We start from the raw sequence: 57,671 nt of genomic DNA, 5'->3' as shown, positions 1-57,671 counted from the left end.
GCGGCGGGCTCCTCAGCAGGTGCCTCTTCCACAGGAGCCGTGGGCTCCTCGGCGGGGACTTCGTTCTCCACAGGGGCGGCGGGCTCCTCAGCAGGTGCCTCTTCCACAGGAGCCGTGGGCTCCTCGGCGGGGACTTCGTTCTCCACAGGGGCAGCGGGCTCCTCCACCGGGGCCTCGTCCGCCACGGTGACGGTGGGCTCCGCTTCGGGGGCGGGCGCGAGAATGGCCCCGCTGTAGATACCGGCCACCAGGGGGAAGTCAAAGAGGGTGCCGTACTGCTCCATCAGGGCGCCGATGCGGCCGTAATCCCGGGCGGTGAGCTGCTCCAGCAGCGCGCCGCAGCCGTTGGACCACAGCTCCAGGTCGGAACCGCTGTCCATGGCCTGGCGGAGGGCTTCCTGGCGCTGGGCCAGCAGGGGCTTCAGCGCTCCATCCTCGGTGCTCAGAGCCAGAAAATCCAGGCAGGGCCGCAGCTGCGCCTCCTGCTGCACCAGAGTGCGCTCCTGCTGGTCCAGCAGGTCCTTGAGCTCACCCATGGTATCGGTGCCGTGGCCCAGGGTCTGCTGGGCCCAGGTCAGGAAGGTCTGCTGGGAGAGGGTGAAGCGCCGCAGCTGGTCCGCCAGGTCGTTCACATCCCCCTGGTCCAGCCAGTGCTGCTCCTTCAGGGCCTGTTCCAGGGCGGGGAGTCGCTGGGCGAGAGCGGCGCTGTGGGCGCGCAGGTCCTCCAGATTGGAGAGCATCCCGCGGATGTTGTCCAGTTCTCGTGTCAAGTGATTCACTCCTATCTATATGGAATCCGGTCGAGACGGAACGGGGGAGGAATCTCCCCCTTTTTGAGACATTTTAAGAGATTATGTTAATTATAAAAGGTCTGTCACAGCCCGTCAACCCCGGCGAGGCGGGCGGTTGCCTCCCGCGGGCTTTTTGTGGTACAATAGGGCCCAATAGGGACAAAAGGAGTGGAGAACATGGCGCTGCCGAAGCTGATCGTGATCCTGGGCACCACCGCCTGCGGCAAGAGCGGACTGGGGGTGGAGCTGGCCCGGCATGTGGGGGGCGAGATCGTCTCGGCCGACTCCCGCCAGGTGTACCGGGGCCTGGACCTGGGCACCGGCAAGGTCACCGAGGAGGAGATGGGGGGCGTGCCCCACCATCTGCTGGATGTGGTGGACCCCAACGAGAGCTATTCGGTGGCCCAGTTCCAGCGGGACGCCTACGCCGCCATCGACGACATCCTGGCCCGGGGCAAGGTGCCCCTGCTGGTGGGCGGCACCGGGCTGTACGTCCGCGCCGTGGCCGAGGGCTACACCTTCCGGGACAGCCAGCCCGACCCCGCCCTCCGCGCCGAGCTGGAGGGGAAGAGCGCCGAAGAGCTCTATGCCATCTTCCGGGAGAAAACGGGCCGCACCCTCACCGGCGGGGAGGAGAACAACCGCCACCGCCTGGTGCGCACCCTGGAGAAGGTGCTGGCCGGGGAGGACCTGACCGAGGCCCCCCGGGACCCCCATTACCAGGTCCTCCAGCTGGGTATGACCTACCCCCGGGAGGAGCTGTGCCGCCGCATTGACGAGCGGCTCATCCGCCGCCTGGACGACGGCATGGTGGAGGAGGTGGAGCGCCTGCGGAAGGCGGGGGCCACCGACGCCTTCCTGGAGGGGCTGGGACTGGAGTACCGCTACATCCTCTGGTACCTCACCGGGAAGCTCCCCGACCGGGAGGCCCTCATCGACGAGCTGGGCCGGGCCATCAAGCGCTTTGCCAAGCGGCAGATGGTTTGGTTCAAAAAGGACCGGGACGTCCTGTGGCTGGACACTGCCGGGGATCCCCTGGCCCAGGCGGAGGCGGCGGCCGACGCCTTTTTGCGGGGAGAGTGAGGAGGGAACGGATTTGGCCGATTCCAACATCACCAAGCGGGCTCTGGCCCAGGCGCTCAAGCAGCTCATGGCCCAGCAGCCGCTGGAGAAAATCAGCGTGGGGGAGATCTGCGCCCTGTGCGAGATGAACCGGAAGAGCTTCTACTACCATTTTAAGGACAAGTATGACCTGGTGGAGTGGATCTTCGAGAGCGAGTTCATCGCCCAGATCAAGGACATAGACCCCACCGATCAGTGGACCTTTCTGCGCACTCTGTGCGACTACTTCTATCAGGAGCGCACCTTTTATATCCGGGCGCTGGAGGTCCGGGGACAGAACGCCTTCCGAGACTACTTCCGGGAGTTCTTCTACCACTCGGTGGAGCCCTTTCTGGCCCTGGAGAAGGAGCCCGGCCACCAGGATGAGGTGGCCGCCTTTTACTCCCACTTCATCAGTGACGCGGTGCTCCTGGCCATCATCCGCTGGCTCACCGAGGGCGCCCGGCTCTCGCCGGAGGACTTTGTGCGTCTGATGCGGGAGTCCTCGGAGCTGCTGGTGCGCCATGTGCGGGAGCAGTACATCGATCCGCCCAAAGAGTAAAAAAACACCGGCATAGGCCGGTGTTTTTTTCATATCATCAGAGGGGAGGCAGGCTTTGGATGAGAGGCTCGTCTGCGCTGTCCGGCCCCAGGTGGAGCAAACAGGGGTTGGGCGAGACACAGGCATCGGCGCTGAGGTTGTCCAGCCGGAATTCCGCCGGCATAATGGGCTCCCGGGGGTTGAGCCGGGCGCAGAGCACCGAGCGGTAGACCTGGCGGCAGAGCGGGACGGGACAGCCGGGCCCCGCCACACAGACGGCGGCCAGGCCTCCGTGGGTCCGCAGCTGCTGGGCCCAGCGGCCGGAGCAGATGTCCTCCGCCTCCGCCGGTGTGTCGTACCGGCGGTAGAGGAGGTAGAGACACCCCGCCGCCCGCAGCGCCCCGGCGTCGGCCTGCCAGCCGGGGGCGGCCGTGTCGACCCCCAGAATGAGGTGGTCTGCGGCGCTCCGGGCCAGCGTTTCCACCGGCCAGCGCGGGGGGAGGAAGAGGAAAAACACGCAGTCCCCGGCCTGTCCGGCCAGTTCCACGGCCTGCTCCACCGCGCCGGGGCGGTCCTGGGGGAAGAGGAAGTAGACGCGGATGCCCAACGCCCGCCCCTCGGCCAGACGCCGGGCGCAGACCGGAGCAAAGGAAGGGGCTCCGCTGAGGCAAAGGGTCAGCGACCAGGGGATGTGGCGCTCCAGCTGCGGCTCCAGCGCGCGGATCTGCCGGGCGCCCACCGTCAGCCCGTTCCAGCCCAGATTGATCCCAACGGTCTGGAGCCGGGACGGGTCCACCGTGGTGGCCAGATCCTGGGCCAGACGGTAGTAGGGACAGCCCTTCCGGGCCAGAACGCGCTGTACCTGGGCAAAAAATCGCTGCTGGCCCGGTCCCTGGGCCAGGTCACGGCCCAGATCCACCAGCTTGCGCAGACTGCGCTCGGGGTCGGTGCGGATGCCCCGCAGGCTGCGCTCCACCACGCTCTCCACCAGCCGGCGGCGCAGGGTGTCCTGTTCCATTCGGTCCACGTCCTTTCTGAGCCTTTCAAAACCATAATAAGAAGCGGCTCCGGCGGGGAAAAGGGACAAAATCGAAAAACTGTCCCAAAAGGTAACAATCTGGGAGAATGTCGAAAAATGCCACAAATTTCCCCGGCTGCCCAGTGACGCGGGAGGGGAGCGCTTTTAAAATAGGAGCTGACCTGAGGGAGCGCCCGGCTGGTCCAGCGCCCCGCGCAGGAGAAATGAGGTTGATCGCTATGAATTCCATCGTGGAAAAGGCAAAAAACGCGGCCCTCTCCGCCGCGATCCATCAGGCTCTGGACTATCTGAAAAAGGACCCGGAGACCAATATCCCCAAGCTCATGGATCTGGTGGATAAGCTGGCACCTGACGACTGGTACGAGGCCCAGCGGAGCGCATTCCGCAACGCCATCCGGGAGAAGAACCACTGGTACGAGCTTATCATGAAGGTCTACGCTCTGGACGAGGGGGTACGGGAGACCTTCTTCCGCAACTTTATCCTCAACGCCAGCCTGCTGGGCAGCGCCACCCAGGAGGAGACCGCCCGGCGGGAGAACTGCAACGTGCCCTGGGCCATCCTGCTGGACCCCACCAGCGCCTGCAACATGCACTGCACCGGCTGCTGGGCGGCCGAGTATGGCAACCGCCTGAACCTGACCTTTGAGGAGCTGGACTCCATCGTCACCCAGGGCAAGGCGCTGGGCACCTATATGTACATCTTCACCGGCGGCGAGCCCCTGGTGCGCAAGGCGGACATCCTGAAGCTGTGCGAGAAGCACAACGACTGTGAGTTCCTGTCCTTCACCAACGGCACCCTCATCGATGAGGCATTCTGTCAGGAGATGCTGCGGGTGAAGAACTTCGTCCCCGCCATCAGCCTGGAGGGCTTCGAGGAGGCCAACGACGGCCGCCGGGGCGAGGGCTGTTACCAGAAAGTGACCCACGCCATGGAGTTGCTCAAGGCCCACAAGCTGCCCTTCGGCATCTCCACCTGCTACACCAGCCAGAACTGGAATGATGTGAGCAGCGAGAAGTTCTACGACCAGATCATCGAGGCCGGCGCCCTGTTCATCTGGTTCTTCCACTACATGCCCGTGGGCAACGGCGCGGCCCCGGCGCTTCTCCCCACCCCGGAGCAGCGCACCGAGATGTACCGCCGCATCCGGGCCTTCCGCGGCAGCAAGCCCATCTTCTCCATGGACTTCCAGAACGACGCCGAGTATGTGGGCGGGTGCATCGCCGGCGGCCGCCGCTACCTGCACATCAACGCCCGGGGCGATGTGGAGCCCTGCGTGTTCATCCACTACTCCAACGTGAACATCCGGGAGCACACCCTCCTGGAGGCCCTCAAGAGCCCCATCTTCATGGCCTACCACGACCAGCAGCCCTTCAACGACAACATGCTCCGGCCCTGCCCCATGCTGGAGAACCCGGAGAAGCTCCGCGCCATGGTCAAGGAGACCGGCGCCAAATCCACTGACTACGAGTCGCCGGAGGACGTGGATACCCTCTGTGACCGCACCACCCCCTATGCCGAGCACTGGAAGCCCACCGCCGACGCGCTCTGGAACGGGGAGCACAAGGAATAAGCTCCAAACAAAAAATGCCCCCGGATACCGCGGTATCCGGGGGCATTTGCTCTGCTTACTTCTTCTTGCGGTAGTAGGTGTCCTCCATGGGCAGCTTGGTGCGCAGGATGTGATCCCGGGCGTAGTAAGCGCCCTGCGCCGCCGGAGCGGTGGGGATGGTGGCGATCTCGCCGATACCCTTGGCGCCGTAGGCGAAGGGGAGCAGCTCCTCCTTCTCCACATAGATGGCGTGGATGTCGGGGATCTGGTTGGAGCGCATCAGGCCCAGGGTGCCGTACTTGGCCTGGGGCACGCAGTCCTTCAGGGGGAAGTCCTCGGTGAGGGCATAGCCCAGACCCATCAGCACGCCGCCCTCGATCTGACCCTGGATGGAGGTGGGGTTGACCACCTTGCCGGAGTCGTGGGCCGCGTAGACTTCCTTCACCTTGCCCTCGTCATCCAGGATGACCACGTGGGTGGCGAAGCCGTAGGCCACATGGCTCTTGGGGTTGGGCACGTCGGCACCCAGCTTGTCGGTAGGCTCGAAGAACTCGGCAAAGTACTCCTTGCCCTCCAGCTTGGCGAGGTCCCCGCCCACTTCGTCCATGTCCTTCTTCAGGTCGGCGGCGGCCATGCGCACGGCCTCGCCGGTGATGAGGGTCTGGCGGGAGCCGGAGGTGGTACCGGAGTCGGGGGCCACCTCGGAGTTGGCGCCCATGTTGCGCAGCAGCACCCGAGGCAGACCGGTGGTCTGGGACAGGATCTGCAGGAACACGGTGGCGCAGCCCTGGCCGATGTCGGACGCGGCGGAGTAGAGCTCCACCATGCCCTCGTGGACGGCCAGCTTACAACGGCCCTTGTCGGGCAGGCCCACGCCCACGCCGGCGTTCTTCATGGCGCAGGCGATGCCCGCGTGGTCCTTGTTGGCCTCGTACACGTCCTTGACCGCCAGCAGGGTCTCCTTCAGCGCGGTGGAGCAGTCGGCGATCTGGCCGTTGGGCAGGACCTTACCGGGCTCGATGGCGTTGCGGTAGCGGATCTCCCAGGGGGAGATGCCCACCTTCTCGGCCAGCAGGTTGATGTTGGACTCCAGAGCGAACTCGCTCTGGCACACGCCGAAGCCGCGGAAGGCGCCGGCGGGAGGATTGTTGGTGTAGTAGCCATAACCCCGGATGTCGGTGTTCTGGTAGCAGTAGGGGCCCACGGAGTGGGTGCAGGCGCGCTCCAGCACGGGGCCGCAGAGGGAGGCGTAGGCGCCGGTGTCGAAGTAGATCTCACAGTCGAGGCCGGTGAAAATGCCGTTCTCATCGCAGCCCAGGGTGAAGGTGCCCTCCATGTAGTGGCGCTTGGGGTGAAAGTTGATGGACTCCTGCCGGGTGAGCTTGCACTTGACCGGCTTGTTGACCTTCAGCGCGGCCAGCACCGCCAGGTGCTGCACCGACACGTCCTCCTTGCCGCCGAAGCCGCCGCCCACGAACTTGTTCTCCACCACGATGCGGTCGGGGTCCCAGCCCAGCATGATGGAGATCTCCTTCCGGGTGTCGTAGACGCCCTGGTCGGAGGTGTACACCTTCACGCCGTCCTTGTAGGGGAAGGCCACGGCGCACTCGGGTTCCAGGAAGGCGTGCTCGGTGAAGGGGGTGGTGTAGCTCTGGGTGACCACATACTTGGAGTTGGCCAGGGCGGTCTTGGCGTCGCCGCGGGTCACGTGGCGCTGCTGGCAGAGGTTGCCCTTGGAGTGGACCAGGGGGGCGTTCTCCGCCATGGCCTCGTGGATGTTGCGCACCGGCTCCAGGGGCTCGTAGCTGACCTTGATGACCTTCTTGGCCTTCTCCAGGGTCTTTTCATCCTCGGCCACCACCAGGCAGATGGCGTCGCCTACGCAGCGGGTGATGTCGCCCTTGGCGATGAACACGTCCCAGTCCTGCTGGATGTGGCCCACCTTGTTGTGGGGCACGTCCTCAGCGGTGAGGACGGCCAGCACGCCGGGCATGGCCAGAGCCTTGGAGGCGTCGATGTCCAGCACCTTGGCCCGGGGATACTGGGAGCGGACGGCGGAGGCGTGGACCATGCCGTCCAGGTAGAGGTCGTCGCAGTAGGCGCCGCTGCCCAGGACCTTGCCGCGCACGTCGGTGCGGAAGGCCCGGTCGCCCACGCCGTAGACGTCGCCCTTCTCCAGGTCGGGGTCCAGCTTCTCGTCCCCGCGGAGGATGGCGGCGGTGAGGGCGATGCCCTCGATGATCTTCTTGTAGCCGGTGCAGCGGCAGATGTTGCCCCGGATGGCCTTCTTGATGTCCTCCTCGGAGGGGTTGGGGTTCTGGTCAATGAGGGCCTTGCCGGCCATGACCATGCCGGGGATGCAGAAGCCGCACTGCACCGCGCCCACCTTACCGAAGGCGTAGACAAAGGCCTCCTGCTCCTCGTAGGACAGGCCCTCCACGGTGAGGATGTTCTTGCCCACCGCCTTCTTGGTGGTGAGGACGCAGGACTTCACCGCCTTGCCGTCCACCACGATGGTACAGGTGCCGCAGGCGCCCTCGCTGCACCCGTCCTTCACGGAGAACAGATGCAGGTCGTCACGCAGATAGCGCAGCAGGGGCTTATCCTCTTCGGTGGTGCGGGTGATTCCATTGACGATAAAGGTATAGCTCTCGCTCATCTGTGGTTCCTCTTTCTTATTATGAAAAGTCAGAAACGGTGAAAGTACCGTCGGCGTCCACGATCACGCCCCGGGGGCACTTCACGGCGCACATGCCGCAGGAAATGCAGCGCTCGGGGTCGATGGCCGCGTGGTTATCCACCATGGAGATGGCGTCGGCGGGGCAGTTCTTTTCGCAGATCCGGCAGGCGATGCAGCTCACATCACAGGCCTTGCGGGCCACGGGGCCGGCATCCTGATTGGAGCAGCGGGGCAGGATGGTGGTAGAGGCGTCCACCAGGTGGATGACCTTCCGGGGGCAGACTCCGACGCACACGCCGCAGCCCACGCAGCGCTCCCGGTCCACCACGGCGGCGCCGTGGGGGCCGATGTGGATGGCTTCCAGGGGGCAGGCGTCCACGCAGGTGCCCAGACCCAGGCAGCCCTGGCCGCACTCCAGCAGGCCCTCGGGGAAGGCCTCGGCGGCCCGGCGGCAGTCCAGGCCCAGGGTACTGGCCTCGGTGCGGCGGTTGGCGCGGTCGCCGCCGGTGCAGAACACCACGGCGATCTTTTGAGTGGTAACAGCCATTTGGGTTCGTCCTTTCCTGGGAGCGGCGGCTGGGGCGGCCCCGCTCCCCCGCAATTTCAGGAGGGATGGAACGCCCATGCCCCACGGCACGCGCACAAAGCCTCAGGCACTCAGGCCGAGGCTTTGCGCGGCGCCGCGGGGAGGGCGGGCTAACCGGTCAAATTGATTACTTCAGCAGGTAGGCGTAGTTGGCGTACACGGCGCAGATGAGCTTGCGCAGGTCCTCGTAGAGGCCGCAGTTGGCGTCGTCCACGTTGTACTCCTTGACCTGGCCGCCCAGGCGCACCCGGGTCAGGCCGCCGTCCAGGCGCAGGAAGCCCTCGTTCTCGCTGTTGGCGAAGTCCTCCTCGCTCCAGAACAGGGTGAACTTATCCTTGTAGGGACGGGAGTCGTAGGGGCAGAAGGTGCCGCAGTTGCCGCACTCGTTGCACATGCCGTCCACGTGGATGATCTGGCGCATGCGCTTGCCGGGGACCCAGATGGCCACGTTGGCGCGGTTGGGGCAGACCTCGGTGCAGGTCTCGCAGACGGTGGCGCAGCCCAGGCAGCGGATCTCGGAGCAGTTCTTGCAGTCGTCGCACAGCTCGCCGCGCTTGGCCAGGGGGGCCTGATAGTCGGGGTTGACGTTCTTCTCGACGTACTTGTCCAGCTCGAAGGGCTGGATGGCCATGGCGGCCTTGGTGGCGCCGGCAATGGCCTCGACCACGGTGCCGGGGCCCTTCTGGCCGTCACCGATGACGAACACGTTCTTCACGCTGGACTCCAGGGTGTCGGCATTCACCACGGCCTTGCCGCGGTTGTCCACCTCCAGGCCGTTGGCGGTGTACAGAGCGGTGTCCACCTTCTCGCCCACGGCGGTGATGACGGTGCAGGCGGGGACCTCCACGACCTTGCCGGTGTCCACGGGGGTGCGGCGGCCGGAAGCATCGGGAGCGCCCAGCTCCATCTGGTGGCAGGTGAGGACGCCGTCCTTCACGCCCACGGGGGCGAGCAGCTCACAGAACTCCACGCCGTCCTCCAGAGCCAGCTCCAGCTCCTCCTGGTCGGCGGGCATGTAGCGCTTGGTGCGGCGGTAGACCAGGGAGACCTTCTCCACGCCGGGGATGCGCTTGGCGGCGCGGGCGGCGTCCATAGCGGTGTTGCCGCCGCCGATGACCACCACGTTCTTGCCCAGGTCCAGGCTCTCGGGGGCCTTCTTGGCCTTCTCCAGGAACTCGATGACGTTCATCTCTTCGCCATACTCCAGGCCGGCGCTGCCCTTGTTCCAGGCGCCGGTGGCCAGGATGACGTGGGTGTAGCCCTGATCGAAGAGCTCCTGCACGCTCTTGACCTCGTGGTTCAGCTCCACCTTGGCGCCCATGGCGTTCATCAGCTTCACATCGTTGTCGATGGCGTCGTCGCTGATGCGGAAGGCGGGGATGACGTGGCGCACGATGCCGCCCAGGGAGTCCTTGCGCTCAAAGACGGTGACGTCCACGCCGGAGCGGCCCAGGAAGTAAGCGGCGGACATACCGGCGGGGCCACCGCCGATGACGGCGACCTTCTTGCCAGCCACGGGGGCGGCGGGCTTCAGCTTGGGCAGCAGGGCGTCGAAGCCGCCCTCGGCCGCCTTCAGCTTCTGGGTGCGGATGTAAACGCTCTCATCATAGGCGTTGCGCATGCACTTGTCCTGGCAGCGGTGGGAGCAGATGGTGCCGGTGATGAAGGGCAGGGCGTTGCGGTGGGTGATGATCTCCAGGGCCTCCTCGAACTTGCCGGCGTTGACCCGCATGAGGTAGGCGGGGATGTCCTGGGAAATGGGGCAGCCGTTGCGGCAGGGGGCCTCGAAGCAGTCGATGAGAGGCACCTTCTTGTCCATCTTGCGGCTGGGCAGGGGCTTCATGGGCTTCTGGAAGTGGGCGTCGGTGACGAACTCCTTCACCAGGGCCTCCATCTTGCCGGTGTCCACGCCGGTCCAGGCGGCGCTGCCGCAGTCCATCAGCAGCTCGCCGATCTGGCTCATGCGCTGATAGCCGCCGGGCTTGAGCATGTTGGTGGCCATGGTGATGGGCCAGATGCCGGCGTCAAAGAGCTTGCCGATGGAGTGGTAGTCGGCGCCGCCGGAGTAGGAGATGCGCAGCTTGCCGTCGAACTCCTTGGTGAGCATCCCGGCCAGGGACAGGGACAGGGGATACAGGGAGCGGCCGGACATGTACATCTCCTCGCTGGGGAGCTCCCCGGCCTTCACGTCCACGGGGAAGGTGTTGGTGATCTTCACGCCGAACTCCAGGCCGCGCTCGGCGGTCAGCTTCAGCAGACGGTTGAACATGGGGATGGCGTCGGCCCACTGCAGGTCCTCCACGAAGTGGTGGTCGTCAAAGGCGATGTAGTCGAAGCCCAGGCCGTCCAGGGTCTTGCGGGCAAACTCATAGCCCAGCAGGGTGGGGTTGCACTTGATGTAGGTGTTCAGGCCCTTCTCGGTGATGAGGTAGGTGGCGATGCGCTCGATCTCATCGGGGGGGCAGCCGTGGAGGGTGGACTCGGTGATGGAGTCGGACACCTTGGGGGAGATGGCCTTGACATAGGCCTCGTCCACGTTCTGGAAGCGGTCCAGGTTGGCCAGCGCCCAGTCCATGCACTCCTTCCAGACCTCGGTCTGGGAGGCGTCCTTCATTCCCTCGATGTACTTGCCCACCTTCTCGCTCTTGATGCCGGCGAGATCGTAGCCCACGCTCATGTTGAACACGAAGCCGTCGGGATCGCCCAGGCCCAGCTCCTTGGCCAGCAGCTTACAGGCGAACCACGCCTTCACGTACTCGGCAAAGGCCTGGGGCACGTACAGCTCGGTGGACCACTCGCAGTTGTAGCACTCGTCGGCAGCGGTGATGCAGGGCTTGTTCACGCACTTGGAGAGCTCGTCGCCGTCCATGACCTGAACGGTCTTGACCTCGAAGAAGCGGCTGCCGGCGGCGTAAGCGGCCACGATGTTCTGGGCCAGCTGGGTGTGGGGGCCGGCGGCGGGGCCGTAGGGGGACTCGATCTTCTCCTTGAAAATGGGCAGGGCCTGGCCGTTGGTGTGCTTGACCAGCTTGGACACGCCGAAGATGGAACCCTGGTTATGATACTCGCTCAGGATCCAGTTCATCAGATGGGAGAACGGCATGGGGCGCATGATATCGCTCATAAGAATTACCTCCTGTATTACGTTCACTCAGATAGCGGAAAAATTGGGGCTTGGGGCTGAAAAAGGGGGAATGGGGAGCGGCCTTTCCGGCCGCTCCGCCGGATCTCGTTCTTAGTAAGTGCAGTGGTTGAGCTCACCCCAGAGCTTCTTGGACTGCTCCATGCACCAGGCGTTGATCTTGGCCCCACCCGGCTTACGCCGTGCGGGGACCCCGATCCTTGATCTGCGCGGGGCGAATGAATCGCCCCGGCATCAAGGTTTTGCCCGAGGGCAAAACGCTTGGTGAGGACAAGCTCAATGGGCGTTGTCTCTTAGTAAGTGCAGTGGTTGAGCTCACCCCAGAGCTTCTTGGACTGCTCCATGCACCAGGCATTGATCTTGTCCTCATCGATGCCGACGAACTCGCGGTCCTTGTAGAGGACCTTGCCGTTGATGATGGTGGTGCGGCAGTTCTTGCCCATCATGCCGAAGAGCATGTGGCCGTCGATGTTGGCGTCGGAGAAGGGGGTGAAGGGCTTGTAGTCCATGACGATCACGTCGGCGGCAGCGCCCTCGGCCAGGATGCCCAGAGGCTTCTTGAAGTAGCGGGAGCAGATCTTGGCGTTGTTCTGGAACAGCATGCCAGTGGCCTCGCACCAGCCCACGTTGGGCTGACAGACGTTGTGGCGCTGCATGGGCAGCAGGACCTTCAGGCTCTCCAGCATGTCGTGGGTGTAGGCGTCGGTGCCCAGGCCGATGAGGATGCCCCGGTTGTACAGCTGCAGCACGGGGGAGCAGCCCACGGCGTTGCCCATGTTGGACTCGGGGTTGTGGCAGACCATGGTGTTGGTCTCCTTGATGATGTCCATCTCGGCGGGGGAGACGTGGATGCAGTGGCCCAGCATGGTCTTCTCGCCCAGGATGCCGTTGTACAGCAGGCGGTTGATGGGACGGCAGCCGTAGTTCTGCAGGGAGTCGTACACGTCGTTCATGCCCTCGGCCACGTGGATGTGGAAGCCGGTCATGCCGTCGTTGGCCTCGACCATCTTCTCAAAGGTCTTGTCGGAGATGGTGAACAGGGCGTGGCCGCCGAACATGGCCTTGATCATGTCGTCGTCCTGCTCCTTGACCCACTTGGCGAAGTCGGCGTTCTCCTGGATGGCCTGGTCGCACTTCTCCATGCCGTCGCGCTCGGAGACCTCGTAGCAGAGGTTGGCGCGCATGCCCAGCTCCTTGCACACGTCCTTGATGGCGAAGAGGGAGCCGGGGATCTCACAGAAGGAGGCGTGGTGGTCGAAGATGGTGGTCACGCCGTCCCGGATGCAGTCCAGGATGGTGGCGTAGGCGCAGGCCTTGGTGCCGTCCAGGGTCAGGTGGCGGTCGATGTACCACCACTGGCCGTCCAGAACCTCAAAGAAGTTGGTGGGGTTGAAGCCGTTGATGGAAAGGCCGCGGGCCAGACCGGAATAGATGTGGGTGTGGACGTTGATGAGACCGGGCATGATGACGCCGCCCTTGGCGTCCACAAATTCTGCGTCGGGATACTTGGCCTTCAGCTCGGCATAACCGCCGATCTCCTTGACGACTTCGCCGTCGATGACGACAGCGCCGTCCTCCAGATAGGGGAGGGCGGGATTGCGGGTGATGAGCTTACCATTTCCAACGAGCAGCATGGTGGTTGTCCTCCTTCTTTTTATGGTTTGGCATACGTCCGGTGTCCATGGCGCAAAAAAAGGACCCCATCCTTCCGACGAGCGTCCCTTCAAAAGCGCGGCCACGGCCGCAACAAATGGGTAATAGACGTTCATCCAGCCCGTGCGCGAGAGCACTCCGTTGCAGCCACAACCATATACATTTATTTTTGGTGGATTTGCACAGTCAAACCCTCTTTTGTGAGGAAAGTATAACATAGTTTACCGGAAAAAGCAACCCTTTTTTAGAGTGCCAAAAAAATTTTTAGCAGGAACATTTTCCTTGTAATTGTTCACATTTGTGGTACAATGATAGGTACGAATGGAATGGAAAGACGACACACAGGAGCAGGAGGCCGGAGTATGTTCGACGCATCGACACTTCACTTTTTATTTCGATTGGCGAAGGGACTCAGCAAACAGTTCGGACCGAACTGCGAGGTGGTGGTCCACGACCTGATCTCCAACGACCCCGACAGCTCCATCGTGGCCATTGAGAACGGCCATGTCACCGGGCGCAAGGTGGGGGATGGCCCCTCCCACGTGGTGTTGGAGGCCCTGAGCAGCGACCGCAGCAAGCTGGAGGACCACATCTGTTACCTGACCCGCACCCGGGACGGAAAGATCCTGAAGTCCAGCACCTTCTACATCCGAGACGATGACGGGGACGCCGTGGGCATCTTCGGCATCAACTACGACATCACCCTCATGCTGGCCATGGAGACCAGCCTGAAGCAGTTCACCTCCACCGAGCAGGAGACCCAGGAGCCGGAGGCCATCTCCCGGAACGTCAGCGACCTGCTGGACGAGCTCATCGAGCAGAGCGTCAAGGTGGTGGGCAAGCCGGTGGCCCTGATGAACAAGGATGACAAGGTCAAGGCCATCCAGTTCCTCAACAACACGGGCGCCTTCCTCATCACCAAGAGCGGCGACAAGGTCTGCAAGTTCTTCGGTATTTCCAAGTACACGCTGTACAGCTACATCGACGAGGCCAAGGAGATCAAGTAAGCCCGGGAAACACCATAGGAAAAAGCCGGTGAAGCCGGCTTTTTTTGCGCAGAAATTCCCTTGTGTGGCCGGGCGGAACATGATACACTAAAACGTACTGTGCGCACGGGAAGGTGCGCCATTTTGGAAGAAAAGGAGCGGAGCCCCCGATGGAACACGTGGATGGAATCCTCTTTGACCTGGACGGCACCCTCTGGGACGCGGTGGCGGGCATCTGCACGGCCTGGAACCGGGGCCTGGAGAAGTGCGGCGTGCCCCTGCACTTTGCTGAGGAGGAGATCCGGGGCTGCATGGGGATGCTCCTGGAGGACATCGCCGCCAAGCTCATGCCGGACCTGACGCCGGAGCGGCGGAGCGAGGTCATGGCGGTGTGCGCGGCCGAGCAGGCCGACTACCTGGCCAGACACGGCGGCACCCTCTACGACGGGGTGGAGGACACCCTGAAAAAGCTGGCGGCGCGCTGCCCCCTCTTCATCGTCAGCAACTGCCAGAGCGGCTACATCGAGGGCTTTCTGGCGGTCACCGGCCTGGGGCAGTATTTCACCGACTTCACCTGCCCCGGGGAGACCGGTAAGCCCAAGGGGGAGAACATCGCCCTGCTGGTGGAGCGCCACCGCCTGAAGCTTCCGGTCTATGTGGGGGACACCCAGGGGGATTGCAACGCCGCCTCCTCCGCCGGGGTGCCCTTCCTCCACGCGGCCTATGGCTTCGGGACCATCGACCATGACGTGCCCTTTGTGGAGCGGTTCACCGACCTCCCCACGGCGGTGGACCGGATGGGGCCCTTGTGACCGGGGCGTCATGGAAGGCACTTTGACCCATCGTTTCACATCGCTTAGGAGGTATTACCTTGTCCAAATATGAAGCTGAGATCAACCGCCGCCGGACGTTCGCCATCATCTCCCACCCCGACGCCGGCAAGACCACTCTGACCGAAAAGTTCCTCCTCTACGGAGGGGCCATCGCCCAGGCCGGCCAGGTCAAGGGCAAGAAGAACACCCGGGCCGCCACCTCCGACTGGATGGAGATCGAGAAGCAGCGCGGCATTTCCGTCACCTCCTCGGTCATGCAGTTCCAGTACGAGGGCTACTGCATCAACATCCTGGACACTCCGGGCCACCAGGACTTTTCCGAGGACACCTACCGCACCCTCATGGCCGCCGACAGCGCCGTCATGGTCATCGACGCCGCCAAGGGCGTGGAGGCCCAGACCCGCAAGCTCTTCAAGGTCTGCGCCATGCGGGACATCCCCATCTTTACCTTTGTCAACAAGATGGACCGGGAGGCCCGGGACTCCTTCGAGCTCCTGGAGGAGCTGGAAAAGGAGCTGGGCATCGAGACCTACCCGGTGAACTGGCCCATCGGCTGCGGCAAGGATTTTAAGGGCGTCTATGACCGCGGCAGCCAGAAGATCATCCACTTCACCTCCAACGGCGGCGCCAAGGCCGCCACCGCCACCGAGGTGGAGCTGGGCGACCCCAACCTGGACGGGCTCATCGGCGCGGACCTCCACCAGCAGCTGGTGGACGAGATCGAACTGCTGGACGGCGCCGCCGCCGAGTTCGACCTGGACCGGGTGCGCCACGGCAAGCTCTCTCCCGTGTTCTTTGGCTCCGCCCTCACCAACTTCGGCGTGGAGCCCTTCCTGGAGCACTTCCTCCAGATGACCACCGCCCCTCTGCCCCGGAAGGCCGGGGACGAGATCATCGACTCCATGGACGACAACTTCTCCGCCTTCGTCTTTAAGATCCAGGCCAACATGAACAAGGCCCACCGGGACCGCATCGCCTTCATGCGGGTGGTCTCCGGCAAGTTCGAGGCGGACAAGGAGGTCTATCACGTCCAGGGCGGCAAGAAGCTGCGCCTGTCCCGGCCCCAGCAGCTCATGGCCGCCGAGCGGGAAATCATCGAGGAGGCCTACGCCGGCGACATCATCGGCGTCTTTGACCCCGGTATCTTCTCCATCGGCGACACTCTCTGCACCGCCGCCAAGAAGTTCAAATTCGATCCCATCCCCACCTTCGCCCCCGAGCACTTCAAGCGGGTGCGCTCCCTGGACACCATGAAGCGCAAGCAGTTCCTGAAGGGCATGGAGCAGATCGCCCAAGAGGGCGCCATCCAGATCTTCAAGACCCCTTACTCCGGCATGGAGGAGGTCATCGTGGGCGTGGTGGGCACCCTCCAGTTCGACGTGCTGGAGTACCGCCTGAAAAACGAGTACAACGTGGACCTCTACATGGAGGGCCTGCCCTATGAGTACCTGCGCTGGATCGTCCGGGAGGACGAGGACGCCGAGCCGCTGAAGGAGGAGGACCTGATCCTGGGCACCGACACCAAGCTGGTGGAGGACTACAAGGGGAACCAGCTCCTGCTCTTCGGGTCCCAGTGGGCCATCCAGTGGGTGGAGGACCGGAACAAGGACCTCAAGCTGGCCGAGTTCGGCGGCGCCCGGTTCTAATTTCTATCCTATTTCAATCAAAAGGGTCGTTGCGGAAGGGTTTCCTTCTGCAGCGGCCCTGCTTTTTTCCGGGCAGCCCGGAGTGTTTGCCCTCGCCGGGCGGGCCGCTTGCTCAGCGGGAGCACCGCTTTCTTTGCAAAGAAAGCGGTGGGAAAGAAAGCCCAGAGGGGGGATACCCCCCTCTGGACTCCCCCAAAGCGCATCCCGGTCTTCATTCTTCTGCGGCGGTATTTCCTTAGCCTGGCGTGGCCAATTCCAGGCTTTCCGCCTATCCGGAAAGCGTTGTACCCCGGCAATATGGGCGGCCCCCTTAAAAGGCCGCCCTTTTGGAGGGGAGTGGAGAGGGGAACGAGAAGTTCCCCTCTCCTTCTTTTCTTTCCCCCATTTCTTTTCGAGAAAAGAAATGGGGCTCCCGCCGAGCAGGCGGCCCGCGCGGCGAGCGCACCCCCGGGAGGTTCCCAGGGAAAGACTGTCCCACAAAAAAACAGGAGCACCCCGATTTGGGATGCTCCTGTCTCACATTCTGGATCAGTCGGCCAGAGCGGCGGTGATGATGGCCATGGAGTAGACCTCCTGGGCGTTGCAGCCGCGGGAGAGGTCGTTGATAGGGGCGTTCAGGCCCAGCAGGATGGGGCCGTAGGCGTCGAAGTTACCCAGACGCTGGGCAATCTTGTAGCCGATGTTGCCCGCGTTGATGTCGGGGAAGATAAAGGTGTTGGCGTGGCCGGCCACGGGAGAGTTGGGGCACTTGGTGCGGGCCACGTTGGGGGACACGGCGGCGTCAAACTGGATCTCGCCTTCCACGGGGAGCTCGGGCATGGCGGCCCGGATCTTGGCGGTGGCGTTGCGCATCTTGTCCACGTCCTCACCGGCGCCGGAGCCCAGGGTGGAGTAGGACAGCATGGCGACCTGGGGATCCACGCCGAAGATCTTGCCGCAGCGGGCGGACTCGATGGCGATCTCCACCAGCTCGTCCTCGGTGGGCTTGATGTTGATGGCGCAGTCGCCCATGACCAGCACCTCGTTGCCGCCGGTGGCGGAAGGACGGACCATGATGAAGCAGGAGGACACGATCTTGTTGCCCGGCTTGGTCTTGATGAGCTGCAGGGCAGGACGGACGGTGTCGGCGGTGGAGTAGGTGGCGCCGCCCAGCAGAGCGTCGGCCTCGCCCATCTTCACCAGCATGGTGCCGAAGTAGTTGCCGCGCTTCAGGTAGTCGCGGACCTGCTCCTCGGTCATCTTGCCCTTGCGCAGCTCCACCATCTTCTGCACCATCTCCTCCATGCGGGGATAGGTGGCGGGATCGATGATCTCGGCGCCGCGGATGTTGAAGCCGGCCTCTTCGGCGGCGGCCTTCACCTCATCCACGTTGCCCACCAGAATGGGAGTCAGCCAGGTTCCGGCCAGCAGGCGGGCGCTGGCCTCCAGGATGCGGGGGTCGGTACCCTCAGTAAAGACGATCTTCTTGGGAGACTGCTTCAGCTTTGCAATCAATTTACCGAACATAGGAAAAACCCCTTTTCTAATCGCGGTATGGTTATTGGTATGCTCATTATACACCAGTTCATAGAATAACTACAATCCTTAATTCAAAAAATTCGGTCAATTTATTGATTTACTTTTTGTATTCATCAAGCTATACTATACACGCTGTTTTTCGCGACCCCTCCGCCCGGGAGTGGGCCGTCCTTTTATCTACATTTCGTCATGAGGTGTTGTCGATATGCATTCCGATTTCTCCCGCTGCCTCTCCCTGCTCCGGCAGGAAAAGGGGATCTCCCAGCGCGCCGCGGCCAAGGATCTGGGCATCAGCCAGGCGCTCCTCTCGCACTATGAAAACGGCGTTCGGGAACCGGGTCTGGCGTTCGTCACCCGTGCCTGCGACTACTACAACGTCTCCGCCGATTTCCTGCTGGGCCGGACGCTGACCAAGGACGGCTCCACCATCGTCTCGCCGGAGGAGCTGTACGACTACTCCACCGAGAAGGACAACGTTCTCCACGGCAGCATCGTGGCCACGCTGAACAAGAAGCTGCTGGTCAACTCCATCAGCGTCCTCTTTGACCTTCTGGGCAAGACCGAGTGCAAGGGGGCCATCAAGGGGGCGGCGGATTACCTGAGCACCGCCATCTACACCCTCTTCCGACACCTCTACCGGGCCGACGGCACCCAGAACGAGGACTTCTTCGACGTGCCCCCCACGGCCTTCGCCACCGGCGTGGCTCAGGCGGACATGGTCTGCTCCCGCTGCTCCTATGTGGAGGCCCTGGAGGACCACCGCCGGGAGAAGGGCTCCTTCCCCGCCATGAACCACGACGCGCTGATGGAGAACTACCCCGGCGCGTACCAGTCCCTCCTGCAGATTGTCCACAACACCGGCGTGCGTGTGTCCAACTGCATCGAGTTCCACAAGGGCAACAAGTAAGCCCTGCCCCCATCCAACCCTGACGGAGGTGTTTTGATTGTCTGACCAGTCCAAGATTCGGAATTTCAGTATCATCGCCCACATTGACCACGGCAAATCCACCCTGTCCGACCGGCTCATCGAGAAGTGCAACGCCGTCTCCCAGCGGGAGATGGAGTCCCAGCTTCTGGACAACATGGACCTGGAGCGGGAGCGCGGCATCACCATCAAGGCCCGGGCGGTAAAGCTCAATTACAAGGCCCAGGATGGGGAGGAGTACGAGCTCAACCTCATCGACACCCCGGGCCACGTGGACTTCAACTACGAGGTCTCCCGCTCTCTGGCCGCCTGTGAGGGCGCGGTGCTGGTGGTGGACGCCGCCCAGGGCATCGAGGCCCAGACGCTGGCCAACACCTATCTGGCCCTGGAGCACGACCTGGAGATCCGCCCGGTGGTGAACAAGATCGACCTGCCCGCCGCCGACCCCCAGAAGGTCAAGCACGAGATCGAGGACGTCATCGGCCTGCCCGCCATGGACGCCCCCGAGATCTCCGCCAAGGTGGGCCTGAACATCGACGCGGTGCTGGAGGATATCGTCCAGAACATCCCCGCCCCCACCGGCGACCCCAAGGCCCCCCTGAAGGCCCTCATCTTCGACAGCCAGTACGACGCCTACCGGGGCGTCATCGTCTACTTCCGCGTGATGGAGGGCACCATCCGCACCGGCATGAAGGTGCGCATGATGGCCTCCGGCGCCGAGTACGAGGTCATTGAGTGCGGCTACCTGCGCCCCCTGGGCCTGGAGCCCACCCAGTCCCTCTCCGCCGGTGAGGTCGGCTACTTCACCGCCTCCATCAAGAATGTGAAGGACACCCGGGTGGGCGATACCATCACCGGCGTGGAGGCGCCCGCCGCCGAGCCCCTGCCCGGCTACCGCCCCGCCCAGGCCATGGTCTACTGCGGCGTGTACACCGAGGACGGCAGCAAATACCCCGACCTGCGGGACGCGCTGGAGAAGCTCCAGCTCAACGACGCGTCTCTGTCCTTTGAGCCCGAGTCCTCTGCAGCCCTGGGCTTTGGCTTCCGCTGCGGCTTTCTGGGCATGCTCCACATGGAGATCATCCAGGAGCGGCTGGAGCGGGAGTTCGACCTGGACCTGGTGACCACCCTCCCGTCGGTCATCTATGAGATCACCAAGACCGACGGCACTGTGGTCCACGTGGACAACCCCCACAACTACCCCGACCCCGCCGTCATCGAGGAGGCCCGGGAGCCCTTTGCGAAGGTCTCCATCATCGCGCCCCCCGACTATGTGGGCAATATCATGCCCATGTGCCAGGACCGCCGGGGCGAGTTCAAGGACATGCAGTATCTGGACACCAATCTGGTGGAGATCCACTACTCCATGCCTCTCAACGAGATCATCTACGACTTCTTTGACGCCCTGAAGGCCAACACCAAGGGCTACGCCTCCCTGGACTACGAGGTGGAGGGCTACCGGCCCAGCGAACTGGTGAAGGTGGACATGCTCCTCAACGGCGAGCAGGTGGATGCTCTGTCCTTCATCGCCCACAAGGAGAAGGCCTACAAGCGGGCCCGCCGCATCTGCGAGAAGCTGAAGGAGAACATCCCCCGCCAGCTCTTCGAGGTGCCGGTGCAGGCCGCCATCGGCGGCAAGGTCATCGCCCGCGAGACCGTCAAGGCGGTGCGCAAGGACGTGCTGGCTAAGTGTTACGGCGGTGACATCACCCGAAAGAAGAAGCTGCTGGAGAAGCAGAAGGAGGGCAAGAAGAAGATGCGCTCCCTGGGTTCCGTGCAGCTGCCCACCGAGGCGTTTATGGCTGTCCTCAAGCTGGACGAAGAGTAACAAGTGTTTTGTTCCGGGCAGCCCGGAACTGTTGCCCTCGCCGGGCGGGCGTCCTGCCCGGACAGGGCCCGATTTCTTTTCGCGAAAAGAAACCGGGGAAAGAAAAGGCGGAGAGGGGAACTTCTCGTTCCCCTCTCCACTCCCCTCCAAAAGGGCGGCCTTTTATGGGGCCGCCCCGAGCAGCGGGGTACAACGCTATCCGGATAGGCGGAAAGCCCGGAATTGGCCACGCCAGGCTGAGGAAATACAGCCGCAGAAGAATGAAAGCCGGGATGCGCTTTGGGGGAGTCCAGAGGGGGGTATCCCCCCTCTGGGCTTTCTTTCCCACCGCTTTCTTTGCAAAGAAAGCGGTGCTCCCGCCGAGCAGGCGGCCCGCGCGGCGAGCGCACCCCCGGGAGGTTCCCAAAAAACAGATCGACCCCCGACAGGAAATTCCTGCCGGGGGCTTTTTGCTGTCACAAACCAAGTCCGGTCTGCGTTATAAAAGGTGAAACCAGGTTTCAAACGAGAGGAAAGGAAGTGGTCTTATGGATGCCCAAGCGCTGGACGCCGCCTTCACGGCGGGGGAGGAGGACGCCCTCGCCCAGGTCATCGACCGCTACGGCCAGCCGCTGCTGCGCTACTGCCACCACATCCTGTGCGACTACCACGAGGCCCAGGACGCGGTGCAGATCACCTTCTGCAAGGCCTACACCCACCGCCGCCGCTTCCAGTCGGGCACCAACCTGTCCGCCTGGCTCTACCGCCTGGCCTACACCACCTGCGTGGACCTGCTGCGGCGGCGCAAAAAACAGCTCTTTGTCCCACCCGCCGCCCCGGCGGAGGACCCGGATTACATCGGCCCGGAGCTGCGGAAAGCCCTTCTCGCCCTGACGGCGGAGGAGCGGGCCCTGATTTTTGGCCGGGTGATGGAGGAGCGCAGCTACGAGGAGCTCTCCCAGATGCTGGGCAAGAGCGAGGCTACCTTACGCAAACGTTATGAGCGGGCCCGGGGCAAGCTGGCCCGCCTGCTCACCGAACAGGAGGGATCTTTATGAAACGAACCCCCGAGGAGGAGCGCATTTATCAGGCGCTCTCCGCCGTAGAAACACCCGAAGCCCCTCTGGAGGAGGGGGTCCGCGCCCGGCTGGAGCGCCGGGAGCGGCACAACCGGCCCTATTTCCGCATGGCCGTGGCGGCGGCCTGCCTGGTGGTCATGCTGGGCGCGGTGGTGGGGGCTGCCGGGCTCAGCGACGCCTGGCGGTACTTCTTCCCCGGCGTGCCGGAAAACGCCGTCACCGAGCTGAATGTCTCCCAGACCCATGGGGACTACACCCTCACCGTGGAGGACGCGGTGGCCGATGACGCCGGCCTGATGCTCCTCCTGTCCCTCACCCGGACCGACGGGGCGGAGATCGACCCGGACCTGCGCATGTATTTCGGCGACATGAGGCTGGAGAGCACCCTGAGCCTGGACGGGAAACAGGTCCTCACCACCAGCGGCGGCTACGGCATGGGCGGCAGGAGGCTGTCCGGCGACGGCAAGACCCTATATTTTGTGGAGGATCAGTCGATTCACGATGTGGATTCCCTGGCTGGCCGAACCCTCACCTATGAAGTGCCCGCGCTGGGCAAGTGGTATGAGGTAGAGACGGCCACCCTGTCTCTGGAGACGCTGGCGGAGCGGGAGATCCCCACCTATGCCCGTGATCCAGAGGCCGATCCTCCCACCCGGATGGGCCGCCTCCTGGCGGAACAGGACTGTGACCTGCCCATCCCCGCCGTGGAGGGCTTTTCCGGCGCAGCGGTGCGGGGCGCCCTGATGACCGAAGACGGCCTGTCCATCGCGGTGGAGAGCATCCATGGGGTGCGGGACCTGACCGACTGCATCGGCGTGGAAGCCGGCGCGCTCATCGACACCCGAACGGGGGCGCGCTATGAGGCGGTCAGCAGCACCACGGCCTATCTCCCCGACGGGACCGAGGTCTGGGTCACGTCGTTCCGGGATTGCCCCCTGACGGCGGAGGACCTGCCCTGGCTGGAGCTGGAGGCGGAGTATCAGATCGCCCAGCTGGTCACCACGGAGCCCTTTGAGCTGTCCTTCCAGGTGGACACCAGCGCCGCAGTTACCCTTCCCCTGGAGCCCATCCAGGCGGAGGGCAAGACCCTCCTGCTGCGGGAGCTGCGCCTCTCGGCCCGGGAGATCGCCCTGGAGCTGGAGTTGGATGAGGCCTACGACGCCTCGCTGAGGGTGCCCCTCACCATCACCCTGACTGACGGCACCGTGCTGGAGCCCTGGAACTATGGCGGCCACCAGAGCGAGGACGCCTGTACACTGGAATACACCCTTCTCACCGAGGACGGCGCGCCCTGTCTCCTGGACACCAGCCAGGTGGCCTCGGTGACCATTGGGGACGTGACCTTCGACCTGCCGTAACCATTGGAATCCTTTTCAAAGAAACGAGGAGCGCCCCCCGGATTTGGGGGGCGCTCCTCATGCTGCAAGAAGGAGGAAACCAAATTTACTTGGTGGTGATGTTCAGCGCGCCGTCAGCCACAGCGGTGACACCCAGCAGGGTCTGCACCGCGTCGGCGGACAGGTAGTAGTTGCCGGCGGCCAGGGCGGCGTCGGCCTCCACAGCGGAGCCGTCCACCTGAGCGGTGAGGGTGGCTGCGGCGGCGTCGCTGCCGGTGTAGGCGGTCAGAGCGGAGCCGGTGTAGGCGGTGCCGGTGGTGATGACCACCTGGCCGTCCCAGCCCACCTCGAACTGAGCGTCGGTGCCGGCCAGAGCCACGGCCAGATCACGCAGGCCGTAGTAGGTCACATCGCCCACGGTGACAGTGGCGACGGCCTTGGGGGCGCCGTCCACCAGGACGGAGGCGTTCTCCTTGGCCTGAGCGACCAGGGCGTCATAGTCGGCCAGGTTGTAGCTCTCAGCGTAGGGGGTGTCCAGCAGACCGGCGTTGATGTAGCCGATGAGCTCAGCGCGGCGGGGATCATCCTCGTTCAGGTCCACGCCCACGATCTTCCAGTTGTTGTCCACGGTGGGGGCCACAGGGGAGTGCTCGGCGAAGTAGGCCACGATCATGTCGCGGATGGAGTTGGAGGACTCCCACTCCTTGGTGCCGGAGATCAGGTTCTGGCCCTTCAGGGCGGAGGAGTAGCGGTAGTTGTTCACAGCCAGGGTGAGGGTCTGGTCGTCCTGCAGGGGCTCGCCCTTGAACATGACGTTCTTGATGCGCTGGCCCTTGGGCTGGGACAGGTCGATCTCGTAGTCCACGCCAGCGAACATGTCATAGAGGTAGTCGGGGTACTCGGGGTCGAAGGAGATGTTGATGTCGCCCTCCTCCCACTGGTTGTAGCACTCAGCGGACCACTCCATGTAGGCCTTCAGCTCGGCGCCGGTGACCTCCACGCGGTAGAGGGTGTTGTCGAACTTGTAGATGTCGAAGATGTTGCCGTAGTTGATGTCGCCCGCGGGCAGATCGCTGGTGTTCTTGAAGAGAGCGGCGGCGGAGACGTCGGCGCCGGAATTTTCAAGCTGGATCTGGTTGATGAGGTCCATAACGGCGGTGTCCATCAGACGGCCGGCGGGAATGCCCTTGATCTCATCCTCGGGCTGGAACTTGGCGGTGGTGGTGCCCAGCGGGGGCAGGGGCTCGCCGCTCTCGTCGGTGCCGCCGGCGATGTAGTCGATGGTCTTCTGATGGGCCTCAGCCACCAGGGGGATCTCCCGGATCTCCTGGCTGGGGGTCACGTCGGTCATGTCCACGATCTCCACCGTGGCGTCGACCACGTTGTTGTCCTTGTCCAGGGTCAGATCGAAGCGGGCGATGTCACGGCCGCCGTTGCGCACGCCGCCGATGACGGTGTTGCCCTGCTTGTCGTTGACCACCACGTGGTTGTGGGCCACCTGGAGCACGTCGATCTCGGGGTTGTCGTCCAGGATCTTCTGAGCGGAATCAGAGCCGCCCTCCTCGTCGAACTCGGCGTACATGCCCATGTGGGCGGAGACCACGATCACGTCGGCCTGATCGCCGATCTCGTCGATGGCCTTGCCCACGGCCTCGTTGGCGGCCTCAAAGGTGGCCTCCTCGATGCCCTCCTTGCCGCCGTCCCAGATGGGCACGTCGGGGGTGACGACGCCGATGATGGCCACATTCACGCCGTCCTTCTCCACGATGGTCCAGCCGGCGCCGGTGACGTAGTTGCCCTCAGCGTCGGTGACATTGGCGGCCAGCACGGGGAAGTCGGCCTGGCCCAGGATGGTCTGCATGGTGGAGATGCCCCAGTTGAACTCGTGGTTGCCCAGAGTCATGGCGTCATAGCCCATGTAGTTCATGGCGGTGATGACGGGATGGGCCTCCTCGGGGGTCTTGTTGTACAGGTCGTCGGTCATGATGGTGCCCTGGATGTCATCACCGGCGTCGATGAGGATGGTGTTGGGGTTTTCCGCGCGCACCTGCTGGATGTAGGTGTACAGGCGGGCCATACCGTTGTTGGTGGTCTCGGTGTTGTCCTCGTAGGAGTAGCCCCAGATATTGCCGTGCATATCCGAGGTACCCAGGATGGTGATGTGCTTCTCACCGGTCTCAGCGGCCAGAGCGGCGGGGACCAGAGAGACCAGCATGGCGGCGGTCATCACGCCGGCCAGCAGGGTACGCAGGTTCTTCCGTTTCATTCCATTCACTCCTTTTCGTTGTGCGGAGAGGGGAGACAGAGTGTCTCCCCAAGGTGTACTCAATAGAATACCACAGAATGACGAAAAAGTATAGAAAAAACCGATAAAAATAAAATGTTTTTTACAAAAATGATACACGGGACCCAGAAGTTAGGAGCGCTGTCACACTCTGGTCAGTTCCCCTCATAGAGGACTTTCACCGCGTCGGAGATGCGGCAGATGGCAGGGAGGACGGACTCCACGCCGTAGTGCCGGTTCTCCATAAAGGCGTGGTAGGAGCCGTAGATGCAGTAGCTGAGCATGATGTTCTTGTCCCGGTCGTCCCGCCACTGGGGATATTTCTCATACAAACTCTGGCGGATGCTGTGGTCGATGCGCTGGACCAGATGGGGGCGCTGTTCGCCGGAAAAGACCACGTCGATGCGGTCCTTCTGGGCGAGGTAGGCGCAGGTCAGCTCCCGGATGGCCTGAGAGGGCTGGAAGATGAGGTTTTCCGGATTCTCGATGCGGTCGATGACCGAGGAGACGATCTCCTGCTCCACGGTGTCCGACAGGTGGTAGATGTCGTGGAAGTGGAGGTAGAAGGTGGCCTTGTTGATCTCGGCCCGGGCGGCCAGATCCTTGATGGTGATGCGCTCCAGGGGTTTTTGGGCGCGCAGCTCCAGAAAAGCGGCCGTGATGTGGCGGCGGGTACGGGCAACACGCAGGTCCATGGTAAGCTCCTTTCTCAACCAATCTCTAAAATAATCGTATATTTGCCGCAGGGCGAAAACTGACGGTGGGAGAAGAAATTTGAGAACTTATAATATATCATATACGAGACGGATAAACGACGCAAGTTGATTTTTCGAGAGGCGATGAAGCGCATGGATCTGTATGGCTTTTACACCGGGAGCTGTTTCGACGCCTACACCTTTTTGGGCGCCCGGCTGACGGGGGAGGGGGCGGTGTTCCGCACCTTCGCCCCGGCGGCCCGGAAGGTGTCCCTCATCGGGGCGTTCCGGAACTGGGAGGAGATCCCCATGGAGCGGGAGTGGGACGGGAATTTCTGGTCCTGCACCGTGCCGGAGGCCCGGGCGGGCATGGGCTACAAATTCCGCATCTACCAGGGGGACGGCAAGGTGCTGGACCACTGCGACCCCTATGGGTACTGGATGGAGCTGCGGCCCCACACCGCCTCCATCCTGTGGGACGTGGACGGGTACGAATTCCACGATGAGGACTGGATGGCCCACCGTAGAGCGGGGCTGGACCGGCCGGTGAACCTCTACGAGCTCCACGCCGGGGCCTGGCAGAAGCCGGGGCCGGGACCGGCGGACTGGTACGACTATGAGGACCTGGCCCGGCGGCTCATCCCCTATTTGCAGGAGAACGGCTACACCCACGTGGAGCTGATGCCCCTGAGCGAGCACCCCAGCGACTCCTCCTGGGGCTATCAGAACACCGGGTTCTTCAGCCCCACCTCCCGCTATGGGACCCCGGATCAGCTCAAGGCCTTCGTGGACTGGTGCCACCAGGGGGGCATCGGGGTGGTGCTGGACTTCGTGCCGGTCCACTTCGCCGTGGACGACTACGCCCTGTGGAACTACGACGGCACCGCCCTCTATGAGTACCCCCACCGGGATGTGGGGGTGAGCGAGTGGGGGAGCTGCAACTTCATGCACTCCCGGGGCGAGGTGCGCAGCTTTTTGCAGTCGGCCGCCCACTTCTGGCTGGAGAAATACCACTTCGACGGCCTGCGGATGGATGCGGTGCGCAACCTCATCTACTGGCAGGGGGACCCGGCCCGGGGGGAGAACGCCGGGGGCATCTCCTTCCTGCGGGAGATGAACCGGGGCCTGCGGGAGCGCCACCCCGACGTGTTCCTGGCCGCCGAGGACTCCTCCGCCCACGGCGGCGTCACCGCCCCGCCGGAGATGGGAGGCATGGGCTTCCACTACAAGTGGGACATGGGCTGGATGAACGACACCCTGGCCTATTTCGCCCTCCCGCCGGAGGAGCGGGGGAAGCACCGGGGGAAGCTCACCTTCTCCATGCACTACTTCTCCGACGAGCGGTATCTGCTGCCCCTCTCCCACGACGAAGTGGTCCACGGCAAGGGCTCCATGCTGCAAAAGATGCCGGGGACGGAGGGGGAGAAGCTGGACCAGCTGCGGGCCCTCTACCTCTACATGTACACTCACCCGGGGAAAAAGCTGGATTTCATGGGCAACGACCTGGCCCAGCCCCACGAGTGGGGGGAGGACCGGGCGCTGGAGTGGGCCATACTGGAGGACCCGCATCACGGGGCCTACCACCGCTTCCGCCGGGATCTGAACTTGGTTTACCGGAGCTGGGAGCCCCTGTGGGGCTGGGACTACCGGCCGGAGGGGTTTTCCTGGGCGGAGACCGATCCGGACCGGGAGGACGTGTTTGCCTTCTGGCGGAAGGGGGAGACGGGGGCCATGCTGGCCCTGTGCCGCTTCTCCGCTGGGGAGGAGGTCCCCTGCACCATCCCCCTGCCGGAGGGAAGCGCCGGACTGGAGCTGGTCATCGCCAGCGACTGGGACTTTTACGGCGGGGCCACGCCCTCGGAGGAGCGGGTGTTCCCGGCCAAAGACGGCGCCGTGACGGTGACGCTGCCCCCCTGCGCCGCTCGGTGCTACCGACTGCTCAAAGAGTAAAAAAAGGCCGCGCTCTCACTGGAGAGCGCGGCCTTTTTTGGATTTAAAAGGGCTCACAGCAGCGCGGAGAGCTGCTGGGCCAGAACCGCCACCAGGGGCAGCGTCACCACCGACAGCAGGGTGGACAGGCTCACCAGCTGCGCGGCGGCGGCGGTGTCCTGCCCGAAGCGCTGGGCAAACATGGAGGTGAGGCCGGCAGAGGGGGCGCCGGACAGGATGACCATGGTGCAGTAGAGCAGCGGGTCCAGATGAAAGGGCAGAAGGACCAGCGCGGTGAACAGCGGCATGGCCACCAGGCGGATGGCGGAGGCCAGGAAGAGTTTTCCCTGACGCAGGATGGCGGCCAGGTCCACCGAAGCCATCTGGGCTCCGATGACCACCATGGCCAGCGGGGTGTTCAGATCGGCCAGAAAGCCCACGGCGGTCTGAACGCTGCCGGGCAGGCGGGTCCCGGTCAGCAGAAAGGGCAGGCCCAGGACCAGGGACACGGTGCCCGGATTGATGAGGGCGCTGCGGGGGGAGAGGGCGCGCTTGCCGCCCATGACCAGCACGCCGTGGATCCAGGAGTAGACGTTAAAGACCACCAGCGTGATGACCGCGTAGATCAGCGCTTGACTGCCCAGGACCGCCTCGGCCAGGGGCAGGCCCATGAAGCCCACGTTGCCGTAGACACAGCCGAAGCGGAGGGAGGTCTGGGTGGGGCCGTCCACCCGGCGGAAAAAGGGGAGGACCGCCGCGCTGAAGCAGAGGTAGAGGGCCAGAGTGAGGACCAGCGCCTCGCCCAGGCGGGGGAGCAGGGAGGGGTCCACGTCAGCCTGCATGGTCTCCAGCACCACGCAGGGGGCCACGATGTACAGCAGCAGGAAAGTGAACTGGGAGATCGCCTCCCCGCCCACCTTCCCCAGGCGGCCCAGAACGAAGCCCACTCCCATCAGCAGAAAAAGCGTGATGACCTGGGCGAGTACAGTGAGAAAATAGTCCAGCATAGGGTTTGTAACACTTCCTGTTGTATGCGCGTGGGAAAATCAGCGCTGGTATTCGAATTCCAGGTTGTAGAGGGACACGGTATCGCCGTCCTGGACGCCCATCTCCTCCAGCCGGTCGTAGAGGCCGGACTGCCGGAGCATCTTGTCGAACCAGCTGCGGGACTCGAAGTCGCCGAAGTTGGTGTTGGCCATGAGCCGCTGGAGCCAGGGGCCCTCCACGATCCAGGTGTCATCCTCGTGGCGAATGTCCAGGGGGGCGCTGGTGTCGATCTGGGCGGGACGCTCCACATAGGTGGGCTCGTACACGGTGATGGGGGGCAGGTGCTCCAGCTCCCGGGCGGCGGAGAGCATCAGCTCCCGGGTGCCCTGGTGGGCAGCGGCGGAGATCTCATAGAAGGGCATGCCCAGGGCCTCCACGTGGGCCTTGAGGGCCTCCAGCGCGGTGCGGTCGGCGGCGATGTCCACCTTGTTGCCCGCCACGATCATGCGGCGGGAGGCCAGCGCGGGGGAGTACTCCTTCAGCTCGGCCTGGATGGCCTCGAAGTCCTCCACGGGGTCCCGGCCCTCGCAGCCCGACACGTCCACCACATGGATCAGGAGGCGGCAGCGGTCGATGTGCCGCAGGAAGTCGTGGCCCAGACCGGCGCCCTCGCTGGCGCCCCCGATGATGCCGGGGATGTCGGCCAGGACGAAGGACACGCCCTCGTCCACATACACCACGCCCAGGTTGGGGAAAAGGGTGGTGAAGTGGTAGTTGGCGATCTTGGGCTGGGCCTTGGACACCACGCTCAGCAGGGTGGACTTGCCCACGTTGGGGAAGCCCACCAGGCCCACGTCGGCCAGCAGCTTCAGCTCCAGGATGACCTCCCGAGTGCGGCCGGGCAGACCGGCCTTGGCGAAGCTGGGCACCTGGCGGGTGGGGGTGGCGAAGTGCTTGTTGCCCCAGCCGCCGTTGCCGCCCCGGCAGAGGACGTAGGGCTCGTCGCCGGACATGTCGCAGATGATCTCATTGGTCTCGGCGTCGCGGACCACGGTGCCCAGGGGGACCTTGATGACGCAGTCGGCGCCGTCCTTGCCGGTGCAGCGCTTGCCTGAGCCGTCCATGCCGTTGCCGGCGGTGTACTTGCGCTTGTAGCGGAAGTCCATCAGGGTGGACATGTGCCGGTCCACCATCAGGATCACGTCGCCGCCCCGGCCGCCGTCGCCGCCGTCGGGCCCGCCGGCGGCCACGTACTTCTCCCGGTGGAAGGCCACCGCGCCGTTGCCGCCGTCCCCCGAGCGGACGGTGATCTTGGCCGTGTCGATGAATTGTGCCATAAAAACCTCCTTTGTGCAGGCGAAAGGAGTGGCGGTGGAGACCATGTCTCCATCGCCACCTTATTTTGTCCCATATTGCGTATGTTACCACAAATATATCATGTTTTTTCCCCTGTGACAAGAGAAAAACTGCCACATTCCGGCCTTCCGGGACCCCGCCTTTCCGGCGTTCCCGCTAGGGCTGCTCCGGGGGCTGGTCGGAGCACAGGGGGAGGGAGATGACGAAGCTGGTGAAGCGGCCGTTGGACTCGGCCCGGATGGTGCCGCCGTGGCGCTCCACGATCTCCTTGGCGATGGCCAGGCCCAGGCCCGCCCCGCCGGTGCGGGAGGAGCGGGCGGTGTCCAGGCGGTAGAACTTTTCGAAGATGTGGGCCAGCTCCCCCTCGGGGATCTCCAGGCCCTCGTTGGAGATGACCACCTCGGCCCGGTCGCCCTCCCGCTGGGCGGAGACGTGGACCACGCCGCCGGCGGTGCTGTAATGGTAGGCGTTCCGGAGGACGTTGTCGAACACCCGGGCCAGCTTGTCCGGGTCCCCCTGCACCATCAGATGGGGCTCCAGCCGCGTCTCACAGGTCAGGTCCCGCTCGGCGAAGATGGGGTAAAACTCGTCGGAGAGCTGCTCCAGCAGCACGGTGAGCTGGATGGGTACCATCCCCGCCGGGATGCGGTCCAGGTCCATGCGGGTGATGTCGAAGAATTCCCCCAGCAGCTCCTCCAGCCGCCGGGCCTTGTCCAGGGCCACGCCGGTGAATTTGGTGCGCTGCTCTTCGGTGAGATTGGGCTCGTCGTGGAGGAGGGTCAGGTACCCCACCACCGAGGTGAGAGGGGTCTTGAGGTCGTGGGCCAGGAAGGCGGTCAGGTCCCGCTGCCGCCGCTCGTTCTCCTTGGCCAGGGCCTCCTTGGCCAGCAGCTGCCGCCGGATCACGTTCAGATCCTGCTCCAGGGGCTGGAGCTCCTTGGGGAGGCGGATCTCCTCCACGGCGGTGTCGGTGAGGGAGTGGGTGGCCCAGCGGATCTCCTCCAGCCAGGTGGTGAAGCGCCCGATGGCCACGTAGAAGGCCAGGATCATCAGCACCACCAGACCCAGGATGATGAACTCCACCTTGTTGGCCCGGATGTACTGGCCATAGGCCTGCTCGGCCGTCTCGGTGCTCTGGCCGAAGAGGTGGGTGGCCACCCACACGAAGAGGCGGGGGATGGGGTCCTGGAGCACCCCGTCCACCACCACCTCCAGCAGGAACAGGGCCAGCGCGCAGGCCACCAGGGCCCCGATGACCACCAGCAGGAGCATCTTGAGCTTCAGGCGGGTATAGCGTTTTTCGTACATGTGGGGACCTCCTCCCGGCGGGAACGTCTGAGTTCCATTATAGAGCTGCCCGCTCCGCCTGGCAAGGCCGGCGGGAGGCGCATAACCGCGTTATGTGAGGGAAAGTCCCGCCTTTCAGCACCTGCGGGCCTTTACTTCTCACTTTCCAATGTGATACAATAGCACTCAGTCAATGGAAAAGGAGGGACGGAGATGGAGGAAATTCAGGAGTTGCGCCAGCGGCTGAGCGAGCAGCGTCCGGTGGAGTGGGAGTCCTTCCCCGACATCGGGCTGTATATGGATCAGATCATCTCTTATATGCCCCGTCAGCTCATCCACTATGGGGAGGGGGACCTGCTCACCTCCGCCATGGTCAACAACTACATCAAGGACGGGCTCCTGCCCCGGGCGGAGGGAAAGCGGTACTCCCGCATCCATCTGGCCTATCTCACCGCCATCTGCGTGCTCAAGCAGGTGCTCTCCGTGAAGGAGGCCAAGCGCCTCATCGCCACGGGCACCAAGCGCAAGCGGGACACCGCGGAGCTGTACGCCTATTTCTGCCGGCAGCTGTCCGACGCCCTCACCGAGACGGCCCAGAGCCTGCCGGAGGACTGCGAGAAGGAGGACCTGCCCCGTCTGGCGCTGAACCTGGCCCTGCGCAGCTACGCCGACCGTCTGGCCTGCCAGCGCATTCTGGACATCCTGGCCGAGCAGGACCCCGGGGAAAAGCAGCCCCGCAAGCGCGAGAAAAACAACTGATCTGTCAGGAGGGATTTTCCCATGAGCGAATATGTCATTCTCACCGATTCTTCGGCGGACCTCACCGACGCCCTGGTCAAGGAGCTGGAGCTGGAGGTGCTCCCCCTCACCTTTACCATGGAGGGGAAGAACTACCACGACTACCCGGACCGCCGGGAGATGCCGGTGAAGGACCTGTACGCCGCCCTGCGGGGGGGCAAGCTGGTCACCACCTCGGCGGTGAATGTGTCCGAGTACACCGAGATGCTGGAGCCCCTGCTCCAGGCGGGCAAGGACGTGCTGGTCCTGGCCTTCTCCTCGGGCCTGTCCACCACCTATAACTCCTCCCGCCTGGCGGTGGAGGAGCTGCGGGAGAAGTACCCCGAGCGCAAACTCTACACCGTGGACACCCTCTGCGCCTCCCTGGGCCAGGGCCTGCTGGTGTGGTACGCCGCCCGGATGCGCCAGGCGGGCAAGACCATCGAGGAGGTCCGGGACTGGACCGAGGCCAACAAGCTCAACCTCTGCCACTGGTTCACCGTGGACGACCTCCACTTCCTCAAGCGGGGCGGCCGTATCTCGGCGGCCACCGCCGTGGTGGGCACCATGCTCCAGATCAAGCCGGTGCTCCACGTGGACAATGAGGGACACCTCATCAACATGGCCAAGGCCCGGGGCCGCAAGGCCTCTCTGACCGCTCTGGTGGACCATATGGCGGAGACCGCCATCGACCCGGAGCACCAGACCATCTTCATCAGCCACGGCGACTGCATCGAGGACGCCGAGTTCGTGGCCGGCGAGGTGTCCCGCCGCTTCGGCATCCCCCGGGAGAAGATCATCCTCAACGAGGTGGGCCCCGTCATCGGCGCCCACTCCGGCCCGGGCACCCTGGCCCTCTTCTTCGTGGGAAAGGAGCGGTAAGATGGAAGACCTGAAGTGGCTGGAGGTGGCGGTGGAGACCACCGCCGCCGACCTGGAAAACGTGGCCGCCCGGCTGACCATGAACGGCGTCAACGGCCTGGTGCTGGAGGAGGAGGGGGAGTTCCTCCGCTTCCTGGAGGAGAACCGGCAGTACTGGGACTATGTGGACGACGAGCTTCTGGAGCGGATGAAGGGCGTGAGCCGGGTGAAGTTCTACGTCACCGACGACGCCGACGGCCGCGCCCAGCTGGAACAGTGGATGCGCGGCATCGACCTCCCTTACACCACGGCGGTGCTGGGGGAGAACGACTGGGCCCACTCCTGGCAGAAGTACTATAAGCCCATGGAGATCGGCAAGCGCCTCTACATCGTTCCCGAGTGGGAGAAGGACACCACCCCCGTGCCCGAGGGGCGCACCGCCCTCTATCTGAACCCCGGCCTCACCTTCGGCACCGGCTCCCACGCCTCCACCCAGCTGTGTCTGGCGGGGGTGGAGGAGCACACCACCCCCGGCTGCCGGGTGCTGGATCTGGGCTGCGGCAGCGGCATCCTCTCCATCGCCGCCCTGCGCCTGGGCGCGGCGGAGGCCGTGGCCGTGGACATCGACCCCAAGGCCGTGGGCGTGGCCTATGAAAACGCCGCCATGAACGACATCGGCAAGGACCGCTACCGGGTCCTGGCCGGGGACGTGCTCTCCGACCGGAAGCTGGTGGACGAGCTGGCGGAAAAACCCTATGAGCTGGTGCTGGCCAACATCGTGGCCGACGTCATCATCCCCCTCTCCCGGGAGGTCCGCCGCTTCCTGACCCCCGGCGGAGTGTTCCTCTGCTCCGGCATCATCGACACCCGGGCCGAGGAGGTCGTGGCCGCCCTTCAGCGCAACGGCCTCACCCTCATCGGACGCTGGGAGCGCAAGGGCTGGGTGGCCCTGGCAGCCCGTTAAACAGCAGCAGCGCGCGCCGCGGACACGCGGCGCGCGCTTTGTCTTTCCAGAAAGGAAACCTTGCGCTTTCCTGGAAATAGTGATACAATTTTTTGATAAATTCTCTGGAACAAACGGAAGCGGAGGAACACACTTGAAGCGAGAGACGACACAGATCAGCGGGGAGCAGATCGCCCTCCAGATGGACTACTGCATGAAGGTCCACGCCATGAATGCGGCCATGGACCACACCCCCCTGGCCATGGTGGACACCTACGGCTGTCAGCAGAACGAGGCCGACTCCGAGCGCCTGCGGGGCTATTTGAGCGAGATGGGCTACGGCTTCACCGACGACGAGCACCAGGCCGACCTGGTGCTGGTGAACACCTGCGCCATCCGGGAGCACGCCGAGCAGCGGGTGCTGGGCAACGTGGGCGCCCTCACCCACACCAAGCGGGCCAACCCCAACCAGATCATCTGCCTGTGCGGCTGCATGGCCCAGGAGGAGCACGTGGCGAAAAAGGTGAAGGAGTCCTACCGGCAGGTGGACATCCTCTTCGGGCCCCACGCCCTGTGGCGCTTCCCGGAGCTGCTGTGGCGCTTCCGGGCCACCGGCAAGCGGGTCTTTGAGAACACCGACGAGGCCGGCTCCATCGCCGAGGGCATCCCCGTGGTGCGCCAGGGCACCGTGAAGGCCTGGGTGTCCATCATGTACGGGTGCAACAACTTCTGCACCTACTGCATCGTGCCTTACGTCCGGGGCCGGGAGCGCAGCCGCAAGCCGGAGGTCATCCTGGAGGAGATCCGGGGTCTGGTGGCCGACGGCTACAAGGACATCACCCTTCTGGGCCAGAACGTGAATTCCTACGGCAAGGACCTGGACGAGAAGGTGGACTTCGCCGACCTCCTGAAAGCCGCTTCGGAGATCCCCGGGGAGTTCCTGCTGCGCTTCATGACCAGCCACCCCAAGGACGCCTCCCAGAAGCTCTTCGACACCATGGCGTCCTCCCCGAAAATTGCGCCCTGCTTCCACCTGCCCTTCCAGGCGGGCAACGACCGGGTGCTGAAGGCCATGAACCGGGTGTACGACCGGGCGGGGTACCTGGACAAGGTCCGCCGCCTGCGGGAGGCCATTCCCGACGTAGTGATTACTTCCGACGTCATCGTGGGCTTCCCCGGCGAGACGGCGGAGGAGTTCGAGGACACCATGACCCTCATTGAGGAGGTGCGCTTCGACGCCCTCTTTACCTTCATCTACTCGCCCCGGGTGGGCACTCCCGCCGCCTCTATGCCGGACCCCATGTCCCGGGAGGAGAAGCTGAAGGAGTTCCAGCGCCTGGTGGAGCGGCAGGACCAGATTTCGGAGGAGAAGCACGCAGCCTACATCGGCAAGACCGTCCGCTGTTTGGTGGACGGGAAGGACGAGAAGGGCCTCACCGCCCGCACTCCCGGCAACCGGCTGGTCCACCTGGAGGGGGACGAGAAGCTCATCGGGCAGTTTGTGAACGTGGCTATCACCGGGGCCAACAAGTGGTCCCTATTCGGCGAGCTGGCCTAAGGCCCCCAGCCGGGCCCCCACGGACAGGGCGGCGCGGATGAGGGATTCCTCCTCCGCGCAGGCCGTCAGGAAAAGGTGGCCCTCGAAATCCTCCAGGTGCCGCAGGGCCTCCGGGTCCAGATGGTCCTGGAGCCAGGAGAAGTGCCAGTCCCGATAAGCACGGTTCTGCTCATACTCCGGGTCGGAGAGGAAGCGGGGCGCCTGCTCCCGAACGTAGGCGCTGAGGTATTCCAGTAAGTCGGACATGGCGGCACCTCCTAGACAACAGCTCCGTTTGGAGATATTATAATCATATCAGCTCCGAATGGAGCTGTCAAGAGGAAGCACAGGATGAGTGTTTTATCAGAGCGCTTGAAAGAATTGCGGCTGGCCAATCAGAAGAAGCAGGACGAACTTGCCGAACTTCTGGACCTGTCGTACAGCGCCTATAAACGGTATGAATATGGCGAGCGGGAGCCCACCGCCTCCACCATCGTGCGCATGGCCCGCTACTTTAACGTCAGCAGCGACTACCTGCTGGGCCTCCGGGACGAGCCGTAAGACCCGGCCCCGCCGGGGGTGTGCTCGCCGCACGGGCGTCCTGCGCGGACAGCGCCCGATTTCTTTTCGCGGAAAAGAAACCGGGGAAAGAAAAGGCGGAGAGGGGAACTTCTCGTTCCCCTCTCCACTCCCCTCCAAAAGGGCGGCCTTTTGGGGGGCCGCCCCATATTGGCAGGGTACAACGCTTTCCGGATAGGCGGAAAGCCTGGAATTGGCCACGCCAGGGTAATGAAATCCCTCCGCAGCCGGATGGAGGCCGGGGAGCGTTTTGGGGGAGTCCAGAGGGGGGTATCCCCCCTCTGGGCTTTCTTTCCCACCGCTTTCTTTGCAAAGAAAGCGGTGCCCTGTCCGGGCAGGACGCCCGCCCGGCGAGGGCAACCCCACCGGGCTTCCGGTCAGGACAAAGAATGAGAGAAAAGGAGTCAGACACCATGCCAGCAGACACCACGCCCATGATGCGCCAGTACATCGCCATGAAGGAAGCCCACCCGGACTGCATCCTCTTTTTCCGGCTGGGGGATTTTTATGAGATGTTCAACGAGGACGCCAAGCTGGTGTCCAAGGAGCTGGAGCTGACCCTGACCAGCCGGGACCGGGGCAAGCCAGAGGAGGAGCGCACCCCCATGTGCGGCGTGCCCTACCACTCCGCCGACGCCTATATCGCCCGGCTCATCTCCCGGGGGTACAAGGTGGCCATCTGCGAGCAGATGGAGGACCCCGCCACCGCCAAGGGCCTGGTGGACCGGGACATCATCCGCATCGTCACCCCGGGTACCGTGATCGCCTCCTCCATGCTGGACGAGGGGAGAAACAACTTTATCTGTTCCATCTATGAGGACGGGGACGGCACCGGCCTGTGCCTGTGCGACATCTCCACCGGCGAGATCTCCGCCGCCGCCTTCCACGGCCCGGACGCCGCCGAGCACCTCCAGAACGAGCTGGGGCGCTTCTCCCCCCGGGAGGCCCTGCTGTCCGCGGGCGCCTATGAGGACGGCGCGCTGGTGTCCTTCCTGCGGGACCGGCTGGAGTGCCGGTGCGAGAACGGCGGGGAGGACCGCTTTGACGCGGAAGCCGCCCTGGAGACCGTCCACCGCCAGTTCACCGGCGAGAACGCCCCCACCGGCGGGGAGGACGGCCACGCCCTCCGGGCGGTGGGGGGCCTTCTGGCCTACCTCTACGAGACCCAAAAGACCGACCTCTCCCACCTCTCCACCCTGCGGTGGTTCACCTCCGGGCAGTACATGGAGCTGGACCTCACCGCCCGGCGGAACCTGGAGCTTACCGAGACTCTGCGGAGCAAAGAGAAGAAAGGGAGCCTCCTCTGGGTGCTGGACAAGACCCGCACGGCCATGGGCCGCCGCCTCATCCGCACCTGGATGGAGCGGCCCCTCCTGTCCCCGGCGGCCATCGAGCGGCGGCTGGGGGCGGTGGAGGCCCTGGTGGGGGCCTCCATCCGGCGGGACGAGCTGATTTTGCTCCTGCGGGAGATCACCGACCTGGAGCGCCTCATCGGGCGCATCGTCTACGGCACCGCCGGCGGCCGGGACCTGGTGGCCCTGGGGACCGGCCTGGGCAAGCTCCCCGCCCTGCGGGAGGCGCTGGACGGGCTGGACAGCCCCCTCCTGCGTACCCTCCAGGGGGAACTGGACGACCTGGCCGACCTGCGGGACCTCATCGTCCGGGGCATCGTGGACGAGCCCCCCTTCTCCGTGCGGGAGGGCGGCTTCATCCGGGACGGCTACGACCCGGAGGTGGACCGCCTGCGGGGCATCCTCAACGGCGGCAAGGACATGGTGGCCGCCATCGAGGCCCGGGAGAAGGAAAAAACCGGCATCAAGAGCCTGAAAGTGGGCTATAACAAGGTCTTTGGCTACTACATCGAGGTGTCCAAGACCTATTACGACCAGGTGCCCGCGGACTACATCCGCAAGCAGACCCTGGTCAACTGCGAGCGCTACATCACCCAGGAGCTGAAGGACCTGGAGCACGAGATCCTCACCGCCCAGGACCGCATCACCTCTCTGGAATATGAGCTCTTCTGCTCCATCCGGGAGGAGGCCGCCGCCAAGGTGGGAGAGATCCAGCGCTCCGCCGCCGCTGTGGCCCAGGTGGACGTGCTCACCTCCTTCGCCGCCGTGGCCGCCGAGAACGGCTACTGCCGCCCGGAGGTGGATCTGTCCGACACGGTGGAGATCACCGAGGGCCGTCACCCGGTGGTGGAGAAGATGCTGAAAGGGAGCCTCTTTGTCCCCAACGACGCCCACCTGGACGGCGGGGAGCACACCGTGGCCATCATCACCGGCCCCAATATGGCCGGTAAGTCCACCTACATGCGCCAGGTGGCCCTCATCGTCCTCATGGCCCAGATGGGTTCCTTTGTCCCGGCGAAATACGCCCACATCGGCGTGGTGGACCGGGTGTTCACCCGCATCGGCGCCAGCGACGACCTGTCCGCCGGACAGTCCACCTTCATGGTGGAGATGACGGAAGTGGCCGAGCTTCTGAAAAACGCCACCCGGAAGAGCCTCCTCATCCTGGACGAGATCGGCCGGGGCACCTCCACCTACGACGGCATGGCCATCGCCCGGGCGGTGCTGGAGTACTGCGCCGATAAGAAGAAGCTGGGGGCCAAGACCCTCTTTGCCACCCACTACCACGAGCTCACCGCCCTGGAGGGGGTCATCCCCGGGGTGGAGAACTACAACATCGCCGCCAAAAAGAAGAAGGATGACGTCCTCTTCCTGCGCAAGATCGTCCGGGGCGGGGCGGACCAGAGCTACGGCATCGAGGTGGCCAAGCTGGCCGGGGTGCCGGACAAGGTCATCAAGCGGGCCCGGGCCATCCTGCAGGAGCTGGAGGAGGGGAGCGCCCCCGCCGCCGCGCCCGCCGCGGCCGCCCCTGCCGCCGACGCCGGGCAGATGAGCCTGGGCGACCTGGGGGCGATCCAGGCGGCGGAGCGCCTGCGCCGGGTGGACGTGAACACCCTCACCCCCATCGAAGCCATGAATCTGGTCTACGAGCTCAAGCAAATGCTCTAAAACGAGCCCGCACCGTCTCCAAAGGAGGAAGTGCCTATGTACCCGCGCCGTATCTGGCAGGCGCCGCTGACCACGGCGGAGCTCATCCGCGCCGCCGTGCTGTGTGTGGTCTACTTTTTCATTTTTCCCCTGGCCATGGGCTGGGTGCAGACCGCCGCGGGGGCGGAGCTCCCCGTGGCGGAGGCCAGCGTGGTGTACTACCTCATCGCCGTGCTGCTGGTGTTTCTGCTGTTCTGGGGCTTCCTGCACCGGGATTTTCTCCGGCTCCTGGACCGCCTGCCGGAGAATCTGACCGCCTTCGCCGCCGCGCTCGTGGGCTGGGTGGTGCTGGACTTTCTGGTCCGCCTCATCCCCCTGCCGGTGACCGACCCCAATGAGATGACCTACCGCCTGGAGTACCTCCTGTCCCCGACGGCTACGGTGGTCATCGTGGTGGTGCTCATGCCGGTGGTGGAGGAGATGCTCTTCCGGGGCTTCTTCTACGGCGGCACCCGGCGGTATAGCCGCGCCCTGGCCTGGGTGCTGTCGGTGGTGCCCTTCGCGCTGTACAGCGTGTGGCAGTTCGCCTTCTCCTACGGCATGGTGGACCTGCGGTATCTCCTGCTGGCGGTGCGGTATCTGCCCGCCGGTCTGGCCCTGACCTGGTGCTACGACCAGGGCGGCTCGGTGTGGGCCGCCATCTTCCTCCACATGGCCGTCAACGGCCTGACCCTGTTTCGTATCCTGTCCTGACGGACGTTAGAAAGACGGTGACCCTATGCCTCACATTCAGACCCTGGACGCCCATCTGGCCGACCTGATCGCCGCCGGCGAGGTGGTGGAGCGCCCCGCCTCGGTGGCCAAGGAGCTGCTGGAAAACGCCATTGACGCCGGAGCCTCCGCCGTGACGGTGGAGATCCAGAACGGCGGTATGACCCTCATCCGGGTCACGGACAACGGCTGCGGCATCGCCCCCGAGGAGGTGGAGACCGCCTTCCTCCGCCACGCCACCAGCAAGATCCGCACCGAGTATGACCTGGAGGCCATCGGCACCCTGGGCTTCCGGGGGGAGGCTCTGGCCGCCATCGCGGCGGTGTCCCGGGTGGACCTGCTGACCCGCCTGCCCGACCGGCCCATGGGAGTGTCTCTGGAGCTGGAGGGGGGCGTGGTGGTCTCCAAGGAGGAGGCCGGGTGCCCGGCGGGCACCACCATGGTGGTGCGGGACCTCTTTTACAACACCCCGGCCCGGCTGAAATTCATGAAGAAGGACAGCGCCGAGGGCGCGGCGGTCTACGCCGCCGTGCAGCGGGAGGCCCTCTCCCACCCGGAGGTCAGCGTAAAATTCCTCCGGGACGGCAAGCAGGAGATGCACACCCCCGGGGACGGCTCCCTGGAGAGCGCGGTGTACGCCGTTTTAGGGCGGGAGACCGCGCTGGGCCTGCTGCCGGTGTCCGGCTCCGGCGAGGAGATGAAGGTCACCGGCTTCACCTCCCGGCCCACCTGCTGCCGGGGCAGCCGGGGGGGACAGCACTTCTTCGTCAACGGCCGCTATGTGAAATCCCGTACCATGATGGCCGCCCTGGAGGAGGCCTACGCCAACCAGAAGATGGTGGGCAAGTTCCCCGCCTGCGTCCTCCACCTGACCACCAAGCTCAACGCCGTGGACGTGAACGTCCACCCCACCAAGCAGGAGGTCAAGTTCGGCAGCGACAAGCGGGTCTTTGATACCGTCTACTACGCCGTCCGCTCCGCCCTGGAGGGGGACCGGCAGCGCCCGGCGGCGGTGCTGGAGAAGCCGAAAGCCCACGACACCGTCACCCCCAACCAGACCGCCTTCCGCACCATGACGGCGGAGCAGTACCGCGCTATGGCGGAGACGGAGACGAAACCCGCCGCCAAAAAGCAGCCTGTTCGGCCCGGCTTGTCCGCCCTGGAGCGGCTGGGGCGGGCGCCGCTCCGGGACTTCACCGTCCCCCGGACGGCGGAGCGCCCGGCGAACATTCAGACGCCCCCGGTGCCCCCTCCGGCGGTGTCCCGCCCGGCAGAGCGGGTGGAGAAGTCCATCTCCCAGCCGGTACGGACCGAAGTGCGTGTCCCTGTGCGGACCGAGCCGGTCCGTCCGCCGGAACAAGCTGCCCCTGTGCCGGAACCCAAGCCCCAGACGATGCCGGAGCCGGAGCCTGTGCCGGTCCCCGTGTCGGAACCCGACCCCACCCCCGAGCCGGAGCCCTGGCGCGTGGCCGGAGAGGTCTTTGACACCTACATCATCGTGGAGCAGGGGGACAAGGTCCTCCTCATCGACAAGCACGCTGCCCACGAGCGGATGAATTTCGACAAGCTCAAGGCCGAGGGGTACACCCCCATGTGCCAGATGCTGCTCACCCCGGTGATCTTCACCCCCACCGCCGAGGAGGGAGCCATTCTGCTGGAGAACCTGCCCCTGCTGGGGCGCTTCGGCTTTGAGGTGGAGGACTTCGGGGGCGGCAGCCTCATCGTCCGCCAGTGCCCGGACTACCTGGACACCGGGGACATCCAGCCCACCCTCACCTCCCTGGCCGGGGAGCTGCTCACCACCGGCCGGGCCGACCCGGCGGCGGCCCGGGACGCCCTGATGCACACCATGGCCTGCAAGGCGGCCATCAAGGGGGGCCAGAAGAACGGCCCCCAGGAGCTGGAAAAAGTGGCCGGAGCCGTGATGCGGGGCGAGGTGAAATACTGCCCCCACGGCCGCCCGGTGGCCATCGAGCTGAAGCGCAAGGAGCTGGAAAAGCAGTTCAAGCGGGCCTGAGGGGCAAAAAATTTCCCCGGCTCGACCGATTTCACGGGCATAAATGGAAATTATTGGTTAGCATAGAGCCATCCCTGGGCCGGACACGTGCCGGCCTTAGAAAGAAAAGGAGTGCAGCTCTATGCAAAAGATCAACAACCTTCAGGACCTCTTCCTGCTCCGCGCCCGGAGCACCCGCGCCAATGTGACGGTATTTCTGGTGAACGGATACCAGATCCGGGGCCAGATCACCGGCTTTGACGCCTTCGTGGTGGTGGTACACAGCGAGAGCAAGCAGCAGGTCATATACAAGCACGCCATCTCCACCATCGTGCCCGAGCGGGCCATCTCCCTGGACAGCGGACGTTCCGCCGGGGAGGACGCCGGGCGCTAGCCGGTGGAGGGGCGGCGGAGGCCCCAGGCGGGCGGAGGAATGCGAATGAAGCAAGGCGAGGTTCTCAACCGGGTGATGATGCTGGTGCTCTTCGGGGCGGTGCTCCTCTATCTGGGAGTCACGGTCTGGAAGGGGCTCACCGATCCCTACACGCTGGCCACCTGTTACGCCACTACGGTGGAGGAGACCATGGAGGTCACCGGCTTTCTGGTGCGGGAGGAGCAGGTCATCCAGGGCGGCGGCGCCGCCGTGGTGGAGCAGCTCTACAACGAGGGGGAGAAGGTGGCCAGCGGCGCCACCGTGGCCCTGCTGTACTCCAGCGCCGACGCCGCCCAGCGTCAGGCCCAGCTCCAGACCCTGGAGGAGGAGCGGACACAGCTTCAGTACGCCCTCACCGCCACCAATACCGTCAGCGACAACGCGCGGCTCAACGAGGACATCATCGACGCCATCGTGGACCTGCGCTCCTCCGCCGCCAACGGCGACCTGACCCGGCTGGAGGACCAGACCCTGGAGCTGCGCAGCCTCATCTACCAGCGCTCCAGCGCCTATGAGGGCGGCGACACCGCCGCGCTGCAGAGCCAGCTGGACAGCGTCAACGCCCAGATCTCCGCCCTCACCACCCAGGCGGGGGCGGACACCACCCGGGTGACGGTGAGCCAGCCGGGCACCTTCTCTGGCCTGGTGGACGGCTATGAGTCCATCCTCACCCCGGAGGCGGTGGAGGCCATGACCCCCGCCCAGCTCAAGGCCGTGGGCACCCAGACCGTCACCGCCCAGAGCGGCGCAGTGGGCAAGCTCATCACCGACGCCACCTGGCGCTTTGCCTGCGTCCTCACCGAGGAGGAGGCCAACCGCCTCACCGAGGGCAAGAGTGTGGAAGTGCGCTTCTCCCGGGACTGGTCCGGCGAGGTGGACATGAAGGTGGAGCGCGTGGGCGCGCCGGTGGACGGCGAATGCGTGGTGATCTTCTCCACCGACCGCTTCCTGTCGGAGACCACCCTGCTGCGCCGCCAGACGGTGGAGCTGGTCTTTAGTTCCCAGGAGGGCCTGCGGGTCCCCAGCGGCGCCATCCGCACCCTGGAGCAGACCGTCACCGATGAGGACGGAAACGAGAGTACCGTGCAGACCGTGGGCGTCTACGCTGTGGTGGGCATGCAGTATGAGTTCAAGCCCGTGGAGATCCTGGCCCGCCGGGACGACTACTGTGTGGTCGCGCCGGTGGAGGATTCCTCCTCGGCCAAGACCATCCTCCGCGCCGGGGACCAGGTGGTCATCGCCGGCGACGAGATCTTCGACGGTATGGTCGTAGACTAGAAGCAGACAGAGAGAGGTGCGTATCATGTCTTTGGCAGAGAACATCCAGAAGGTGCGGGAGAACATCGCCCAGGCCGCCCGTGAGGTGGGCCGGGACCCCGGAGAAATCACCCTGGTGGCGGCCACGAAGGTCCAGACCTCGGACACCATCCGGGAAGCCATCGCCGCCGGCATCACGGTGTGCGGTGAGAACCGGGTGCAGGAGATGACCGCCCACCTGGGCGACGACGCCTATGCCGGCGCCGCCCTCCACTTCATCGGCCATTTGCAGACCAACAAGGTGAAGTTCGTGGTGGGCAAGGTGGACCTCATCGAGTCGGTGGGGTCGGAGCACCTGCTGGAGGCCATTGAGCGCCAGGCGGAAAAGATCGGCGTGGTGCAGGATATCCTGCTGGAGGTCAACGTGGGCGGCGAGGAAAGCAAGAGCGGCGTGGCCCCCGAGGACCTGTTTGCCCTGGCCCAGAAGGCCGCTGTGCTTCCGCATGTGCGCCTGCGGGGGCTCATGGCCATCCCGCCCGCTGCCCATGCGCCGGGGGAGAATCGCCCCTTTTTTGCCGAGATGAAACAGCTTTTTGTTGACATAAAGGGGAAAATGGACGATAATAGTTCTGCTATGGATTCTCTCTCCATGGGTATGAGCGGCGATTATATGGACGCCGTCCGGGAAGGCGCCACGCTGGTCCGGGTGGGTACAGCGCTCTTCGGCCCCCGGCCGCCCATGGGAGCGCCTCACTAAGCGGTATCCCTGGGCCGGCGGCCCGTCGGAAATAAATCAGGAGGAACGGTTTTTTATGGGACTTATGGATGAACTCAAGCGCCTGGCCCGTCCTTATGAGGACGAAGAGGATATGGACGATTACGAAGACGACTTCGAAGACAGCCGCAGCAGCCGCCGCGACGACTACAACGACCGCAAGAGCCCGGCCAAGAAGGAGCCCGCCTCCTTCAACATGGAGCCGGAGCGCCGCAGCAACAAGGTGGTCAACATCCACACCACCACTCAGCTGCAGGTGGTGCTGGTGAAGCCCGACCGCTTCGAGAACGCCGCCGAGATCGCCGACCACCTGCGGGAGAAGCGCACCGTGGTGCTCAACCTGGAGCAGACCAACAAGGACATTGCCCGGCGCCTGCTGGACTTCCTCTCCGGCGTGGCCTACGCCAACGAGGGCAAGATCAAGAAGGTGGCCATCTCCACCTACATCATCACCCCCTACAACGTGGATATCTTGGGGGATCTCATCGACGAACTGGAGAACAACGGGCTCTACTTCTAAGCGCTCCAGTTTGAAACAAAAGACCGGGCGGAACGCACGGGAGAGAAACGGGGTTTTGACTTATGATGACTCCTCAGGAAGTCTCCGAGCACGCCTTTGCCAAGGCGTCCTTCGGCGGCTACAATATGGCCATGGTGGACGAATTCCTGGATTTGCTCACCGAGGATTATACCGCGCTCTATAAGGAAAACGCTGTCCTGAAGAGCAAGATGAAGGTGCTGGTGGACAAGGTGGAGGAGTACCGCTCCACTGAGGACGCCATGCGCAAGGCCCTGCTCACCGCCCAGCGGATGGCCGACGAGATGGTGGCTGAGGCCGAGCAGAAGCGCAACACCATGCTCCAGACGGTGGACGCCGAGGTCCGCACCCGCCGCAACCAGCTCGTCCAGGAGGTGGCCAACGAGGAGGGCCGGCTGGAGGCCGCCCGCAAGGCCACGGCCGCCTATGTGGCCAAGCTCAAGGAGCTCTACCAGCACGAGATGGACTATCTCCGCAGCCTGGACCAGTTCACCGCCCCCGTGGCGGCGGAGGAGCCGGTCCAGACCGCCCAGCCGGAGCAGCCCGCCCCCAAGGCGGAGGAGCCCGATCTCACCGCCGACACCATCACCATCGAGGTGCCGGTGGAGGACAAGTCGGACGGCGGGCTCTATGCCGAGCTCATGGAGCTGAACATGAACCCCGCTGAGGGCGAGCGCCACAAGCGCCCCTCCCGCCAGCCCATCGAGCGCCCGGAGGCCGAGGAGCCTGCGGAGGAGGAGGACGACACCGCCCCCACCAAGCGCATCGACTTTTCCAACCTCCAGTTCGGCCGGGACTACGAAATCAAGTGAGCCCCCTTGACAGGAGCGGGGAAAACGGATAAGATAGTAGCGTTTTCAATATCCAAACGCGCAGAAGAGGACCAGTAGCGCCGCGTTTGCTGCCCAGAGAGCCGCCGTTTGGTGTAAGGCGGAGAGCAGCGCGGCGGGAAGATCGCCTTGGAGCGGCCCGCTGAACCAAACAGTAAGCGGGGACGGGCAGCGGCCGTTATCCCGCCTCCGTGCGTCTGCACGGGCTGAGTGGCCGCCCCCGGCGGCAAAAAGAGTGGTACCGCAGAGGACTAGAAGCGCCTTTGTCTCTTGTTTGACAGGAGACAAAGGCGTTTTTTCGTATCGAAAGGAGACGCGATGGAAGAGAATCTGGACTGGGAGGAGCCCCTTACCCTGGAGGATGTGGCCGATCTGCCCCGGTATCAGGCGGAGAGCTTTTCCGACGCCCCGGAGCTGATCCAGTGGGTGCGGAAGGAGGAGCCCTTTGTGCTGAGCGTGGAGGACATGCCCAGCGAGATCTCCCGGCGTATCGTGGATTTCCTGTGCGGCGCAGTCTTTCTGGCCGGGGGGAGGATCCGCAGACTCACCATGGACCACTTTCTGATCACCCCGCCGGAGGATTGATCCGGCCCCTGAGATTCATCAATTCTTATGTTTGGAGGAACAACCCATGGACTACAACCAGACTGTCCACCTGCCCCAGACCGACTTCCCCATGCGGGCAGGTCTGCCCAAGCGTGAGCCGGACATGCTCAAGGAGATGTACGACCACGACCTGTACAACAAGATGGTCAAGCGCAACGAGGGCAAGCCCACCTTCGTGCTGCACGACGGCCCTCCCTACGCCAACGGCAACATCCACATCGGCACCGCCCTCAATAAGATCCTCAAGGACATCATCGTCAAAGAGAAGAACATGACGGGCTTCTGCGCCCCCTACGTCCCCGGCTGGGACACCCACGGCCTGCCCATCGAGTCCGCCGTCCTGAAGGACAAGAACGTGAAGCGGGAGGAGATGACCACCGCTCAGTTCCGCACCAAGTGCCGGGAGTATGCCGAGAGCTACATCGCCAAGATGACCGGCCAGTTCCAGCGCCTGGGCGTCCTGGGCGAGTGGGACAACCCCTATATCACCCTGCTGCCCGAGTTTGAGGCCAAGCAGATCGAGGTCTTTGGCAAGATGGCCGAGAAGGGCCTCATCTACAAGGGCATGAAGCCGGTCTACTGGTGCCCCCACGACCAGACCGCTCTGGCCGAGGCCGAGATCGAGTACGCCGACGACCCCTGTACCACCATCTTCGTCAAATTCCCCGTCCGGGACGACAAGGGCAAGCTGGGCCAGTACGCCGACCTCTCCAAGGTCTACTTCGTGATCTGGACCACCACCCCCTGGACCATCCCCGGCAACTTCGCCATCTGCCTGAACGCCGACTTCGACTATGTGCTCCTCCAGGTGCCCTCCGGCGACGTGTACGTCCTGGCCAAGGACCTGGCCGAGAGCGTCTGCAAGGCCGCCCACATCGACTTTGAGGCCTGCAAGGTGCTGGCCGAGCTGAAGGGTTCTGAGTTCGAGCTGATGACCGCCAAGCACCCCCTCTTCGACCGGGAGAGCGTCATCCTCAACGGCGAGCACGTTACCCTGGACGCCGGCTCCGGCTGCGTCCACACCGCCCCCGGCTTCGGCGCCGAGGACTTCCAGATCTGCCAGCAGTACGACAAGGCGGGCCTGACCCACATCGGCGTGCCCGTGCCCGTCAACGCCAAGGGCGTCATGACTGACGAGCGCTACAACGGCCAGTTCTACGCCAAGGGCAACGACATGGTGGTGGAGGACCTGGAGAAGGAGGGCTTCCTGGTCGCAAAGGAGCAGATCACCCACTCCTACCCCCACTGCTGGCGCTGCAAGCACCCCATCATCTACCGCGCCACCGAGCAGTGGTTCTGCTCCGTGGAGGCCATCAAGGACGCCGCCGTCAAGTCCTGTGACGAGATCCAGTGGCATCCCGGCTGGGGCAAGGAGCGCATGATCTCCATGATCTCCGAGCGCAACGACTGGTGCATCTCCCGTCAGCGCGTGTGGGGCGTGCCCATTCCCATCTTCTACTGCGAGGACTGCGGCGCCGATATCGTGACCCCCGAGACCATCGCCCATGTGGCTGAGCTCTTCCGGGAGCACGGCTCCAACGTGTGGTTCGACCGTGAGGCCAAGGACCTGCTGCCCCAGGGCTTCGTGTGCCCCAAGTGCGGCAAGACCCACTTCACCAAGGAGACCGACATCATGGACGTGTGGTTCGACTCCGGCTCCACCTGGGCCGCTGTCGCCGCTGAGCGTCCCTACCTGAAGTATCCCGCCGACCTCTATCTGGAGGGCGGCGACCAGTACCGCGGCTGGTTCCAGTCCTCCATGCTGACCTCCATCGCCGTCAACGGCGTGGCACCCTACAAGCAGATCGCCACCCACGGCTGGACCGTGGACGGCGAGGGCAAGGCCATGCACAAGTCCCTGGGCAACGCTGTGGCCCCCGATGAGGTCATCAAGGACTACGGCGCCGACATGCTGCGCCTGTGGGTGGCCTCCGCCGACTACACCCAGGACATGCGCATCTCCAAGGACATCATGAAGCAGCTGTCCCAGGCCTACCTGAAGATCCGCAACACCGCCCGCTACATGCTGGGCAACCTCTGCGACTTCAACCCCGACACCGACGCCGTGGCCCTGGAGAACCTGATGGAGCTGGACCGCTACGCCCTCCACGCCCTCAACGAGCTGGTGAAGAACGTCCGCGCCGCCTATGACCGCTACGAGTTCCACGGGGTGTACCGCGCCGTGTACAACTTCTGCGTCATCGACATGTCCAACTTCTATCTGGACATCATCAAGGACCGGCTGTACTGCGGCGCCGAGGCCGAGCGCCGCTCCGCCCAGACCGCCCTGTACCACATCCTGGATGGCATGACCCGCCTCATCGCCCCCATCCTGGCCTTCACCTCCGACGAGATCTGGCACGCCATGAAGCATGCCGCCGGCGTGGACGCCGAGAGCGTCCTGCTGAACGACATGCCCTCCGACAACGCTGCCTACGCCCTGGGCGAGGACGCGAAGGCCCGCTGGGAGAAGCTTATCTCCCTGCGCGACGCGGTGAACAAGGCTCTGGAGAACGCCCGCAACGCCGGCGTGTTCAAGAAGGCCCAGGACACCGAGGTCACCGTGTCTGTGTCCGCCGAGGACGCCGCCTTCCTGGAGGGCGTGGACCTGGCCAGCCTGTGCATCGTGTCCAAGGTCACCGTCACCACCAACGCGGTGGAAGGGGAGAAGAACGAGGATGCCCTCATCCCCTGCACCATCGCCGTGAAGCTGTCCGAGGCGCCCAAGTGCCCCCGCTGCTGGAACCACTGCGATTCCATTGGTACCGAGGGCCACCACGCCGAGCTGTGCGACCGCTGCGCCGCTGTGGTGGGGCAGTAACCCTATAACACCAAAGAGAGGATGCCGGAGACGGCGTCCTCTCTTTTTGCGTGTATTTCCTGGGTAGCCCGGGGGATTCGCCCTCGCCGGGCGGGCCGCTTACCCAGCGGGGGCCCGATTTCTTTTCGCGGAAAAGAAACCGGGGAAAGAAAAGGCGGAGAGGGGAACTTCTCGTTCCCCTCTCCACTCCCCTCCAAAAGGGCGGCCTTTTCGGGGGCCGCCCCATATTGGCAGGGTACAACGCTTTCCGGATAGGCGGAAAGCCCGGAATTGGCCACGCCATGCCTTGGAAACACCGCCGCAGCGGAATGAAAGCCGGGATGCGCTTTGGGGGAGTCCAGAGGGGGGTATCCCCCCTCTGGGCTTTCTTTCTCACCGCTTTCTTTGCAAAGAAAGCGGTGCTCCCGCCGAGCAGGCGGCCCGTGCGGCGAGCACATCCATCCGAGGCCCGCGGAAAAGGAAACCCCCGCGGTCCTGCCGGAAACCGCGGGGGTCGTTTCTTATTTGCTTACTGGCGCAAATTCCGCCCGGCACAGATTGGCCAGATCGGCGGGGGAGAGCTCCACCTGGGCGCCGATCTTTCCGGCGCTGACTACCATGGTCTCCAGGTCCCGGGCGCTCTCGTCCAGCACCGTCTTGAACTGCTTTTTCATCCCCAGGGGGGAGCACCCGCCGTGGACGTATCCGGTCAGGGGCAGGAGCTCCGCCTGCCGGATCATCTCGATGGACTTCTCGCCCACCGCCTTGGCGGCGGCCTTCAGGTCCAGCTCCCCGGTGACGGGGATGACGAACACATAATATTGCTTGCCTGCGCCCCGGGTCACCAGGGTCTTGAACACCCGCTCCGGGGGCAGATCAATGAGAGCCGCCACGCTGCGGCCGTCCACCGCGCCGTCGGGACAGGCGTAGTAGTGGCGGGTGAAGGCCACCTTCTTCTGGCCCAGCAGGCGCATCACGTTGGTTTTTTCCTGTGCCATGGTACATCGCTTCCTTGCTTTTTTGCCCAAAAAGGGCTATCCTGTTTGACGGAACTACCTTACCACAGAACTGGAGTGATTTCAATGGACTTCCGTCCTTACGTTCCCGCCCTGAGAGACTACGCCCGCCTCCTGCTGGGGGCCGACAGCCCCAGCGGCTACACCCGCCATGTGATCGACCTGGCGGAGGGCCTGGCCCATTCGATGAACTACGAGACCCGCCGCAGCCGCAAGGGCAACCTCACTATCCTGGTGCCCGGCCGCGACAGCAGCCGCACCGTGGGCGTGTGTGCCCATGTGGACACCCTGGGCCTGATGGTCCGCTCCATCACCGCCAAGGGCGAACTGCTCTTCCGCAAGATCGGCGGGCCGGTCCTTCCCAGCCTGGACGGCGAATACTGCACCATCTACACCCGGGACGGCCGCTCTTACAGCGGCACCGTCCTCTCCCTCTCCCCGGCGGCCCACGTCTTTGACGACGCCTCCACCCGGGCCCGGGATGTGGAGAATATGTACGTCCGCCTGGACGAGAAGGTGTTCACCGCCGAGGATGTGCGGGCCCTGGGCATCGAGGTGGGGGACTACATCTGCTACGACGCCAAGACCAAGTTCACCCGCAGCGGCTTCCTGAAGTCCCGCTTCATCGACGACAAGGGGAGCGCCGCCGTGCTCCTCACCCTGCTGCGCTGGGCCGCTGAGCAGAAGAAGCGCCCGGCTTACAATGTGGAGATCACCTTGACCGTCTACGAGGAGCAGGGCCACGGCGGAGCCACCTTCTCCCCGGAGCTCAGCGAGCTGCTGGCGGTGGACATGGGCTGCGTGGGGGCCGACCTCAACTGCGACGAGTACCACGTCTCCATCTGTGCCGCCGACAGCGCCGGTCCCTTCGACTACGACATGGTGACCCGCCTCTCCAAGCTGGCCAAGGAGAACGACATCCCCGCCGTGCTGGACGTGTACCCCCACTACTCCTCCGATGCGGCGGTGGCCTGGAAGGCCGGCCTGGATGTGCCCGCCGCCCTCATTGGTCCCGGCGTCCAGGCCTCTCACGGCATGGAGCGTACCCATCAGGACGCCCTGCTGGGCACCCTGGCGCTGGTGGAGCGGTATCTGGACTTCCAGTAAGTTCAGCCCTCCTTGACGCGCCGGGTGATCTCCCCTAAGGCCTCACCGGCTTCCATCTCAAAGCCCCGGCTGCGGGCCAGGTCGCTGAGGGACAGCATCCCCACCACCTTGCTGCCCTCCACCACCGGCAGCCGCCGCACCTGGGCCGCCGCCATCACCCGGGCGGCCTCCTGCACGTCGGCGCCGGGGGAGACCCAGGCGCAGTTGCGGGTCATGATGTCCCCCACCGGGAGCCGCTCCGGATTTTCACCCGGGGCCAGACAGCGGAGCACCAGATCCCGGTCGGTGACCACGCCCCGCAGCCGCCCGTCGTTCTGACACACTGGCAGCACCCCCAGGTCGTACCGGGACAGGAGCCGGGCGGCCAGCGCCGCGCTCTCCATGGGGGTGATGGTGACAATGGGGGAGGTCATCAGGTCTTTTACCAGCATCGCAAAACGCCGCCCTTTCCGTGTGGATACCTGAGTATCCCCGGAAGGGGCGGCGTTTATTCTAGTTTTTGGAAGTTTGGAGGGCCAGATTGCGCCGGATCACCGCCGGGCCCCGCCAGGCAAAGGCCCGATCGCCGTAGCGCTCCTTGAACTGCCGGTTGGTGACGCCCTCCACCATGTCCTCGGTCAGGTTCTCCACCAGATCGTCCCGGAAGGTGGATACCCCGGTGGCTTTTGGGTGTGCGTTGTAGGGGCACACTTTCTGGCACAGGTCGCACCCCCAGGCCAGAGGGTGGGACGCCAGAAGGGCTTCCTGCTCCGGGGGCAGCTCCCCCTTTTTCTGGGTCAGGTGGGAGAGGCAGCGCTCCGGGTCAAAAGTTTCCCCACGCAGTGCCCCGCCGGGGCAAACCTTTTGGCACTTCCCACAGCGGATACAGGGGGGACTGGGGGCGCGGTCAGGGGGAGGGGCCGGGTGGTCGGTGAGGATGGTGCCCAGAAAGACCCAGGAGCCGTAGGGCGGCACGATCACCAGTCCGTGCTCCCCCCGCAGGCCGATGCCCGCGGCCCAGGCGGCCTCCCGCTCCGGCAGGGGGGAGTTGTCCACACCGGGCACAAAGCGGTACGCCGGGTATTTCTCGTGGAGGACCTCACAGATGGGATTTAAAAGGTCCCCTAAAACCAGGTGGTAGTCCTTCCCCCGGGCGTAGAGGGAGAGGTTTCCCGGCGCGTCCCCGGCGTAGTAGGGGACAGCGCACACCAGCACACACTGCGCCCCGGGGCAGAGGGCCTCCGCCTTCTCCCGGGCATTTTCATCCATGTGGGGCGTAAGCGTTTCGTAAGAGGTCCACCCCCAGTCCGCCGCCCCACCGGCGGCAAAGAGGGAGTCCAGCAAGGCCCGGTTCACTGCCGCTTGTCGTACTCGGCCAGGGCCTTCTGGGCCAGCAGGCCGTCGGGGACGCAGGGCTCGGGGCCGTTCTTGCGCTTCTGCTCCATCTCACAGCCCTTGCCCGCCAGCACCACCACCGCCGGGGTGTGACACTCCAGCACCGCCCGGAACACCGCCTCGGGGCGGTCGGGGATGACGGTGCCCACCTTGCCGTAGTGGTCCAGATAGCCCTGAATGTCGGCGCAGATGTCCACCACTTCCTCGGGGCCGGGGTCGTCCTCGGTGAGGAGGATGCGGTCGGCCCAGGCTCCGGCGGCGTTGCCCATACCCTCCCGGCGGTCTAGGCCCTTGCCGCCGGTGCAGCCGAAGAGGACGGTGAGCTCCCGTCCCGGGTACTCCGCCCGGGCGGAGCGGAGGAGGGCCTCCAGACTCATGCCGTTGTGGGCGTAGTCCACAATGACCGACACCTCTCCGTTGGCGGAGGTATAGTGCTCCATGCGGCCGGGGACGGCGGCTCTGGCGAGACAGTCGGCCACAATGTCGCCGGGGATTCCGTAGAGCTCCGCCACGCCCACGGCGGCCAGGGCGTTCTCCAGGTTGAAGAGCCCCGGCATGCCTAGCACCATGTCCCGCTCATAGGAGGGGGTGCGCAGGTGGAAGGCGGTGGTGCTCCCCACCTTGTGTACGTTGGTGGCGTAGACAGTGGCGGAGGGGTCTTTCTGGGAGAAGGTCACTACCTGGGCGCAGGATGCGGAAGCGGCGTCGTGGACCTCCCGGGCGTGGTCGCAGTCCAGGTTGATGCAGGCGGTGCGGGCCTGGCGGAAGATGAGCAGTTTCGAGGCGAAGTAATCCGCCCAGTCGGGGTGCTCGTTGGGGGAGATGTGGTCCTCCCCGATGTTGAGGAATACGGCGCAGGAAAGGTCCACCCCGATGACCCGGCCGTACTTGAGGGCCTGGCTGGAGCACTCCATGGTGACATAGTCCGCACCGGAGGAGCGGGCGTGGAAGAGGTGGCGCTGGAGGTCCAGGGGCTCGGGGGTGGTGAGCTTGGCGGGGCGGCGCTCCACGCCGTCGTCGGTGACGATGGTGGACAAAATGGCGCTCTCGCGGTGGCCCTGAGTGGCCAGCCAGGCGTCCAGGATGGATTTGATATAGTAGGCGGCGGTGGTCTTGCCCTTGGTGCCGGTGATGCCGGTGATGGTCAGCCCGCCCGAGGGGTGGCCGTAGGCCAGGTCGGCCAGCAGGCCCATGGCGGCACGGATGTCGGTGACCCGGATGCAGGGGGCGGCGCCCCCCTCGGGGTAAACCTGCTCGCTCACATAGGCGAAGGCCCCCCGCTCCAGAGCCTGGGCCAGGTACTGGCCCTTGAACGCCTTGCCCTTGCAGAGAAAGAGGGTGCCGGGGACCACCTTCTGGGAGTCGCAGGACACCAGAGCCACCGGCTGGGCCAGATTGGCCTTCAGCGGGGTCTGGTTGGCCAGCAGGCCGTGCTTGATGAGGAGCTGATAGTAGTCGCCCAGGGGGAGAATGGGTCGTTCCATGGCGGATACCTCCTGAAAGAGTGGAAAAACCGGGACGCGGTGCGCCCCGGCTTGCGTTCAGTCGATCTTGTAGCCCACGCCCCAGACGGTCTTGATGAAGCGGGGGTTGCGGGACGGCTCCCCCATCTTCTCCCGCAGGCGGCGGATGTGGACCATGACGGTGTTGTTGCGGTCCAGGTATTTCTCCTTCCAAACGCTCTCAAAGAGGCGCTCGGCGGAGATGACCTGCCCCCGGTTCTCGCACAGCATCCACAGGATGTCGAACTCGATGGGGGTGAGGACCAGCGGCTGGTCGTAGAGCCAGCACTCGTGGGTGGCCCGGTTGATGACCAGGCCGTTGATGTCGAGGACGTCCCCGGAGCCCCGGTCCACCTCGTTGTAGCGGGTGTAGCGGCGCAGCTGGGCCTTCACCCGGGCCACCAGCTCCAGCGGGTTAAAGGGCTTGGTCATGTAGTCGTCGGCCCCGATGGTGAGGCCGGTGATCTTGTCGGTGTCCTCGGCCTTGGCGGTGAGCATGAGGACGGGGAAGTGGTGCTCCTTGCGGATCTCGCCGCAGAGGGTGAAGCCGGAGATGTCGGGGAGCATCACGTCCAGAATGGCCAGGTCCAGGGGCTGGCGCTTCACCAGCTCCAGGGCCTCGGTGCCGCTGCCGCAGGTGTGGACGGTGAAGCCCTCGCTCTGGAGGTAGACCTCCACCAGGTCGGCGATCTCCGGCTCGTCGTCCACCACCAGGATATGGGCGTCCATGGGGGGCCTCCTTTCTCAGACCATGCGCAGGGGGTAGCCGCAGGCGGTGATGCACTGCCGGGCCAGCACGTCCATGGCGTCCAGGTAGTACCCGGGCAGGCCGTGGTAGCTGCGGTAGACGCTCAGCTCAGTGCAGCCCAGAATGGCCCCGTCACACCCCAGGTCCCGGCGGAGACAGCGGTCGATGACGGCGAACTTCTCCCGGGAGCCGGTCTCGCCCCGCTTGATCTCGTCGTAGATGATGGACATGACCAGCTTCTGCACCTCCGCAGGGAGGGCGGGGCAGGCGAGGCCCAGGGCCTCGCACTCCCGCTGGTACACGCCGGTCTGGACGGTGCCGTCGGTGGCCAGGATGCCCACCCGGCGGCAGCCGCTCTGGGCCATGACGGCGGCGGTCTCCCGCACCATATGGATGAGGCGCAGTGACTTCAGTTCGCTCTGGAGCCGGTCGGCGAAGTAGTGGGAGGTGTTGCAGGGGATGCCCAGGATGGTGCACCCGGCGTTCTCCAGGAGCTTCGCGCCGGCCAGAAGCCGCTGATAGCAGGCCTCAGCCCCCTCGCCGCCGCCCAGAATGGCGGCGGTGCGGTCGGGCATCTGGGTGTCGCTCCAGATGAGGGTGGGCACGTGGTCCTGGTCCCGGGCGGCGTCGGTCATGTCCAGGATGCGCTGGTAGAAGATCTGGGTGGCCTGGGGGCCCATGCCGCCCAGAATACCAAGGCGTTGTTCCGTCATTTCGCCTTCTCCATGGAGCTGGCGTAGCGCTGCTTGTAGCGCCACTGGTCCTTGATGATGCGCAGCTTGTGGATGAGGTTGTGGTCGGCCTTGTAGAAGAGGGGATTCACCACGGCGCCGGACTGCTCCAGGGACTTCATCTCCTGGCGGTAGCGCTTGTTCACATAGTCGTAGGCCACGCTCTTGGGGATGACCCACCACATGTGGCGGTTCTTGGTGACGGTGAGGGGGCAGGACTTGCCCTCGATGCGGTCCTCCACCAGGTACTTGGCCAGGTTGTAGCCCGCGCCGGTGACGTAGTAGTTGCTGCGGCCCTGGCGGGTGTTGATCTCAAAGACCTTGAACTTGCCGTCCCGCTGGTCGTACTTCACGTCGAAGTTGGAGAAGCCGGTGTAGCCGATGTCGTCCAGGAAGCGGCGCAGCTGCTCGCACAGCTCCGGCTCGGGCTCGGTGATGATGACGGCGTGGTTGCCGATGCCGTGGCGGGTGTGCTCCTCCAGCAGCACGTGGCCCACGCACATCAGGCGCACCTTGCCGTCGGCGCCGGAGTAGTTGGTCACCACCCGCATGAAGCTGTCGTCGCCGGGGATGAAGTCCTGGATGATGAGGGAGTCCTCATAGCCGTGCTCGTAGATCTCGTCCAGCACCCGGTCCACCTCCTCCCGGGTCTGGAGGACGTAGGCCTTCTTCTGGGTGTCGAAGGGGTGGTCCCAGTAGGTGGCACTCTCGGCGGGCTTCACCACGAAGGGGCCGTCGAAGGGGAGGGTGAAGTCGTGGCCCATGCCCTTCTTGTAGACGAAGGTGGCGGGGTGGTCGATACCGTACTTGTCACACAGCTCGTAGAACTTCTCCTTGTGGATGAGAGTCTCCATGAGGGAGAGGTCAATATAGGGCGCGATGACGTTTTCGGGGAAGTTGGGCAGGTTGCAGGCGATGGAGGTCAGGTAGTTGTCGCCGCAGCCCAGGAGGATCACCTTGCGGTCGGCAAACTCAGCGGCCACCTTCTTCACATTGGCCAGCACCACCTCGGGCTCGTCGTTGTGCTCACACACCCGGTAGTCGATGATATCACTGCCGAAGCACGGGCCGGAGGGGTACATGCCATAGGCCACGGTCTTGACGCCGTAGGCCTCGTGAAAGGCCCGGGCCATGCTGTATACGTTGATGTCGGCCCCCAGGAGCAGGGGCACAAAGCGGTTTTCCATTGTAAACGCCTCCATGGCAATTTGAAGTGGCTCCCCAACGGGGAGTCCAACGGCGCGGCGGGGTCGTTAGCCCGCCGCGCGCTTGACCTGGTAGACCCCCTGGATCTGCCCCAGCTTGTTGATGACCGAGGTGAGCTCGGCCTGGTCCTTGACCTCCAGCACGATGGACACGGCGGCGTAGCCGTCGGGCATGGAGCGGGCGGAGAGGCTGGTGGTCTTGACCTTCACCACCGAGAGGGCCATGGCGATGTCCAGGGTGAGGCCGTCCCGGTCCTTGGCGGAGATGGAGAGAGAAGTTTTGTAGGCGGTGGGCTGGTCGCCGTCGGTGACCCAGGACACCTTGACCCAGCGTCCGGCCTCCTCGGGCTTGCGCTTCTCAGGGGCGCAGTTGGGGCAGTCGGCCCGGTGGACCGACACGCCGAAGCCCCGGGTGATGAAGCCCACGATGGGGTCGCCGGGGACGGGGGTACAGCACTTGGCGAATTTCACGAGGCAGTTGTCCAGCCCCTCCACCACGATGCCGGAGTCGGAGTGGCGGGGGACCTTGGGGGC

48 protein-coding genes and 1 other annotated feature (1 of these 49 running past the window's edge) are annotated in these 57,671 nt (G+C 64.6%); of the genes, 27 read left to right on the top strand and 21 right to left on the bottom strand.

Annotated features, from left to right (window positions below; all coding sequences use genetic code 11):
• Positions 1-770, bottom strand: part of the annotated coding region (locus B5G43_RS12015; protein ID WP_087261703.1) for a hypothetical protein (this coding region is incomplete at its 3' end). 1,186 nt of the annotated region lie to the left of the window's left edge; 770 of its 1,956 annotated nt are in view.
• Between the two features lie 198 nt (positions 771-968).
• Here B5G43_RS12015 and miaA point away from each other — a divergent pair.
• Together miaA and B5G43_RS12005 are read left to right on the top strand one after the other, a co-directional pair.
• Positions 969-1,874, top strand: a complete 906-nt coding sequence (miaA, locus tag B5G43_RS12010) for a tRNA (adenosine(37)-N6)-dimethylallyltransferase MiaA (protein ID WP_087261701.1) — start codon at positions 969-971, stop codon at positions 1,872-1,874.
• Between the two features lie 13 nt (positions 1,875-1,887).
• The gene (locus B5G43_RS12005) at positions 1,888-2,454 is read left to right on the top strand and encodes a TetR/AcrR family transcriptional regulator C-terminal domain-containing protein (protein ID WP_087261699.1); all 567 of its coding nucleotides are present in this window, start codon (positions 1,888-1,890) and stop codon (positions 2,452-2,454) included.
• Positions 2,455-2,491: 37 nt separating this feature from the next.
• Here B5G43_RS12005 and B5G43_RS12000 read toward each other — a convergent pair whose 3' ends face one another.
• Entirely contained in the window at positions 2,492-3,451 is a 960-nt protein-coding gene (locus B5G43_RS12000) for a hypothetical protein (protein ID WP_087261697.1), read from the bottom strand.
• Between the two features lie 239 nt (positions 3,452-3,690).
• On the opposite strand from B5G43_RS12000, the gene B5G43_RS11995 reads away from it, so the two are divergent.
• Positions 3,691-5,043 carry a radical SAM protein gene (locus B5G43_RS11995; RefSeq protein WP_087261695.1) on the top strand — a complete coding sequence of 451 codons (1,353 nt, stop codon included), beginning with the start codon at positions 3,691-3,693 and terminating at the stop codon, positions 5,041-5,043.
• A gap of 55 nt (positions 5,044-5,098) precedes the next feature.
• On the opposite strand, the gene xdh is transcribed toward B5G43_RS11995, so the two are convergent.
• The 4 genes from xdh to ssnA all read right to left on the bottom strand — a co-directional run bounded on the left by xdh (position 5,099) and on the right by ssnA (position 13,064).
• Entirely contained in the window at positions 5,099-7,681 is a 2,583-nt protein-coding gene (gene xdh, locus B5G43_RS11990) for a selenium-dependent xanthine dehydrogenase (RefSeq protein WP_087261693.1), read from the bottom strand.
• Positions 7,682-7,700: 19 nt separating this feature from the next.
• Positions 7,701-8,249: a 4Fe-4S binding protein gene (locus B5G43_RS11985; protein ID WP_087261691.1), complete on the bottom strand. Its 549-nt coding sequence runs from the start codon at positions 8,247-8,249 to the stop codon at positions 7,701-7,703.
• A 166-nt stretch (positions 8,250-8,415) separates the two neighbouring features.
• The gene (gene ygfK / locus B5G43_RS11980) at positions 8,416-11,412 is read right to left on the bottom strand and encodes a putative selenate reductase subunit YgfK (RefSeq protein ID WP_087261689.1); all 2,997 of its coding nucleotides are present in this window, start codon (positions 11,410-11,412) and stop codon (positions 8,416-8,418) included.
• A gap of 311 nt (positions 11,413-11,723) precedes the next feature.
• Positions 11,724-13,064 carry a putative aminohydrolase SsnA gene (ssnA, locus tag B5G43_RS11975; protein WP_087261687.1) on the bottom strand — a complete coding sequence of 447 codons (1,341 nt, stop codon included), beginning with the start codon at positions 13,062-13,064 and terminating at the stop codon, positions 11,724-11,726.
• Positions 13,065-13,445: 381 nt separating this feature from the next.
• Here ssnA and B5G43_RS11970 point away from each other — a divergent pair, with 381 nt between their 5' ends.
• From B5G43_RS11970 to B5G43_RS11960, 3 genes are all read left to right on the top strand, one after another.
• Positions 13,446-14,090: a helix-turn-helix transcriptional regulator gene (locus tag B5G43_RS11970; protein WP_087261685.1), complete on the top strand. Its 645-nt coding sequence runs from the start codon at positions 13,446-13,448 to the stop codon at positions 14,088-14,090.
• A gap of 149 nt (positions 14,091-14,239) precedes the next feature.
• Positions 14,240-14,881, top strand: coding sequence for an HAD family hydrolase (locus tag B5G43_RS11965; protein ID WP_087261683.1), 642 nt, complete (start codon positions 14,240-14,242; stop codon positions 14,879-14,881).
• Between the two features lie 59 nt (positions 14,882-14,940).
• Entirely contained in the window at positions 14,941-16,548 is a 1,608-nt protein-coding gene (locus B5G43_RS11960; RefSeq protein ID WP_087261681.1) for a peptide chain release factor 3, read from the top strand.
• A 528-nt stretch (positions 16,549-17,076) separates the two neighbouring features.
• On the opposite strand, the gene pta is transcribed toward B5G43_RS11960, so the two are convergent.
• Positions 17,077-18,054 (bottom strand): phosphate acetyltransferase, encoded by a 978-nt coding sequence (pta, locus tag B5G43_RS11955; RefSeq protein ID WP_087261679.1) that lies wholly within the window; start codon positions 18,052-18,054, stop codon positions 17,077-17,079.
• A gap of 217 nt (positions 18,055-18,271) precedes the next feature.
• Here pta and B5G43_RS11950 point away from each other — a divergent pair, with 217 nt between their 5' ends.
• The 4 genes from B5G43_RS11950 (at position 18,272) to B5G43_RS11935 (ending at position 23,235) form a co-directional block, all read left to right on the top strand.
• Positions 18,272-18,973, top strand: coding sequence for a helix-turn-helix transcriptional regulator (locus tag B5G43_RS11950; protein ID WP_087261677.1), 702 nt, complete (start codon positions 18,272-18,274; stop codon positions 18,971-18,973).
• Between the two features lie 37 nt (positions 18,974-19,010).
• A complete protein-coding gene (gene lepA / locus B5G43_RS11945) occupies positions 19,011-20,819 on the top strand; it encodes a translation elongation factor 4 (protein ID WP_087261675.1) in 1,809 nt (602 codons plus the stop codon).
• 527 nt (positions 20,820-21,346) lie between these two features.
• Positions 21,347-21,856, top strand: coding sequence for an RNA polymerase sigma factor (locus tag B5G43_RS11940; RefSeq protein ID WP_087261674.1), 510 nt, complete (start codon positions 21,347-21,349; stop codon positions 21,854-21,856).
• Complete coding sequence (locus B5G43_RS11935) at positions 21,853-23,235, top strand: DUF4179 domain-containing protein (RefSeq protein ID WP_087261672.1); 1,383 nt, start codon at positions 21,853-21,855, stop codon at positions 23,233-23,235. The genes B5G43_RS11940 and B5G43_RS11935 overlap by 4 nt, the downstream gene beginning before the upstream one ends.
• A gap of 85 nt (positions 23,236-23,320) precedes the next feature.
• Here the strand turns inward: B5G43_RS11935 and B5G43_RS11930 are convergent, their stop codons facing one another.
• Together B5G43_RS11930 and B5G43_RS11925 are read right to left on the bottom strand one after the other, a co-directional pair.
• Positions 23,321-25,480, bottom strand: a complete 2,160-nt coding sequence (locus B5G43_RS11930; RefSeq protein WP_087261670.1) for a 5'-nucleotidase C-terminal domain-containing protein — start codon at positions 25,478-25,480, stop codon at positions 23,321-23,323.
• A gap of 173 nt (positions 25,481-25,653) precedes the next feature.
• Positions 25,654-26,193: a TetR/AcrR family transcriptional regulator gene (locus B5G43_RS11925; protein ID WP_087261668.1), complete on the bottom strand. Its 540-nt coding sequence runs from the start codon at positions 26,191-26,193 to the stop codon at positions 25,654-25,656.
• 153 nt (positions 26,194-26,346) lie between these two features.
• Here B5G43_RS11925 and glgB point away from each other — a divergent pair, with 153 nt between their 5' ends.
• Positions 26,347-28,143, top strand: coding sequence for a 1,4-alpha-glucan branching protein GlgB (gene glgB, locus B5G43_RS11920; RefSeq protein WP_087261709.1), 1,797 nt, complete (start codon positions 26,347-26,349; stop codon positions 28,141-28,143).
• A 53-nt stretch (positions 28,144-28,196) separates the two neighbouring features.
• On the opposite strand, the gene B5G43_RS11915 is transcribed toward glgB, so the two are convergent.
• The 3 genes from B5G43_RS11915 to B5G43_RS11905 form a co-directional block, all read right to left on the bottom strand.
• The gene (locus B5G43_RS11915; protein ID WP_087261666.1) at positions 28,197-29,129 is read right to left on the bottom strand and encodes an AEC family transporter; all 933 of its coding nucleotides are present in this window, start codon (positions 29,127-29,129) and stop codon (positions 28,197-28,199) included.
• Positions 29,130-29,168: 39 nt separating this feature from the next.
• Positions 29,169-30,446, bottom strand: a complete 1,278-nt coding sequence (gene obgE / locus B5G43_RS11910) for a GTPase ObgE (RefSeq protein WP_087261664.1) — start codon at positions 30,444-30,446, stop codon at positions 29,169-29,171.
• A gap of 175 nt (positions 30,447-30,621) precedes the next feature.
• Positions 30,622-31,773 (bottom strand): HAMP domain-containing sensor histidine kinase, encoded by a 1,152-nt coding sequence (locus B5G43_RS11905; RefSeq protein ID WP_242960553.1) that lies wholly within the window; start codon positions 31,771-31,773, stop codon positions 30,622-30,624.
• Positions 31,774-31,965: 192 nt separating this feature from the next.
• Here B5G43_RS11905 and B5G43_RS11900 point away from each other — a divergent pair, with 192 nt between their 5' ends.
• The 4 genes from B5G43_RS11900 to miaB all read left to right on the top strand — a co-directional run bounded on the left by B5G43_RS11900 (position 31,966) and on the right by miaB (position 35,891).
• Positions 31,966-32,511 (top strand): DUF1836 domain-containing protein, encoded by a 546-nt coding sequence (locus tag B5G43_RS11900; RefSeq protein WP_087261662.1) that lies wholly within the window; start codon positions 31,966-31,968, stop codon positions 32,509-32,511.
• 21 nt (positions 32,512-32,532) lie between these two features.
• Entirely contained in the window at positions 32,533-33,411 is an 879-nt protein-coding gene (locus tag B5G43_RS11895; protein ID WP_087261660.1) for a DegV family protein, read from the top strand.
• A 1-nt stretch (position 33,412) separates the two neighbouring features.
• Positions 33,413-34,354, top strand: coding sequence for a 50S ribosomal protein L11 methyltransferase (gene prmA / locus B5G43_RS11890; RefSeq protein WP_087261658.1), 942 nt, complete (start codon positions 33,413-33,415; stop codon positions 34,352-34,354).
• A 133-nt stretch (positions 34,355-34,487) separates the two neighbouring features.
• Entirely contained in the window at positions 34,488-35,891 is a 1,404-nt protein-coding gene (gene miaB / locus B5G43_RS11885) for a tRNA (N6-isopentenyl adenosine(37)-C2)-methylthiotransferase MiaB (protein ID WP_087261655.1), read from the top strand.
• On the opposite strand, the gene B5G43_RS11880 is transcribed toward miaB, so the two are convergent.
• Entirely contained in the window at positions 35,871-36,137 is a 267-nt protein-coding gene (locus B5G43_RS11880; RefSeq protein ID WP_087261653.1) for a hypothetical protein, read from the bottom strand. The two genes, miaB and B5G43_RS11880, sit on opposite strands and share 21 nt — an antisense overlap.
• A 105-nt stretch (positions 36,138-36,242) precedes the next feature.
• Here B5G43_RS11880 and B5G43_RS11875 point away from each other — a divergent pair, with 105 nt between their 5' ends.
• From B5G43_RS11875 to ileS, 11 genes are all read left to right on the top strand, one after another.
• Positions 36,243-36,431 carry a helix-turn-helix transcriptional regulator gene (locus B5G43_RS11875; RefSeq protein WP_158097424.1) on the top strand — a complete coding sequence of 63 codons (189 nt, stop codon included), beginning with the start codon at positions 36,243-36,245 and terminating at the stop codon, positions 36,429-36,431.
• 431 nt (positions 36,432-36,862) lie between these two features.
• Complete coding sequence (gene mutS / locus B5G43_RS11870) at positions 36,863-39,469, top strand: DNA mismatch repair protein MutS (protein WP_087261649.1); 2,607 nt, start codon at positions 36,863-36,865, stop codon at positions 39,467-39,469.
• Positions 39,470-39,505: 36 nt separating this feature from the next.
• Entirely contained in the window at positions 39,506-40,201 is a 696-nt protein-coding gene (locus B5G43_RS11865; RefSeq protein ID WP_087261647.1) for a CPBP family intramembrane glutamic endopeptidase, read from the top strand.
• Positions 40,202-40,226: 25 nt separating this feature from the next.
• A complete protein-coding gene (mutL, locus tag B5G43_RS11860; RefSeq protein ID WP_087261645.1) occupies positions 40,227-42,236 on the top strand; it encodes a DNA mismatch repair endonuclease MutL in 2,010 nt (669 codons plus the stop codon).
• A 121-nt stretch (positions 42,237-42,357) separates the two neighbouring features.
• Positions 42,358-42,609 carry an RNA chaperone Hfq gene (gene hfq, locus B5G43_RS11855; protein WP_087261643.1) on the top strand — a complete coding sequence of 84 codons (252 nt, stop codon included), beginning with the start codon at positions 42,358-42,360 and terminating at the stop codon, positions 42,607-42,609.
• A 45-nt stretch (positions 42,610-42,654) separates the two neighbouring features.
• Positions 42,655-43,926 carry an HlyD family efflux transporter periplasmic adaptor subunit gene (locus B5G43_RS11850; RefSeq protein ID WP_087261641.1) on the top strand — a complete coding sequence of 424 codons (1,272 nt, stop codon included), beginning with the start codon at positions 42,655-42,657 and terminating at the stop codon, positions 43,924-43,926.
• 25 nt (positions 43,927-43,951) lie between these two features.
• Complete coding sequence (locus tag B5G43_RS11845) at positions 43,952-44,662, top strand: YggS family pyridoxal phosphate-dependent enzyme (protein ID WP_087261639.1); 711 nt, start codon at positions 43,952-43,954, stop codon at positions 44,660-44,662.
• 55 nt (positions 44,663-44,717) lie between these two features.
• On the top strand, positions 44,718-45,200 hold the full coding sequence (locus B5G43_RS11840) for a cell division protein SepF (protein ID WP_087261637.1): 483 nt from the start codon (positions 44,718-44,720) through the stop codon (positions 45,198-45,200).
• Positions 45,201-45,262: 62 nt separating this feature from the next.
• Positions 45,263-46,030 carry a DivIVA domain-containing protein gene (locus B5G43_RS11835; protein WP_087261635.1) on the top strand — a complete coding sequence of 256 codons (768 nt, stop codon included), beginning with the start codon at positions 45,263-45,265 and terminating at the stop codon, positions 46,028-46,030.
• Positions 46,031-46,082: 52 nt separating this feature from the next.
• Positions 46,083-46,322, top strand: a binding site (T-box leader).
• Positions 46,323-46,366: 44 nt separating this feature from the next.
• Positions 46,367-46,633 (top strand): cell division protein SepF, encoded by a 267-nt coding sequence (locus B5G43_RS11830; protein WP_087261633.1) that lies wholly within the window; start codon positions 46,367-46,369, stop codon positions 46,631-46,633.
• A 46-nt stretch (positions 46,634-46,679) separates the two neighbouring features.
• Complete coding sequence (gene ileS / locus B5G43_RS11825) at positions 46,680-49,475, top strand: isoleucine--tRNA ligase (protein ID WP_087261631.1); 2,796 nt, start codon at positions 46,680-46,682, stop codon at positions 49,473-49,475.
• Between the two features lie 500 nt (positions 49,476-49,975).
• Here the strand turns inward: ileS and ybaK are convergent, their stop codons facing one another.
• On the bottom strand, positions 49,976-50,452 hold the full coding sequence (gene ybaK, locus B5G43_RS11820; protein ID WP_087261629.1) for a Cys-tRNA(Pro) deacylase: 477 nt from the start codon (positions 50,450-50,452) through the stop codon (positions 49,976-49,978).
• An 84-nt stretch (positions 50,453-50,536) separates the two neighbouring features.
• Here ybaK and B5G43_RS11815 point away from each other — a divergent pair, with 84 nt between their 5' ends.
• Complete coding sequence (locus B5G43_RS11815; RefSeq protein WP_087261627.1) at positions 50,537-51,577, top strand: M42 family metallopeptidase; 1,041 nt, start codon at positions 50,537-50,539, stop codon at positions 51,575-51,577.
• 2 nt (positions 51,578-51,579) lie between these two features.
• Here B5G43_RS11815 and B5G43_RS11810 read toward each other — a convergent pair whose 3' ends face one another.
• The 7 genes from B5G43_RS11810 to B5G43_RS11780 all read right to left on the bottom strand — a co-directional run.
• On the bottom strand, positions 51,580-52,008 hold the full coding sequence (locus tag B5G43_RS11810) for a CBS domain-containing protein (protein ID WP_087261625.1): 429 nt from the start codon (positions 52,006-52,008) through the stop codon (positions 51,580-51,582).
• A gap of 61 nt (positions 52,009-52,069) precedes the next feature.
• Positions 52,070-52,912, bottom strand: a complete 843-nt coding sequence (locus B5G43_RS11805) for a QueG-associated DUF1730 domain-containing protein (RefSeq protein ID WP_242960551.1) — start codon at positions 52,910-52,912, stop codon at positions 52,070-52,072.
• A complete protein-coding gene (locus tag B5G43_RS11800) occupies positions 52,909-54,435 on the bottom strand; it encodes a UDP-N-acetylmuramoyl-L-alanyl-D-glutamate--2,6-diaminopimelate ligase (RefSeq protein WP_087261622.1) in 1,527 nt (508 codons plus the stop codon). Before B5G43_RS11800 ends, B5G43_RS11805 begins: the two co-directional genes overlap by 4 nt.
• Before the next feature lie 57 nt (positions 54,436-54,492).
• Positions 54,493-55,182 (bottom strand): VanR-ABDEGLN family response regulator transcription factor, encoded by a 690-nt coding sequence (vanR, locus tag B5G43_RS11795; RefSeq protein WP_087261620.1) that lies wholly within the window; start codon positions 55,180-55,182, stop codon positions 54,493-54,495.
• Positions 55,183-55,197: 15 nt separating this feature from the next.
• Entirely contained in the window at positions 55,198-55,914 is a 717-nt protein-coding gene (locus B5G43_RS11790; protein ID WP_087261618.1) for an amino acid racemase, read from the bottom strand.
• The gene (locus tag B5G43_RS11785) at positions 55,911-57,119 is read right to left on the bottom strand and encodes an ATP-grasp domain-containing protein (RefSeq protein WP_087261616.1); all 1,209 of its coding nucleotides are present in this window, start codon (positions 57,117-57,119) and stop codon (positions 55,911-55,913) included. The genes B5G43_RS11790 and B5G43_RS11785 overlap by 4 nt, the downstream gene beginning before the upstream one ends.
• A 66-nt stretch (positions 57,120-57,185) precedes the next feature.
• Positions 57,186-57,671: ACT domain-containing protein (locus B5G43_RS11780; protein ID WP_143382865.1), on the bottom strand; the 486-nt coding region annotated here is incomplete at its 5' end.

Source organism: Flavonifractor sp. An92 (assembly GCF_002159175.1).
In the GTDB taxonomy this organism is placed as follows: domain Bacteria; phylum Bacillota; class Clostridia; order Oscillospirales; family Oscillospiraceae; genus Pseudoflavonifractor_A.
This window is presented reverse-complemented; position numbering and strand designations above follow the sequence as displayed.

Coding starts and splice junctions, on each gene's coding strand:
- B5G43_RS12000 (WP_087261697.1), bottom strand. CDS start 3,451: ATGGAACAGGACACCCTGCGCCGCCGGCTGGTGGAGAGCGTGGTGGAG.
- B5G43_RS11895 (WP_087261660.1), top strand. CDS start 32,533: ATGAGCGAATATGTCATTCTCACCGATTCTTCGGCGGACCTCACCGAC.
- B5G43_RS11785 (WP_087261616.1), bottom strand. CDS start 57,119: ATGGAAAACCGCTTTGTGCCCCTGCTCCTGGGGGCCGACATCAACGTA.
- ssnA (WP_087261687.1), bottom strand. CDS start 13,064: ATGCTGCTCGTTGGAAATGGTAAGCTCATCACCCGCAATCCCGCCCTC.
- B5G43_RS11830 (WP_087261633.1), top strand. CDS start 46,367: ATGGAAGAGAATCTGGACTGGGAGGAGCCCCTTACCCTGGAGGATGTG.
- B5G43_RS11815 (WP_087261627.1), top strand. CDS start 50,537: ATGGACTTCCGTCCTTACGTTCCCGCCCTGAGAGACTACGCCCGCCTC.
- B5G43_RS11970 (WP_087261685.1), top strand. CDS start 13,446: ATGTTCGACGCATCGACACTTCACTTTTTATTTCGATTGGCGAAGGGA.
- B5G43_RS11850 (WP_087261641.1), top strand. CDS start 42,655: ATGAAGCAAGGCGAGGTTCTCAACCGGGTGATGATGCTGGTGCTCTTC.
- B5G43_RS11985 (WP_087261691.1), bottom strand. CDS start 8,249: ATGGCTGTTACCACTCAAAAGATCGCCGTGGTGTTCTGCACCGGCGGC.
- B5G43_RS11800 (WP_087261622.1), bottom strand. CDS start 54,435: ATGGAACGACCCATTCTCCCCCTGGGCGACTACTATCAGCTCCTCATC.
- B5G43_RS11940 (WP_087261674.1), top strand. CDS start 21,347: ATGGATGCCCAAGCGCTGGACGCCGCCTTCACGGCGGGGGAGGAGGAC.
- B5G43_RS11900 (WP_087261662.1), top strand. CDS start 31,966: ATGGAGGAAATTCAGGAGTTGCGCCAGCGGCTGAGCGAGCAGCGTCCG.
- B5G43_RS11905 (WP_242960553.1), bottom strand. CDS start 31,773: ATGTACGAAAAACGCTATACCCGCCTGAAGCTCAAGATGCTCCTGCTG.
- B5G43_RS11865 (WP_087261647.1), top strand. CDS start 39,506: ATGTACCCGCGCCGTATCTGGCAGGCGCCGCTGACCACGGCGGAGCTC.
- obgE (WP_087261664.1), bottom strand. CDS start 30,446: ATGGCACAATTCATCGACACGGCCAAGATCACCGTCCGCTCGGGGGAC.
- pta (WP_087261679.1), bottom strand. CDS start 18,054: ATGTTCGGTAAATTGATTGCAAAGCTGAAGCAGTCTCCCAAGAAGATC.
- xdh (WP_087261693.1), bottom strand. CDS start 7,681: ATGAGCGAGAGCTATACCTTTATCGTCAATGGAATCACCCGCACCACC.
- B5G43_RS11840 (WP_087261637.1), top strand. CDS start 44,718: ATGGGACTTATGGATGAACTCAAGCGCCTGGCCCGTCCTTATGAGGAC.
- B5G43_RS11845 (WP_087261639.1), top strand. CDS start 43,952: ATGTCTTTGGCAGAGAACATCCAGAAGGTGCGGGAGAACATCGCCCAG.
- ygfK (WP_087261689.1), bottom strand. CDS start 11,412: ATGAGCGATATCATGCGCCCCATGCCGTTCTCCCATCTGATGAACTGG.
- glgB (WP_087261709.1), top strand. CDS start 26,347: ATGGATCTGTATGGCTTTTACACCGGGAGCTGTTTCGACGCCTACACC.
- vanR (WP_087261620.1), bottom strand. CDS start 55,182: ATGGACGCCCATATCCTGGTGGTGGACGACGAGCCGGAGATCGCCGAC.
- B5G43_RS11930 (WP_087261670.1), bottom strand. CDS start 25,480: ATGAAACGGAAGAACCTGCGTACCCTGCTGGCCGGCGTGATGACCGCC.
- prmA (WP_087261658.1), top strand. CDS start 33,413: ATGGAAGACCTGAAGTGGCTGGAGGTGGCGGTGGAGACCACCGCCGCC.
- B5G43_RS11790 (WP_087261618.1), bottom strand. CDS start 55,914: ATGACGGAACAACGCCTTGGTATTCTGGGCGGCATGGGCCCCCAGGCC.
- mutL (WP_087261645.1), top strand. CDS start 40,227: ATGCCTCACATTCAGACCCTGGACGCCCATCTGGCCGACCTGATCGCC.
- ybaK (WP_087261629.1), bottom strand. CDS start 50,452: ATGGCACAGGAAAAAACCAACGTGATGCGCCTGCTGGGCCAGAAGAAG.
- B5G43_RS11880 (WP_087261653.1), bottom strand. CDS start 36,137: ATGTCCGACTTACTGGAATACCTCAGCGCCTACGTTCGGGAGCAGGCG.
- ileS (WP_087261631.1), top strand. CDS start 46,680: ATGGACTACAACCAGACTGTCCACCTGCCCCAGACCGACTTCCCCATG.
- B5G43_RS11925 (WP_087261668.1), bottom strand. CDS start 26,193: ATGGACCTGCGTGTTGCCCGTACCCGCCGCCACATCACGGCCGCTTTT.
- B5G43_RS11950 (WP_087261677.1), top strand. CDS start 18,272: ATGCATTCCGATTTCTCCCGCTGCCTCTCCCTGCTCCGGCAGGAAAAG.
- B5G43_RS11915 (WP_087261666.1), bottom strand. CDS start 29,129: ATGCTGGACTATTTTCTCACTGTACTCGCCCAGGTCATCACGCTTTTT.
- B5G43_RS11835 (WP_087261635.1), top strand. CDS start 45,263: ATGATGACTCCTCAGGAAGTCTCCGAGCACGCCTTTGCCAAGGCGTCC.
- B5G43_RS11935 (WP_087261672.1), top strand. CDS start 21,853: ATGAAACGAACCCCCGAGGAGGAGCGCATTTATCAGGCGCTCTCCGCC.
- mutS (WP_087261649.1), top strand. CDS start 36,863: ATGCCAGCAGACACCACGCCCATGATGCGCCAGTACATCGCCATGAAG.
- B5G43_RS11995 (WP_087261695.1), top strand. CDS start 3,691: ATGAATTCCATCGTGGAAAAGGCAAAAAACGCGGCCCTCTCCGCCGCG.
- B5G43_RS11965 (WP_087261683.1), top strand. CDS start 14,240: ATGGAACACGTGGATGGAATCCTCTTTGACCTGGACGGCACCCTCTGG.
- B5G43_RS11810 (WP_087261625.1), bottom strand. CDS start 52,008: ATGCTGGTAAAAGACCTGATGACCTCCCCCATTGTCACCATCACCCCC.
- hfq (WP_087261643.1), top strand. CDS start 42,358: ATGCAAAAGATCAACAACCTTCAGGACCTCTTCCTGCTCCGCGCCCGG.
- miaA (WP_087261701.1), top strand. CDS start 969: ATGGCGCTGCCGAAGCTGATCGTGATCCTGGGCACCACCGCCTGCGGC.